Below are 57671 nucleotides of genomic sequence, written 5' to 3' on the forward strand. Positions count from 1 at the left end.
GTGTTTGAAACTCGTTCATCTTGCTTTTCATTTCACGGGCAGCCCTGCTTACGGGTATCAGGAAACGAAAAATAAACTGATAAAGAAAATAAAGAAGCAGTGCAATTACTAATACACGTATCATGCAGTAAAGATAAATCAAACCTGAAGCATTATTTGTGAAGAATCCTCTAAAGCTTTACAGGCGGTACAACAGGTAAAAAAATTTTTCCATTACCCTGTATTGTCTTAAGTTTGCACCGGATAAAGAAACAGTGGAAGGGAACGATAACGTTCCCTTCTTTATTTCACCTACATGAACATAGAACAAAAAACAGCAAGGATTAAGCAATTCGCTGAAGAAATCATCACCAAAGACCCGGATAGCTTCCTGGTAGACGTAAAACTGAAACCCGGAAATATTATCCAGGTGTTTGCAGATGCAGATGCAGGATTATCACTCGGCAGGTGTATTGCCTACAATAAGGCTTTGTACAAGCAAATTGAAGAAGCTGCCATGTTTAATGAAGGCGATTTTGAGTTAGAAGTTTCCTCTCCCGGGTTGGAAGAACCGCTGAAACTGAACAGGCAATACCTGAAAAATATCGGCCGGTTGGTTGAAGTGGTGCTGAAAGATGGCCGGAAAGTAGAAGGAAAACTGCTGTCAGCAGGAACGGATGTGGTGGTAGAAGAAACAAAGGGCAAAGGCAAAAAACAGGAGGTGTTGCAACACAGCCTTTTGTTTGACGACATAAAATCAACAAAAATTCAAATTGTATTTAATTAAGTACGGCTGCAAAAACTAAACAGCCGGGAGTTAAAAAAACGTGTTATGGCAAGTATCAATCTTATAGAAAGTTTCCAGGAGTTTAAAGATGCGGAAAATATTGACCGCCCCACTATGATGAAAGTGCTGGAAGATGTGTTTAAAACATTGCTGCGTAAAAAATACGGAGCTGATGACAACTTTGATGTAATCGTAAATACAGAAAAAGGTGATTTGGAAATCATGCGCCGTCGTACAATTGTTGATGACGGACAGGTGGAAGATCCACTGGCACAGATTGCTTACAGCGATGCAGTAAAGATTGAACCTGATTATGAAGTGGGTGAAGAGTTGTATGAAGATGTGGATATTCATGATTTCGGAAGACGTGCCATCCTTGCTGCCAAACAAACACTTGCCAGCCGTATTGGTGATTTAAAGAAAAACGGACTCGTTAAAAAATATACTGACAGGGTTGGAGAAATCATCAGCGCTGAAGTATACCAGGTTTGGAAAAAAGAAGTATTGCTGTTGGATGAAGAAGGAAATGAACTTTTGTTGCCAAAGAGCGAACAGATTCCACAGGATTATTTCAAAAAAGGTGAAAACATCCGTGCAGTCATTAAAAAAGTAGAGCTGAAAAATAATGCACCGGTAATCATTCTTTCGAGAACAAGTCCTTTATTCCTGGCTAAATTGCTGGAAATTGAAGTGCCTGAAATTTTCGACGGATTAATTGTGATAAAAAAGATTGTGCGTGAACCGGGAGAAAGAGCGAAAGTTGCAGTTGAAAGCTTCGATGATCGTATCGATCCGGTTGGTGCCTGTGTGGGTATGAAGGGCAGCCGTATTCATGGTATTGTGCGTGAATTGAAAAATGAAAATATAGATGTCATCAACTTCACTAACAATATTAACCTGCTGATCCAGCGTGCACTTACACCGTCAAAGATCACCAGCATGAATATTGACCAGGACAGAAAGCATGCAGAAGTATACCTGAAACCCGACCAGGTTTCACTGGCAATTGGTAAAAGAGGTGTGAACATTAAACTTGCCTGTGAATTAACCGGGTTTGAAATTGATGTTTACCGTGATGCAGAAGGTGAGCAGGATGAATTTGATATTGATCTGGATGAATTTACAGATGAGATTGAAGGATGGGTGATTGATGAGTTGAAACGTGTTGGTTGTGATACAGCCCGCAGCGTAATGGAGTTGACAACAGAAGAGCTGGAACGCCGTACTGATCTGGAAAAAGAAACCATCATTGAAGTACAGCGTGTGTTGAAAGAAGAATTTGAAAGCGAATAATCTGCAAGGGTTATCGACGATAAGATTTATTTAAACATTTAAACAAGATTTTCCCTGGTTCTCTCAGCAGGAGCAAGGAAGGATATTATGTCAGAAAGTAATACACCACGGTTAATGGCAGCAGCCAAAGAGTTCAATATCGGTAAAGACACTCTTATTGATTTTTTGGCGGCAAAGGGATTTAACAAAGATGATCTGAAACCAACAGCAAAGCTTACAGATGCGATGTATCGTTCTCTGCAGGCAGAATTTTCATCTGACAAATTAGCCAAAGCAAAAAGTGATCAGATTGAGATCCCGAAAGGCGGCATGGCCGATCTGAAGAAGAAGAAAGAAGAAGAGGATATCTCTATCAAAAAAGAAATCAAAAAGGTTGTTGCAAAAGAAGAGCCGAAGGTTGAAGAGGTGAAGGTGGTTGAGCCGGTAGCAGAAGTTGTTGAATCGGTTCCTGTTGTTGAAGTAGTTGTTCCGGAAGAACCAAAAATTGTTGCAGAACCGGAGATCACAAAAATTGAAGCTCCTGAAGTTGAAGGGCCTAAGGTTATCAATAAAATTGATCTCGATAAAATAGATTCTTCTACACGTCCGAAGAAAGTAGAAAAAAAGAAAGTACAGAAGCAGGAAGATAAGCCTGCCACTAAGAAGGAAAAACCTGTTGAGAAAAAAATTGAACCATCGGTTGAAGAAATTCCGGAAGAGGAAGAAGAACCGGTTATTGAAAACATCAAAGCCGATATTTTAGAAGGGCCGAAGATTCTTGGTAAAATTGATTTACCTGTTAATCCTGAAACAAGACCCAAACCTGTTTCTGATAAAGAAAAAAGGAAACGTAAACGTATCCCGATTGATAAGAAAAGCGGTTCACAACCCGGCGGTGGTCATCAGCAGGGTGGCGGACAGCAGCAGGGTGGCTTCCAAAATAGGAATAATCAACAAGGTGCAGCTCCTCAACGTACCGGTGAAAGAAAAACAATTGTCAGCAGAACTGACCGCAGCAAAGGTGGTGCAGCTCCCCGCAGAGAAGATAAAGTTATTGATGCAAAAGAAATTCAGGAAAAACTCCGTGAAACGCAGGCCAAGCTTGCTGGCGGCGGCGGTCGTGGTAAGAGCTTAAAGGCAAAATACCGTAAACAGAAGCGTGACGAAATGGCCGATCATATGAATGACGGCACTGAAGATAATAAGCTGCAGGTAACTGAATTTGTAAGTGCAGCAGAGTTAGCCAGTTTAATGGATGTTTCAGCAACTGATGTTGTCGCAAAATGTTTCGGACTTGGTTTAATGGTATCCATCAATCAGCGTCTGGATGCTGAAGTAATTGAACTGGTTGCCAGTGAATTTGGCTTTGAAGTTGAGTTCATTGATATGGAGAAGCAGGCAGAAATGGAGGAAGATGATGAGGTGGATGATGGAGATGATCTGAAGCCAAGAGCTCCGATTGTTACCATTATGGGACACGTAGATCATGGTAAAACTTCATTGCTTGATTATATCCGTAATGCAAATGTTGTATCTGGCGAAGCCGGAGGTATTACTCAGCACATTGGTGCATACGAAGTAACCAATGCAGAAGGTAAAAAGATCACCTTCCTCGATACTCCTGGTCACGAAGCGTTTACAGCGATGCGTGCACGTGGTGCGAAAGTGACGGATATTGCCATCATAGTTGTAGCTGCTGATGATGCAGTAATGCCGCAAACAAAGGAAGCCATCAGTCATGCGCAGGCAGCAAATGTGCCAATGATTTTTGCGGTTAATAAAATGGATAAAGACGGAGCTAATCCGCAGAAGATATATGAGCAGTTATCACAAATGAATATCCTTGTTGAAGAGTGGGGTGGTAAATTCCAAAGCCAGGAATTATCGGCCAAGAAGGGATTGAACATTGATAAGTTGCTGGAGAAAATATTACTGGAAGCTGAGTTGCTTGATCTGAAGGCAAATCCTGAAAGAGAAGGTACTGGTTCTATTATTGAAGCATCACTGGATAAGGGCCGTGGATACGTAGCAACCATCCTGGTACAAAACGGAACACTTGAACAGGGTGATCTGATTGTATCGGGTCAGCATTACGGACGTATCAAAGCCATGTTCAATGAAAGAAATCAGCGTATTGAAAAAGCCGGTCCCTCAACACCTGTTCAGATACTTGGTTTAAATGGCGCACCGCAGGCGGGTGAGAAATTTAAAGTGTATGAAGATGAAGCCGAAGCAAAAGAAGTGGCTGGACGTCGTGCACAGATTCTCCGTGAGCAGGGTATCAGAACCAAGAAACATATTACACTCGATGAAATCGGTCGTCGTTTGGCACTCGGTAACTTTAAGGAACTGAACCTGATCATTAAAGGTGATGTGGATGGTTCCGTAGAAGCCTTAACGGATTCATTACAGAAACTTTCTACTGAAGAAATTGCGGTGAATGTGGTTCATAAAGCGGTAGGGCAAATTTCAGAAGCGGATGTTACACTTGCAAGTGCATCAGATGCGATCCTGATTGGTTTCAACGTTCGTCCATCCATGCAGGCTTCAAGATTAGCAGATCAGGAAGGAGTGGAAATTAAAAACTACTCTATTATCTATAATGCAATTGAAGAGGTGAAAAGTGCGATGGAAGGTTTACTTGAACCGAAGATCACAGAAAAAGAAGTTGCAACTGTTGAAATCCGTGAAGTGTACAAGTTTGATAAAGCAACCGTTGCCGGTTGTTATGTACTGGAAGGAAAGATCAAACGTGATGCGAAGGTTCGGTTGTTCCGTGATGGTATCCTGGTTTATCCAAGACAGGAAGGTGGTTTTGCAGAACTTGGAAGTTTAAAACGCTTCAAAGACGATGCAAAAGAAGTTGCTTCCAACATGGAGTGCGGTTTAACCATTAAGAACTTTGCAGATGTGAACGTAGGCGATACAGTTGTTGCCTTTGAAGAAGAAGAAGTGAAACGTACATTATAAAACATTGCTCAAACAAGGGAATGTTAAAACAGAGATGGCCGTGCTTGAAAGACGGCCATCTCTATTACTTTTGATGCTTATCATTAATACAGAATGAAAAAATTAGTTACCGTAATTGTTTTGTTTGCTGCACTGGCAGTACAGGCACAAACAAAAAAGATCACAGCAGACAAGATCATTGGAGTTGTAGGTGATCGTATTGTATTGAAATCTGATATTGACAATCAGCTCAACGATGCAAAAAGCAAGGAATATGATCTGCCTCCTGATGCACATTGTTATTTAATGCAGCAGCTCATCATCAATAAAATGCTGGCCATCCAGGCAGAAAAAGATTCATTGCCGGTTAGTGATGAAGAGGTGGAAGCAGATGTTGACAACCGTATCCGTTATTTTATTCAGCAGTATGGTTCAAGAGAAGTAATTGAACAGATCACCGGTAAAACCATTTACCAGTTCCGTGAGGAAATGCGTGAGCCAATTAAAGAAGGAAAGCTGGCGGGTGCAATGCGCAATAAAATTGTAGAGAATGTAAAGATCACTCCCAATGAAGTAAAGGCATATTTTGACAAGATACCCAAAGACAGCTTACGTTTTTATGAAATGGAACTGGAGATTGGCGAGATTGTTATTTATCCAAAGGCCGGAAGAGAAATGGAAGAATATGCACAGGATGAATTGAAAGAGTATAAGAAGATGGTTGAAAGCGGATCAAAGAAATTTGAATTCCTGGCAGCCCAGTACAGTGAAGATCCAGGCGTTAAAGAAAATGGAGGATTATATGTATTGAACAGAAATGATAAACAGTGGGATCCTACTTTTTTCAATACAGCGATGAGTTTAAAGGAAGGACAGATTTCAAGAGTAATTAAATCAAAGTTTGGGTATCATATTATTCAGTGTCTTTCAAGGAATGGAGAAGAAGTAACAGTCCGCCACATTTTGAAAATTCCACGAATCAATCAGGAAGACATTAGTTTGGCTATTAGCAAGCTCGATACTGTACGTTCAAAGATTATTGCCGGTACAATTAAATTTGGTGAAGCAGTGAATAAATATTCTGATGAACCCAATTCAAAATTCACTGGTGGACGTAAAACCGCTCAGGATGGGTCATCTGTAATTACCATTGATCAATTGGATAAAGATATTATTCCCTTACTGGAAAAATTAAAACCAGGTGAGTATTCTCAGCCAGTGGCATTTACTGACGAAAGCGGTAAGAAAGGTGTACGCATGGTTCACCTCATCAGCCGCACAGCACCGCACAGGGAAAATCTGAAAGATGATTACAGTAAACTTTCAGACCGTGCTTTAGAATTGAAAAAAGAAAGGGAACTGGAGAAATGGTTTATAAAGAATTCTCAGACTTTCTATGTAGATATTGATGATGAGTATAAAAGCTGCGAAGCCATTAAAGCCATCCTCGGAGAAACAGTAAAAAGTAAAGAGAATGTGAAAATATTGGTCCCGCCAGCGGCGGGACTTTCTTTTGTTTGGAATATTGCATGTATGTACATACATTTGTATTGTGAAACTGGAACAAGCAATACAAAGTGTGAATTTTAAAAACGAAACCCATAAGGCGGGGCTGAATATTTTATATACAGCCTGGTGGCTCAAGACATTGATGAGCAAAGAGCTGAAGAGCTTTGGATTAACCCATGAACAATACAATGTGCTCAGGATCCTGAAAGGAAAGTCGCCGGAAGAAATGTGTGTGAAGGATATTGCCTGCCGCATGATTGAGAAAAGCTCAAATGTACCAAGGATTATAGACAGGCTGGTCATAAAAAAGCTGGTAAGACGTTCTAATGATGCAAACGATAAAAGGCATACGGTGATGTCGCTTACGGAAGCAGGTTTAAATATTCTTGATCTGAGCACAAAAAAGATCAACCAGGTTTTTGAGAAAACAATTTTGATGAATGAAGGATCAGCAGCAGAGTTGAACAACCTGCTTGAATTGATCAGAGAAAACGAAAGTTGATATTTTTTTAAACAAATAGGTGTACATACACGTAATTAAAACACAGTCATGAAAACAGTATTACATAAAGCAGAAACAAGAGGGCATGCCAATCATGGTTGGCTCAACAGTTACCACAGCTTCAGTTTTGGGGGTTATTATGAACCCAGCAGAATTCACTTTGGAGCCTTAAGGGTTTTGAATGATGATACCGTTGCAGCAGGTATGGGCTTTGGTACTCATCCGCATGATAATATGGAAATCATTTCCATTCCCTTAAGCGGTGATCTGAAGCATAAAGACAGTATGGGAAATGAAACCGTTATTAAGCAGGGCGATATACAGGTGATGAGTGCAGGAACCGGCATTGCCCACAGCGAAATGAATGCCAACAAAGACAAAGAGGTGAAGTTCCTGCAGATCTGGGTATTTCCGAACAAAAAAATGTACAACCCCGATACGGACAGATTACACTTGATGTAAGCAAAATGAACAACAATTTACTGCAGGTTGTAAGTCCAAATGAAAATGATGAAGGTGTATGGATTCACCAGGATGCATGGTTCAGCCTGGGAAACCTCGACAAAGATTTTTCAACTGAATACAAATTGAAAAACAGCAGCAACGGTGTTTATGCATTTGTTCTGGAAGGATCAGTTACGATCAATGGGGAAGTATTGAACAGAAGAGATGGATTGGAAATTACAGAAACAGAGGCGTTGCAAATTACTTCAACTGCAGATGCTAAACTTCTGCTGATGGAAGTTCCGATGGTTCTTTAAAAATAGTTTAAACATTAATTTTAATAAAAGCAAAATCTAAACACAATGGCAACGTACAAAATTGATGCGGCACACAGTGACATTATTTTCAAAGTAAAACACCTGATGATTACGAATGTAACAGGACAGTTTAAAGCGTTTGATGCAACACTTACATCTAATAAGGATGACTTCAGTGATGCAGTTGTAACTTTTACTGCAGATATCAACAGTGTTGATACACGCAACGAACAGAGAGATGGTCACCTGAAGAGCGATGATTTCTTTAATGCAGAGAAATATCCCGAGCTTAAATTTGTATCAACTTCATTTACTAAGAATGGCGAAGGCTACAAACTCAAAGGCGATCTTACGATTCGTGATGTAACAAAAACAATTGAGCTGAAGGCAGATTACAATGGTGCGATGGTTGATCCATGGGGACAGGCAAAAGTGGGTTTTGAAGCAGAAGGAACCATTAAAAGAAAAGAATTTGGCTTAGGCTGGGATGCAGTAACCGAAGCAGGTGGTATTGTAGTAAGTGATGATGTAAAGCTGCAATTGAATATCCAGTTCATCAAGCAATAAAAAAATAATTATGAAACAAATCAAGTCAATCAGGAAAGCGGCTCCCTCTCATATGGTAGGAGATGGCTTTAAAGTAAAAACATTTATTTCGTCGCAAATGTGGCAGGATCTGAGCCCTTTTCTGATGCTTGATTATATTGAGCCTGTCAACTATTTGCCAACTGATCATCCACGTGGTGTGGATGTGCATCCGCATAAAGGATTTGAAACGGTGAGCATTTTATGGGAAGGTGCATTAGCACATGAAGACAGCAGCGGTGGTAAAGGCAATCTGTATGCAGGCGATGTACAATGGATGACGGCAGGTGCAGGTATTTTACACAAAGAATTTCATGAAAAAGAGTTCAGCAAGAAAGGTGGTGTATTGCATGGCGCACAGTTATGGGTAAATCTCCCTGCTAAAAACAAGTCCACTCCTCCTGCTTACCAGGATATCCGTTCGGCAAATATTCCTGAAGTGTTAATAAAAAATAATAAAGGAAAAATTAGAATTATAGCAGGTGAACTGGATGGAGTAAAAAGCCCGGCTAATACATTTACACGGATTAATATTTTTGATGCGCATGTTAATGCCGATGCATCTTTTAATCTGAAAGTAACAGAGGGTGACAATACAGCCATGCTGGTGCTGAAAGGAACTGTGATGATCAAAGATGATAAAACAGCAAGAGAAGGCGAAATGCTGGTGTTTGAAAACGAAGGAGACAATATTCATATTCAAACAAATAATGAAGTACATCTGTTATTACTCAGTGGTGAGCCCATTACAGAACCCGTTGCAGCATATGGACCCTTTGTAATGAATACGCAACAGGAAATTATGGAAGCAATCAATGATTTCAATGCAGGGAAATTTGGACACTTGAATTAATTATTATGATTTCATCATCTATCGGCCAGGAGCAATACAGAGTAACCCATAGTAATGGAAGACATGAGTTTTTTGCTGATGAACCAGCAGAGAAAGGAGGAAAAGATACAGCACCAACCCCTGATGAATTACTGGAAGCGGCTTTAGCCAGTTGCACATTGGTAACATTAAGAATGTACACTGATCATAAAAAGTGGGATATAGGGATAATTAATATTTCCGTTTCTTTACAGCGGGAAGCAGGAAAATCAATCATTACAAGAGTGTTGGAATTCGAAAAACAAATTACTGAAGAACAAAAGCAACGGTTGATACAGGTAGCAAAAGCATGTCCTGTTTCAAAAACAATATCAGGTGATGCTGAACTGATTGTTGAAATAAACCAGTAATGAGCGCAAAAAAATTAAAATGAATATTGAAATTATATCAGGCAGTCCGAGAGAAAACAGCGTTACACACAGGGTGGCATTATTTCTGAGAAAAATTTTAACAGAGAAAACAAAACATCGTGTAGATATTATTGATGTAAAAGATTGGGATTTGCCATTCTTACAAAATGTATTTGTATCCGTTGATGCAACACCTGATCAGTTTAAACCATTGAGCAAACGGATGTTTGAAGCAAATGCTTTTATCCTGGTTACCCCTGAGTTTAACGGAAGTTATACTTCAGCAATGAAAAATGTGCTGGATCATTATCCCAAGCAAAGTCGTAAAGCATTTGGAATTGTAACGGCCAGTCCCGGCATGATGGGTGGAATGAGGGCAACACAACAAATGCAGCTGCTGATCAATGCGTTATTCGGCATTGCCAGTCCTCACATGCTGGTGGTAGGTGGTGTGGATAAGAAATTTGATGCTGGGGGCAACCTGGTTGACGAAACTTATCAGAAAACAATTGATCTATTTGTACGGGAGTTTTTATGGCTTGCCGAGAGCCTGCATCCCGAAACAGTGTCCAATTAATGCAGTTCATCTGGCAGAGGAATCTTACCTTTGCGCCTTCTTACACGAATCATGAGCGATGAAATAAAACACGAATGCGGCTTAGCCTTTATTCGTTTACGTAAGCCTTTCTCTCATTACCAGAAACAATATGGCTCCGTGCTGTATGGCCTTAATAAGCTGTACCTGCTCATGGAAAAACAGCACAACCGTGGACAGGATGGTGCCGGTATTGCAGCCGTAAAATTAAATGTGGAACCTGGTTATCCTTTTCTGCACCGTTTACGCAGCAGTGCCAATCAGCCCATTGCAGACTTGTTCTTTAAAGTTGGACAGGAAGTTGCGGAGCTTGAAAAATATCAACCCGATATCAAGCAACATCCCGGGCTCATGAAAGGTCATTTGCCTTTTTTGGGTGAATTAATGCTGGGTCATTTACGTTACGGAACACAGGGCAAAAACAACGTTGAATTTTGCCATCCCTTTATCAAACGAAATACAAATTCTTCAAGAAACCTGGCCCTTGCCGGGAACTTCAACCTTGTAAATACAGATGAACTTTTTGGACTGGTGAATATTGATCCGGGCGAATTTCAAAAGCAGAGCGATTTGGCTGCCATGATGGAAGTGGTTCATCATTTCCTTGTAAAAGAAGACGAACTCAATCCTAACAGCCCCTCCTTATGTAAAGTATTAAAAAAAGCAGCGCCATTGTTTGATGGTGGTTTTACAGTTGGCGGCATGACGGGTAATTGAGCAGGATTCGTAATTCGTGATGCCCATGGTATTCGCCCAGCATATTATTATATGGATGATGAAGTGATTGTTGCTGCCAGCGAAAGAGCTGCTATCAGAACAACCTTCAATGTAGGCGAAAATGAAGTACTTGAACTGATGCCTGGACAAGCCTTGATTGTAGAAGCAGATGGTCATTGTCATATAGAACAGATACTGGAACCTAAAGAAAGAAGAGCCTGCTCATTTGAACGGATCTATTTCAGCCGTGGCAGTGATGAAAAAATTTACAGGGAACGTATTACACTCGGTCATAAACTGAGCAAACGAATTCTTGAACATATTAATTACGATTTAAAAAACACCATCTTCTCTTATATTCCTAATACCGCTGAGGTTGCCTTTTATGGTTTGGTGAAAGGGATGGAAGAATATCTCAATCAGATCAAAGTGCAGCGTATTATGAGCTGGGGCAATGATTTCAACGAGGAGAAACTGAGTGAAATGGTGAACCGTAAAATTCGTCAGGAAAAAATTGCAATTAAGGATGTGAAGCTGCGGACCTTTATTACAGAAGACAGCAGCAGGAATGAAATGGTGCAGCACGTGTACGATATTACCTATGGCACTGTTCGGAAAGGGGAAGATACATTGGTGGTAATTGATGACAGCATTGTACGTGGTACCACTCTCAAGGAAAGTATTGTACGTATGCTTGGCCGGTTGAATCCAAAAAAGATCATTGTTGTTTCCAGCGCTCCGCAAATAAGATACCCTGATTGTTATGGAATTGATATGAGCAAGCTGGGCGATTTTGTTGCTTTCCGTGCAGTAATTGAACTGCTGAAAGAGCGGAATATGGAAGGTATTATTGAAGAAGCGCATACAACCATTAAAGAACTTCAGCGTAATAATCAGCTGCATACCGAAAATGTAGTGCGCCGTTTGTACAAGCCATTTACAACAGAGGAAATCAGCGATAAGATTGCCCAGTTGATTACCCCATCTGGTTTTTCAACACCGGTACAGGTTATTTATCAGAACATTGAAGATCTGCATGCAAGTTGCCCGACAAACACCGGCGACTGGTATTTTACGGGCAATTATCCGACACCGGGGGTAATAGGGTTTGTAACAAAGCCCTCCTCAATTATCTGGATGGAAAAAATGTAAGAGGATATTAAAATAAAGTGTAATACGCAACTGTTTGGCCGAATATTTGCTACGTATTAATACCCGTCTTTAAAATCAATTTTTTAAACACCTCGAAAATGCTTTAAAAAAGCCACTGCGTAAGCAGGTGGCTTTTTTTTATTGGCCGAAAGCTTTATTTTACAGCAATCATGAAGACATTATTTCTTGTAAGACATGCAAAGAGCAGTTGGGAAGAGCCGGGGCGAAAAGATTTTGACCGTCCTTTAAACGAAAGGGGGTTAAAAGATGCACCCATGATGGCGAAGCGTCTGCTTGCCAGAAAGGTAAAAGTGGATGCTTTCATCAGCAGCACAGCCAAACGGGCAAGAAAAACATGTGAGTTGTTTATGAAAGAATTTGGTGCAGATCCGGATAAAATGATTCTTCAACCCAAGCTATACCTGGCTGAGCCTGATGCTTTTATTGATGTAATTCGGGAAATTGATGGGGCCATTGATCATACAATTATCTTTTCTCATAACAATGGCATTACCGACTTTGCGAATCAACTTACAGCTGCAAGAATTGATGATATGCCCACCTGTTCGGTATTTGCAATAAAGATTAAAGCAAAAAGCTCGGCCGATTTTGAAAAGGCTGAAAAGGAACTCTGGTTTTTTGATTATCCCAAACTTTCAGATACTAAATAGAATGAAGATTAGAATTTTGTGAACTGAAGCTCCTGCGACGGGTTCAGTTTATCATCTTTAAAAATAACCCTGCCATAAGTTTTAAGGCTGATATCCCATTCCTTGCTGATGTAAATGAGTTCAATTTCAGAAGAGTTGATAGAAAGTATAAATTTTTGACGGGTGCTGTCTTCCTTCCATGATCCACTGTAATTATTAACCCCGTCGGTAACGGTTACAACCTTATCAGGCTGAAAGGTAAACTGCCAGCCTGTAAAAGCGGCTGTGTTGTTAACTCCATAATCTTTCATCAGATTTACATACCATTTTCCCTGAACGATGATACTTGTAAGAGAAGGTACTTCTGCAGGTTTACGGCAGGAAAAAGCAGCTATTGCAACGATCAGCAAAAGAGGTAGTATTTTTTTCATAGCAGAAGGTTGTTGGTTAGACTAAGATAAAACGTTTAATTCATTGCTTTATTGAGTAATAACCTGAAAAAGAAAAGGCAGCCTGCAACAGGCTGCCTTTTCTTTTATGAACTGAATTTTATTTAATTCCGTATTTCTGTTTGTAACGTTCGTTCAGTTGTTTGTGCTTGTCTTCCAGGCTCACCTGCCGGCCTTGTATAAACGCAAGTGTAATGATGCTTGTTTTCATGTCAAGGATGTCTCCTTCACTGATTACAATATTTGCATCCTTACCGTTTTCAATGGAACCTGTTTTTCCATCAATACCCAGAATTTTTGCGGCATTGAGAGTAATGGCTGACAAAGCCTGTTCTTTTGTAATGCCATAAGTAACCGCAGTGCCTGCATTGAAAGGAAGGTTGCGGCCACGTGTTTGTCCATCTTCATCATTGATGGCATAAAGTACACCTGCATTTTGTAAATAGGTTGCTGCTTTGTATGGCTGATCCACATCATCATCTGCCATGGTTGGCAAACTATGCTGCTGACCAAGAATGACTGCAATATTGTTTTGTTTCAGCAAATCTGCAATCTGCCAGCTTTCACTTGCACCAACAATCACTACATCAAAACCAAACTCTTTCGCAAAATCAATGGCTACCAGCATTTCTTTTACGATGTCGCAATGAACAAAGAGTTTTTGTTTCTTTTCCAGCAAAGCTTTTACTGCTTCAAATTTCAGATTGATTTTACTGTGAACAGTTTCTTTGTGATATGCTGCTGCTTCACGGAAAAAACTTTTAATTCCTTCAATCTGGTTCAATCCTTCTTTGATTACATCAGCAGCAGTACGTGTTTCCAGAACACCACGAAAAGCTGCGAATGGATTGGGTCGAAAAAATAATGATGGCATGTTCATGTGCATTTGTCCATCAGCTTTGTAAATCGCATCTTCCCAGTTCCATGCATCAAGTTGAACAACAGTAGAGGAGCCACTGATGGTTCCACCCTGCGGTACAACATTGGCAAATAAAATACCATTGCTTTTTAATGTGTTGATCACTCTTGAATCTGTATTGTAAGCAACAATCGAACGGATGGATGGGTTTAATACACCGATCTCTGTATGATCAATAGTTGCCCGTACACTGTTCACTTCCACCAAACCTAATTGTGAGTTGGATAAGATAAGTCCGGGATAAACATGTTTCCCTTTAACGTCAACCAATTTGCCGGGAGCAGAAGGAGCAGTTTCTCCAACCGCAATGATCTTACCATTTTCAAATGTTACAAATCCGTTTGCAATCACCGTTCCGTTACCAACATGAACAGTAGCATTCGCCAGTGTTATTTTTTCTGTTTTCGGTTTTGCCGGGTACACATCATCCTGTGCAAAGACAGCGGCCGACAAAAACAGAATATGTATGATTAATAATATCTTCTTCATTGTCTTAAATTTTATTGGTTACCATTTTGATCATTTTCCTGTGCATCAATTACCAGCAGGCCATGACTGTGATAATGATCTGTACAGGTTTGCATTAATTCCATGCTTGGTGCAAATGGAACAGTTGGCATACCTGCTCTTTTTTCACCGATCATTTTTGCCATTAATCTTGCACGTTCTTTAGCAATATCAATTCTCAATTGCTTGTCTTTTTCCCTGTCGAAGTAAATGATACCATCAACAATTGTTTTTTCTGCTTTAGCATAAATGCTTAATGGATGATCGCTCCATAAAACCACATCTGCATCTTTGCCAATACGGATGCTTCCTACCTTATCATCCACATGTAACATTTTTGCAGGGTTAAGAGTAACCATCTTCAGCGCATCTTCTTCACTCATGCCGCCATACTTAATGCTCTTGGCCGCTTCAAAGTTTAAGTGACGGGCCATTTCAGCATCATCTGAATTGATAGCTACATTCAAACCAACTTTCTGCATAATAGAAGCATTGTAAGGAATGGCATCGAGCACTTCCATTTTATAATTCCACCAGTCGCTGAAGGTTGATGCATTTGCACCATGCTGTTTCATTTTATCTGCAACCTTGTAGCCTTCCAGAATATGTGTAAACGTATTCAATGTAAACCCTGAACCTGTCTGCCACACGAATCATATCTGCGATTTCACTCTGTACATAAGAGTGACAGGTGATGAAACGTTTTTTATTCATGATCTCCACCAGTGCGTCCAGTTCAAGATCACGGCGTGGTGCTACTGCTTTTGGGTTTTTCTTCTTTTCCTCATCATATTTTTTATACGAAGCTTCATATTCTTTTGCACGGGTAAAGGCATCAATCAATACCTGGCTTACACCCATTCTTGAATCGGGAAAGCGGTTGTTTTGTGTTGCACTGGTGCGTTTTACATTTTCACCCAATGCAAATTTGATAAAGCCTGTCCATCCCTGGAACTTCAACTCTTCAGCATTTGCACCCCAGCGTAATTTGATGAGCTGTGTTTGCCCGCCAATGGTATTTGCAGAACCGTGCAGAATATGTGAAGAAGTAACACCACCGCTTAACTGGCGGTAAATATTAATATCATCAGGATTCAGGTTGTCAGCAATGCGTACTTCAGATGTTACACTTTGTCCGCCTTCGTTAATGGAAGCAGCTGCAATATGTGAGTGTTCATCAATGATGCCGGCAGTTAAATGCTTGCCTGTGCCGTCAATTATTTTTGCGGTTACATCACTTAAGTTTTTTCCAATTGCTGCAATCTTCCCGTTCTTCAGTAATACATCTGTGTTTTGTAAGATGCCTTCTTTTTCATTGGTCCAAACAGTTGCATTTTTAATGAGGATTGTTTCCTGTTTGGGAGATTCCTCAAATCCGTAGCTTCCAAAAGGATATGAAAGCTTTCCTGTTTTTGGAGCCATCTTTGATTTGCTGGTGTCAGCTTTTGTTTCTGCTTCTTTGCTGAAAGTTGCAGTCCAGGTAAAACGGTTTCCGTTCACATCATCACCCACACCGCTCCATATTTTATCATTGGCAATACCGCTGAGGCGAATATTGTTGCGGCTTCCTTTTGCTTCAGGAAAATTTAATTTCACCTGCTTGCCATCAAATGTAAAACGGCCGGTAACCGTATCTTTTGCAATTACATTGGCAACTGAACTGCTCTTTACATCTAATGTATAATTCTTTGCTCCACCGGGTGTGTTCACAATTAAATTGTAAACGCCTTTTACTTCGTTCCACAATTCATCTTTCACAGCATACTTTTCGCCCTGTACCCAGTTTTGATAGATGATTGTTTTTTCGGAAAAGATGGGGCCCGATGTAATTAAGAAGTTAGCCACTTTGCCGGTTTCCAAACTTCCAACCATATCATACACGCCTAAAACAGTTGCGGGATTTTTGGTTAAAGCGTCAAACGCTTTGCCTTCGCTTAAGCCATATTCAATTGCTTTGCGGAGGTTGGCCATGAACTGTTTTACATCACGAAGATCAGAACTGGTTAAACAAAAGCTGATTCCTGCTTTTTCAAACATACCTGCATTTGAAGGAGCCATTTCCCAGTGCTTCATATCTGCAAGGGAAACAAACCTCGCATCATGCGGATCTTCAATATCCATTGCGGCAGGATAATTCAACGGCAGAATAAACCATGCTTTGGTTCCAGCCATTTCATTGATGCGCTGGTATTCGTTACCTCCTGCTTTAATGATATACTGAACGCCGAATTCATCACCTATTTTATCAGATCGGAGTACATTCCATTTATCATTGGCTTCAAATACCTGGGGAAGGTTTTGCTCTTCGTTCCAGAACTTCAGTGTAAGATTCACTCCTTCAGCCAATGGGTTTGATTTATACCATTGTGCGTCTAAAAATGTTTGACGGAGTAATGAAATGGTACCCATTAAAGAACCGGGATAAGACTGAGTGGAGGTTCCTTTGCTGAATGAATAATGAGCAGATGCTTTTTCTTTCAGCACCACTTTGTTTTCTTTTTCATTGGCAAGTGTTACAAAAACGCCGGTTCCCCTTGCAACACCATCACGCTGGTGAGTAAGCACTGAACCAAAACCACTTTCACGCAGGGCTTTTCCTTTTGTATCATCTGCAGCAAAAAGTTGTGCTGCATTTACATCAGTGCGGATAGCCTGGTTCCAGCCAAAGGCTCCCTTTTGATTGGATGTAAGCTGGGCGGGTGCATTAAAGTTGAAGCCACCCTGTGTACGCTGAATAACAGGCATGCCATAATCAGCATAAATGTCAATGAAAGAAGGGTAGATGTACTTGCCTTTGCAATCTACCACTACAGCATCTGCAGGAACCGAAATGCCGGTGCCAACTGCAGTAATTTTTCCATCTTTAATTAACAGTGTTGCATTACTGATGGTGGTGCTACCATCTTTTACAATTGTTGCATTGGTGAATGCATATGTGCCGCTGCGATTATCGGCCACACCATTTACAGGAAAGGTTTCCTGTGCCCTGGATAAAGCTGTACAAAGCAATAACCAGGAGAATAAGACTAATCTTCTCATGTTGCGGTTGGTTTTTTTTGAAAATATGGGCTTAAGGTAAGTGAAAATCCAGAGCAGGAAAAGAAGATTGGATGAGCGGAAATGGGCAATTGTTACTGGCTTAATGAAGCAACAGTATTCACCCCGGGCTTCAATATTTTCGTTCTGTTTATAAGTCAACTGATTTCCTTCAGGGTGTTTTTAGGGGAAAGAAGAAAAAGCATTACAGGAAATAAGAGTAAATATCAGTGACAAAACTGTAGTTTATGCTACAAACTGCTTAGGTGCTTTAATCTAATTTTGTACTGCCTGTTTTATTTATGATAAGTGAAACCCTGATACCCGAGCCCTTTATCCATACTGATAGTCTGTACTTTGTATTGATTAATGCAGAAGGGTATTATTCAGTTGCCAACCCTTACTTTTTAAAGAAGTTTGGCCTGTCGGAAGCTGCTGTTACATCTGTTCATTCCTTTGAAACAATTTTTCCCGAAGATCGCCCTGCCTGTTCAAAAGCAGTTGAATTCTGCATCAGTCACCCGGGAAGATCAATTAAAGTTGATTTAAAGAAACCTGATGTGAATGGAGGGGTTGTATTTACCCGTTGGGAATTTACCAGTCTTCAAAACAATAAGAGCGATTATATACAGTGTATTGGATATGATATTTCACAGGAAACCATTGAAGCTGTAAGGAAAGAAATTACCGCCCGGGATGAAATGCATGAAGAGCTCTTATCGAACAGCATTGATGTTTTTTTGCTCACAAATGAAAAAAGGCAGATTACTTATTGTTCTCCCAATGTTACAAAAATGTTTGGGTATGAGGTTTCTGAACTCATTGGCAAGAATGGGTTTTCTTTTGTTCATCCTGATGACCTTCCCATTGCATTAAAAGCATTTGAAGAAGAAATAGTCAATCCGGGTGTTAATCATTCAGAAGATATCCGTTTCAGACATAAAGATGGCAGCTGGAAATGGGCTGAAGCAAAAGGAAGAAACCTTTTCAATAACCCCAGGGTTCAATCAATGATGCTCAGCCTGAATGATATTTCAATGCGAAAGCGATCGGAAGAAGCATTGGCTGAAAGCGAACTCCGGTACAAATCTTTTTTTAATCAGCTGCCGGTTCCGCTTTTTATTGTGAGCGATGATCATGAACAGATTCTTGATGTAAATGACAGTGCGGTTGAGAAATACGGCTATTCGAAAAAAGAATTTTCGGAGTTTTCATTTTCCCGGTTGTTTAAAGATCAGTTAACCGATGCAGAAGCGGGGGAAGTATACTCAAAAGGGAAGGTTGTTGCTCATAAAACAAAAGCCGGCAAAAATATCCTCGTTACAATTGAAAAAAGAAAAGTAGAATTTTCTGAAACCAATGGTAATGTTCTGCTGGTAAATGATATTACTGAATCCAACAATATTCAGCAGGAAAATGAATTGAGCTATGAAGTTTCTGAAATACTCATTCAGCCAAGGTCGTTGAGAGAAAATCTTGAAACCGCATTAAAAAGTATCCGTTTATTTACCAGCTGGGATCTGGCAGAATTATGGGTTCCGGGCCAGGAAGGCTTATCCATTAAAAAAATTGCGTTTGATGCAGATGAAGGAATCTATCATCAGCAAATCCGTCATTTTTTGCAGTTAACATCTTCTTTTGAATATCCCGTTAAAGATTACGATCCTTCTATTGCTACATCCTATAAACCTTACTGGATTGAAAACTTATCTGAGAATAAATTTGAATTTAAGCGAAAGAAAATTGCTGAAAGTACAGGGTTTCAATCCTGTCTTATTGTTCCTGTCTTCAATGATAAGCAATTGATTTGTGTTTTTTCTTTTTTCAGTTTTGCGCTTAAGCATTACAGTAAAAGTGAAACCAATCTTCTCAGTATTCTGGGAAAATTGTTTGGGGCAGAAATTGAAAAGCGCAAGAACAGCCTGATGCTTGATACATTTTTCCAGATCAGTAATGATATACTCACCATTGCAGGACTTGACGGAAGATACAAGAGAGTGAACCCTGCTTTTGAAAAATTTATTGGCTACACAAACGAAGAAGCCAAAAAAATTCATCCGCTCAGTTATGTGCATGATTTTGACAAGGAAGCTGTGCTGGAAAAATTAAAAGAGCTGAGCAACGGAACACCGGTTCCTTATTTTGAAAACAGGGTTATTACAAAAGAGCGTGCAACAAAATGGGTTGCATGGACGGCAACACCGATCATCACCGAAGGAATTGTCATTGCATCGCACAGAGATATTACAGCTCAGAAAGAAGCAGCTGAAGAATTAAGAATCTTTAATGAACGCTATGAACTTGTAACCAAGGCTACAAATGAAGCAATCTGGGATCTTGACCTGGTTACAAACCGGATGGCCTGGAGCGAAGGGTATAAAATTCTTTTTGGGCATGGTTTTGATGACAATGAAAATGACCTGGATTTCTGGGAAGCTAATATTCATCCTGATGAGAAGGAAACTGTTATCGAGGGCTTTAATCGGTTTTTAAAACAGCGCAACACCCCTTATTGGGAATGTGAATACCGTTTCAGGAAAAGCGATGGTACCTACGCCCATGTACTCGATAAAGGGTATTTGATTTTCAATAAAGATAACACACCTTTAAGAATGGTTGGTGCAATGCAGGATATCACCGAAAGAAAGAAGCTTGAACAGGAGCTGCTGGTAAGAGAACGTAACAAACAAAACCAGATAGCACAGGCGGTTGTATTTGCGCAGGAAACAGAAAGGGCTGAAATAGGAAAAGAACTGCATGATAATGTGGGGCAGCTTTTAACTACCACCAAACTTTACCTGGAAATGCTCAAGCATAAACTGGATGATCCGCTGGAACTGATTGAACGTGGTACCAGGCATATCAATATGGTCATTCATACCATCAGGAATCTTTCACACTCACTGGTGCCCGCCAGTATTAATGATCTTGGTTTAATTGCATCGGTTAATGATCTCATTGAAAATGTTCAGGTACTGGAAAAGATTGATATTAACTATGTTTCTCCGCCCGACCTGGAAGTTAAAATCGGAAAAAGTTTAAAGCTCACACTTTACAGAATTATTCAGGAGCAGCTGAATAACATCATTAAGCATGCATATGCCACCAGGGTAACCATAGAACTTTTTGAAGAAGACGGTTTTATTAAACTCATTATTACAGATGATGGCAAAGGGTTTGAAGTTGAAACGGTGAAAATGGGGCTGGGGTTAAAAAATATTACAAGCAGGGCTGAACTGCAGAATGGTACAGTAAATATTGTCAGTAATCCCGATGAGGGATGTAAAATCATAATACAAATTCCTATTAATTATTAAAACTTCAATTATGGAAAAGATTACAGTGTTAATTGCCGATGATCACAAACTGATTCGTGAAACATGGAGCTTTATTCTGAACAGTGATCCACGCTTTACAGTTGTAGCAGAGTGCAGTAATGGACAGGAAGCAGTTGAAAAAGCGCAGAAAATGAGACCAAAAATTGCTTTGCTCGACATCAATATGGAGCCTATGAACGGGATTGAAGCAACCGAACAAATCCGTAAGTTTTCGCCGGCAACAAAGATCATAGCAGTATCCATGCACTCTCAGCCGGCATATGTAAAAAAATTACTGAAGCTTGGAGCCATGGGTTATGTAACCAAGAATTCACCGCAGCATGAAATGTTTGAAGCGATTGTTGCTGTGAACGAAGGCAAGCGGTTTATCTGCAGCGAAGTGAAAACTATTTTATCAGAGCAAATGTTTGATGAAGAAAATGCAACCGGTGCCAACACTCTGTCGAACCGTGAACTCGATGTGATTAAACATATCAAGCAGGGGCTTTCTTCAAAAGAAATTTCTACTGCATTAAATATTTCATTGAAAACGGTGGAAGTACACAGGCACAATATTCTGAAGAAACTGAACCTGAAGAACAGCGCTTCTTTAGTGAACTATATTAATGAAGCAGGGCTGGCTATCTGATGATGGTTAAAAACAATGTTTTGTATTGAATGCTTTTACTAATTTCACCGGTATAAATTTTTTACCGATGGCAGTTCGTGTATTTATTACCGGCGGAACCTTTGACAAAGAGTACAATGAAATTACAGGGCAACTGTATTTTAATGATACGCACATGCACGACCTGCTCGAAATGGGTCGTTGCCGTGTGCCGGTTGAAATACGCACATTGATGATGGTTGACAGTCTGGAAATGACGGCTGAAGACCGTGACCTCATTGTTCATCAGTGTATACAGTGTGATGAAGATAAGATCGTTATTACACACGGAACCGATACAATGTCTGAAACAGCAAAAGTGCTGGCACAGAAAATAAACAATAAAACAGTGGTGCTCACCGGTGCCATGATCCCCATTAAATTTGGCAGCAGCGATGGTTTATTTAACCTGGGCAGTGCATTGGCATTTGCTCAATCATTACCTGCCGGTGTTTATGTAGCCATGAACGGAAGATACTTTACCTGGGATAACGTACGTAAGAACAAACAAACAGGAATGTTTGAAGAAGTGAGATAAATCTCCATCTCTGAGTGAAACCATTTTTTACTTTAAACAGCTTGTACGTTCATGAACCGCATCGACCGCCTGCTGGGTATCATTACCACACTGCAATCAAAAAAGTATATCACCGCTGAAAAAATTGCTGACAAATTTCAAATAAGTGTACGTACTGTGTACAGGGATATTAAAGCAATTGCTGAACAGGGAATACCTGTAAGTTTTGAACAGAATAAAGGATATTTTTTAGTGCAGGGATATTTTCTGCCTCCCGTATCTTTTTCGCCGGAAGAAGCCAATGCAATGTTGCTGATGCAATCAGTGGTCATGCGCTTTGCAGATAAATCAACACTGAAATATTATTCTGCTGCACTGGATAAAGTAAAATCAGTGATGCGTTATTGCGAAAAAGAAAAAATTGATTTCCTGCAGCAGCAAATAAAATTTCAATCCTGTTATCCTGTACTGGAAGGCGCAGATTATCTTTCTTCCCTGCAAACGGCCATTTCTTCACAATCTGTAATTGAGTTTACCTATAAAAACAAGGCAGAAATTACAAACAAACGCAAAGCAGAGCCGCTTGGATTAATTTTTTATGCGTACAACTGGCACCTGATTGCCTGGTGCTACACAAGAAAGGAATACAGAGATTTCAGGGTATCATCTATTCTTGATCTGAAAAATACTGCTGAGCCTTTTAAAATAAAGGAGCATATCGCTCTTAACGACTACATGAAGAAACTTCCAGTGAGTTATTAAAAATATTTTTAACACACTGCCATAGGGTTGTCAGCGGCCGGTTTTTTATTTGCATTACAATAAAAAATAATCAACCATGACAATCATTGAAACGCTCTTAAAAGAAATGGAAAGGGAAGCTGTTACAACCCGTAAAATGTTATCAATTATTCCTGATGACAAATACAACTGGAAGCCACACGAAAAAAGTATGACTGTTCAAAGCCTTGCCACACATATTGCTGAGTTGCCTGCCTGGGTAACAATGACCCTGGCAACAACTGAACTGGATTTTGCAGCCAACCAAAAAGCAACAGAAGAAGAATTACTGCCATTGTGGACACTGAGAAACGGAGAAACTGTGTACAGTGTTGAACCGAAAGCTGACGTAATACGAATGGCTTATTGCCAGATTGTGCATCACCGTGCACAGCTTGGTGTTTATTTACGGTTGCTGAATATTCCTATTCCCGGCAGTTATGGGCCAAGTGCAGACGATATGAATTTTTAATTGTAACTTAAAAAATGAAGCAATCAGTATGAAATATCCATAAAAATTATTGACTAATTTATACAAACAACGATGATAATTTTTATGGATATACTATGTGACCAAAGAACCAATAAATATAAACACATGAAACAGGAATTAATTATAACCAATCAGATTCTTATCAATGCGCACGCCCTTAAAGTATGGGATGCATTAATCAATCCCGAAAAAACAAAGCAATATATGTTTGGATGCGAAACAGTTTCTGACTGGAAGATTGGCAGCGAACTTTTGTGGCGTGGTGAATATGAGGGAAGGAAAATGGACTTTGTAAAAGGGCATATTGTAAACATGGAACCGGGAAAATTTTTAGCATACACGGTTATTGATCCTAACAATCCATCTATTCCCGATGTGCCTGAAAATTATCTTACAGTAACATATACATTAAAGGAAGAGAATGGTACAACTCATTTCACTGTAACCCAGGGCGATTATTCAACAGTTGCTGAAGGCGAAAAGCGATACCGGGATTCCTATAACAATGGCGAAGGCTGGAATCCGGTTCTCGTTGAAATTAAGAAGTTAGTGGAAGATAACAATTAAGCTAAATGCTTTACACCAAGCTCAGGAATTTTTCCTTCAACTCCGGCAAAAAAAGAAAGGATCTTTTTGAAATCTTCTGCTTCATCTGCAGGATAAATTAAATCACCAAGGATCACTTCTTTTTTTCCGAAGTCAAAACCAACTAACAGTATGGGAACATTTGCCTGCCTGGCAATATGATAAAAGCCGGTTTTGAGTTTCTCAACTTTTTTTCTTGTTCCTTCAGGGCTCATGCCCAAACGGAATATATCATGCTGAGCAAATTTATCAGCTACCTGCGCCACCATGCCCTGTGAAGAAGAACGGTCAACAGGAGTACCACCCATTGCTTTAAAGAACCACCCAAAAGTTCCTTCAAATAATTCTTTCTTTCCTAAAAAGTAAGCGTGGTCAATAGGAATCAGTCTGCGTGCACCAAATCCAATTACAACATCCCAGGCACTTGTATGCGGGCCAACAGCCAAAACCATTTTTGGAATGTGGTTCGGGAATATTCCTTTTACTTTCCAGCCAGTCAATTTCATCCAGTTGGACAAGAGAAATCCTATCATGCGTTAGTATTAGGCGAAAAGATAAGTTGATTTTTTTTGCGCACCAATAATTTCTGTAATGCAGTGCCAGCGGGGCTTTTAAAGAAATGCTACTTGTAATTAGTCTGAAAACTGATATTGCTCATTCTCCATATTTTTTACATGCAGTAATCTTGCACTAATAACACTTGTATATCAATTATTAGCGCCTTATGTTTGAGGCATAAACTAACATTTATTTATATGATAGCAACAATTAAAACAGATTTGAAAGAGTGGGTGGAAAAAATGGAAAAACATTTTCAACCCGATTCAGTACACTGGTGTGATGGTTCACAGGGAGAGTATGACCTGCTTTGTCAACAGTTAGTAGATAAGGGAACCTTTATTAAATTAAATCAAGAAAAACGTCCGGGCAGTTTTGCATGTTTCAGCGATCCAAGTGATGTTGCCCGTGTAGAAGACCGTACTTATATATGCAGTGCACGTAAGCAGGATGCAGGCCCAACCAACAACTGGATGGAGCCATCAAAAATGAAAGATGTACTGGATGATTTAACCAAAGGAAGTATGAAAGGAAGAACCATGTATGTGATTCCATTTTGTATGGGTCCTGTTGGTTCAAAACTTTCACGTTATGGTGTACAGTTAACCGATAGTGAATATGTAGTGGTGAATATGCGCATTATGACACGTATGGGTGAGCAGGTAATGGATCATCTAAATGGTGATTGGGTTAAATGTATTCACACACTTGGTGCTCCTTTAGAAAAAGGACAACAGGATGTAAAATGGCCTTGTAATCCAACTGTAAAATATATTTCTCATTTTCCTGAAGAACGTCTGGTGATTTCTTACGGCAGTGGATATGGCGGTAATGCATTGCTAGGTAAAAATGTTTTGCATTACGTATTGCATCAGTAATGGGCCGTGATGAAGGATGGCTGGCAGAACATATGTTATTGCTGGGTGTTGAAAATCCTGAAAAAGAAAAAACATATGTGGCAGCTGCATTCCCAAGTGCATGTGGTAAAACAAACTTCGCCATGATGATTCCTCCCGATGAAATGGAAGGATGGAAAATTACAACAGTAGGTGATGATATTGCATGGATTCATAAAGGAGAAGATGGAGGTTTGTATGCCATCAATCCTGAAGCAGGATACTTTGGTGTTGCACCGGGTACAAATGCAAAAACAAATCCTAATGCAATTGAATCAATTAAATCAAATACTATTTTTACCAACGTGGCCGTTACAAAAGATGGCGATGTATGGTGGGAAGGTTTAACGAAAGAAGTTCCCGATGGAATGATTGACTGGCATGGTGAACCTTATGATAAAGCAAGTGGTAAACCTGCTGCACATCCTAACTCCCGTTTTACTGCACCTGCATTTCAAAATCCTGCAATCGATTCTGAATGGGATAATGCAGAAGGTGTTCATATTACGGCCTTTATTTTTGGTGGAAGAAGAGGAAGTGCTGTTCCGTTAGTGTATCAGTCATTCAACTGGAACTTTGGTGTATACCTCGCAGCAACAATGGGCAGCGAAATGACTGCTGCTGCATTTGGTGAATTAGGAAAAGTAAGAAGAGATCCGTTTGCTATGTTGCCATTTATGGGTTATCATATTGGTGATTATGTAAACCATTGGTTGCAGTTTGGCCGTGACCTGCCCAATGCACCAAGAATATTTGGCGTAAACTGGTTCCGCAAAGATGAAAAAGGCGAATTCATGTGGCCTGGCTTTGGTGAAAACATGCGTGTGCTGAAATGGATTGTTGAACGTTGTAAAGGAAATGCAAGTTCTGTTGAGTGCCCTATTGGCTGGAGACCACGTTACAGTGATATGGACTGGACAGGCCTTGGAACTGATAAGTTTACGAAAGAAGAATTCAATGATCTGATGATGGTTGATAAAGAATTGTGGAAGCAGGAATTATTAGGGCATGAAGAATTGTTTGAAAAATTATATGATCGGATTCCAAAAGAGTTTTTGTATATGCGTGAACTGTTGCTGAGTGCATTATGGCGCTCACCTGAAATTCATCAGCTTGCATCAGAATCATAAGTTAACATTGCTTTCTCATGTTGATTGATAGTTAAATAAAAGGCCGCTGATTTTTATCAGCGGCCTTGCTTTTTGAGCAGGGTGATGATACTCTGTCTTATTTATGTTCACACCTGTAAAACAATCTCACTCAAGAGTGACGTTCATTCAATTGAAATCATACAGCTTTGCCGGCTGGAGTTAAATTATTACTGCCTGGTTTAAAGAAAAGTAAATCATACATAATTTTAAACCAGATCAGGATGCAGGGCACAGCCTTCAAAACATAAGGAATAACAAAATTTTCCCGGATGCTTTTCGGAAATAAATCTGTTGGCGACAGGATGGTGAAAATGAATGCTGTTGCAAAAAGGATCGTATTCAGCAGGGTTCTTTTTTGTGAAAAAAACCAAATGGCAATTCCTGTAACTGCAATAATAAAGGTGGCAGATTCTGCTTTATGATTAAAGATCACAATCCAAAGCAGAATGGAGGAAAGAAAAAATAATTTAAACTGCACATCATTATAATATTTCCATTTCAAAAAGGGTAAGCAAAATACAAGAGCACCAATAAGTACAGTTGCATTTTTTGCATCAATATGAAACCAGGTGTAAAGCCATCCGGCAACAGAAAACCCGACGGATGCACTGTGATCGTTTTGAAGTAAATGCAGCCAGCTTTGATACAGAAAAGATAATTGCGATACTGAAATAACCAATAAAGGAAAAGCTGCGAGTAATACTGTCCACCCAATTGTATAAACAGCCGCTCTTAGTTTGTTTGGATAAAACATAAAAAAAGAGCAAATGCAACCAGACCGAAAATTTTAATGAACACAGTCAGCACAATAAACAGCGATGCCAGTACAATTTTTTCCTTTCAAGAGAGGTAAAAGCAAAGATGATCAGCCCTGCTATTAAAGCATTGCTTTGTGAGTTTTGGGTAGAAGTAAGCAGTTCAAGAAAAACAAACCCAAGCATCAGTAAATGGGTTTTGTTTGAAGACAATGGCAATCGCCGCAAAGCAAAATACAGTACAAGAACATTTAACAGGTTCCAGAGAAAAAGTCCAACGGAATCGGGCAGATTAGCCAGTGGAGCCATGAACAAAGAAAATGTTGGACTGTATTTGTAATAATCAAAATGTTCAGCGGGATACAACTCATAGAGGTTTTTATTTTCAATTAAATGAAAAAAAGGACTGCTTAAAAATTACATAGTTGTTGTAATGTGTGTAGGAAGGCTCGCCCGGTATAAATGTTTTCGAATTCAGCAAAAGGCTCTGTGCTGTGATAATAATAACAACGATGCTTATTATTACCGGAACAAAGAACTTGTTTCCAGTCAGTTTATTTTTTTTCATCAGGCAAAAATATCTGTTCAGTTTTGGTTTGTTAAATCAAGTGCAGCAGTTAAACTTTCACAGCAGTACCTGTTGCAATTACCATGAGCATACTTCCGCCGCTGCCTACAGTTTCAAAATCAAGATCAACAGCAACTACTGCGTTGGCCCCCATCTGCTGTGCTTTTTGTTCCAGCTCTTTTAAGGCGCTGCTTCTGGCTTCCTCAATTACACGTTCATACGTGCCGCTGCGTCCGCCAACAATATCACGGATGCCGGCAAAAATGTCTTTAAAAATGTTTGCGCCAATAATTGTTTCGGCTGTTACAATACCAATGTATTGCTGAATAGGTTTGCCTTCTATGGTGGGAGTTGTTGTGAGGAGCATGATGATGTTTTTTATAAAGTTAAGCTGTTAAATGAGGTTTAAAAATATTTTATAGCAGCAAAGCCGCTGCAATTAAGCAGAGGCTTTGCCTTTTGAATGTGTCAGGAGGCTCTTCGAGGCGTCAGACACGGTTATTTTATTTCCCTTCAACACTTCTTTCACCGCAATTTCCAATTGCTGATCAATACCCACACTTACTTTTTTCATTTTCATTTTTCATTTTCACATCGGGCTCTGTTGGTGAGTTCTCTAAATATTTTCCATTAACATCTTTACAGCCCACTGTTGGTGCACCCCAGCGAATACCTGTATCCATCAGCGATTCCCATGCGGCAAAACTGCAGGTGCCTGGCACAGGCATACCAACCAGTTTACCAATGCCAACCTGTTTCACCATGTATGCATAACAATGTCCATCACTGTAGTTGGCTTCATTAGCCATGGAAATACTTGGCTTGGTCCAGCGGAAGTTAGGTTCAAAGCCATTGCTTCTTGTATCATTAGCATAGTCCATAAACTTCTTACCGCTTAAGAACATAGCGAGGTCTGCAACCAGGTCGCCACCACCATTATTTCTTGTATCAACAACAATGGCTTTCTTCAGAAAATGCTTACCCATAATTTCTTCATAGGTTGTTCTGTAAGCTCCGTCATTCATACCGGGAATATGTACATAACCCAGCTGGCCATTACTCATCTTATCCACTTCTTCTGCATTGCGTTTTACCCAGCGTTTATACAGTAACCCGTTTTCTTCACCAATAGTAATTGGTTTAATACTGAACTCTTTTTTTGTGGTTCCGTCAACAATAACAAGCAATGTGTTTTTTCCTGTTTTACGGTTTAAATACTGTGCCAGATCTTTATCAGGAGTGATGAGCTCGCCATCAATGCTTTCAATGATCATTCCTGCTTTGATGTTCATGCCTGCTTTTGCCAGCGGACCATCTTTAATGACTTCTGTAATTTTTACACCATTGCCTTTATAAGTATAATCATAGAAAATACCCAATGCTGCTGTAACATCAGCATTCGGATTAGATGCGGCATAACTGCTGCTGCTGTGGCTCACATTCAATTCACCCAGCAATTCGCTCAGCAATTCACTCATTTCATAGTTGTTGCCGATATGCGGTAAATATTTTTCATAATCAGGTTTGTAACTGTCCCAGTCAATTCCATGAAACGATGTTGTGTAGAAAGTGTTTTTTGTACGGCGCCACACATGTTCAAACATAAACTGGCGTTCTTTCAGTCCATCAACAATCATTTCACCGTTGATGCTGATACGATCCTGTTTACCACTTGCCGGATCAATCTTCATCATTCCTGCATCGCTGTTGAGGAAAATTGTTTTCAGTTCTTTATCCCAAACCATACTTGCAAAATTTGCATTCAACGGTACCAGCATTTTTGTTTCTTTGGTACGGAGGTTGGTTGTCCATAAATTCATTCCTCTTTCAAATCTTGCGAGGTAGTATAATGTTTCACCATCTTTGCTTACCAGTGCATCGCCCAGCGAAGAAGAATGAATGGTGAGTTTTGTTTTACGTTGTGTTAAACCATCCCAGTCAATAACAACTGAATCTTTAACCGGAGTTTTCTTTTTCGTTGTATCTGCTTTTGTTTTATTCTCTTCAATTTCTTTTACCAGTGCTGCATCTTCTTTGCTCAGTTTAAATTTATCAAATGCATCCTGTGTAAAGAACATAGCGTACACATCAGCCTGTGCGCCACCACTCATGGCTGCTCCACGTAAACCATCACGGTTGCTGAACCAGAGCATGGCTTTACCACCCATGATCCATTTGGCATTGTAATCATTGAAACCACTTTCTGTTAAGTTGATGATCTTCTTGCCATCAGCACTAACTAAACCTGTTTCGCCAACTGAACTGCCCGTAATAGCATAGTCAAACAACAGCCATTTGCTGTCGGGGCTCCACTGATAATACTGATCATTTTCAACAAAGGCAAACAATTGATCACCGGTTAAAATAGTACGACTTTGTTTTGTTGCCAGATTATAAATGCGTAACTGGTTCCTGTTTTCAATAAAAGCAATTTCTTTTCCATCGGGTGAATACAGCGGCTGTGTATTGGTATTTTTATTTTCAATAACAGCTGTTTCCTTTAATAGTGTGGAAGCATAGAAATAAGGTTCTTCTTTACGTTCCATCTTTGTTTCGTAAATGCTCCATTTGCCATCACGCTCACTGCAATACAAAATACTTTTTTCCATCTGGCGCAAAATTTACACCTGTTTCTGCTTCGGGTGTATTGGTGATTCGTTTAGTTACGCCTCCTTCCACACTTGTTACAAATACTTCACCACGGTAAACAAAGGCAATTTCTTTTCCGTTTGATGCAATACTCATTCCGCTGCCGCTTGTAATACGGTACACCTGTTCTTTATTATTTCTTGCGTCAGCCAGGATACTGATATTTACTTTTTGTGCTGCTGATCCGCCACGCATGGTATAGAGATCGCCATCATAACTGAAACAGAGTACACCATCATTACTGCCGCTGAGAAAACGAACAGGATGTTTTTTGAAAGAAGTGAGCTTTTCTGATTTGCCGCCGACCACATTCATCTTGTGTACATTGAACGATCCGCTTTCTTCACTTAAATAGAAAAAGGCTGATTCATCTGTATTGTAAACCGGGTTACGGTCTTCACCATTAAATGTTGTGATCTGTTTATGTGTGTTGGCTTTAAAATCATACACATAAATATCTCTTGTTACAGAAGAAGTATGATGCTTGCGCCATTGATTCTCCTGTCCCTTTTATCATGATAAATAATTTTGCTGCCGTCTTTGCTGAACTTGATATCTTCTGCAGGAGTAGTGAATACCTGTGTTACTCTTCCGCCATTTACTGAAACACTGTATAATTCGCTCATATAAGCGGCAGGGTACTGGCGGTTGGCTGGCAGATCCATTCTTGCTGCACCAAAGATTACATTCTTATTATCGTTGCTAAAGCTGTAAGGATATTCAGCTGCAGAATGAAAGGTGATACGTTTGGCTTCGCCACCTTCAGCCGGAATCACAAACACATCAAAGTTGCCGTAACGGTCACTTGCAAAGCAATACTCTTTCCATCCTTGCTCCACACAGGCATAAAATCGTGTGCTTCGTGCATGGTTAATGGAATTGCTGTTCCGCCAGCAGCAGCAACTTTATACAAATCGCCTTTGTAAGTAAACACAATTGTTTTTCCATCGGGTGAAATAGAAGGATAACGAAGCCAGGAAGGAGTTTGTGCAAAAGAAGTAAAACTGAATGCTAAAAGCAAACAAAAGCAGGTTAATGAACGTCTCATGTTTAATTTGGTTAAGGAGCTTAAAGATAAATGGAAAAGGAAATGAGTGGGAAGAATTTGATGGATGGCAGTTTTTTGAGGAAATGTTAAAACGAAGCTTCTACCCAAATGCGGGTATTATCTCAGTACTGTTGAAGATATAGTTTTGATGAAAAGAAATTTATGAAACAGTTCCTGTTGGTTTTCATTTTGATTAGTTCAATACTTACTGCAAATGCTCAGCAGAAAACAAAAGTGGATGTTACATATTGGGGCGGGCGGGCCTTAATGATTGTTAAGGATTACTGGGAACCGGTAAAAGATCAATTGAAGGGTCAACTGAGTGATTCATTATTTCAGGATATCATGTTGCATTGCCAGGAAAGAGGATGGCCTTCTTTTTTTGGCTATGAAGGAGATGAAGAAAAAAGTAAACAGCAGGAATTGGTATTTAATAAACTGATCAAGTATAAAATTGCGAGCTTCGATAATATCCGTAACGGTCAGAATTTTGGAAGGGATGCAATCATCCGTATTCCATGGAAAGAAAACAGCAGCATCATTGATATTGATGCATGGAATTATGATATCTATTTTATTATACCCGATAAAGACGTAGTTGAACTGAAATAAAAAAGGCGGCAACGTTTAGTTGCCGCCTTTCAGAAAATCAATTTATATTATTCTCCGCCTTTCTTTTCGTTGAATTTCTTCTCTGTTGCTTTTGCCTTTTCAAAATCAAGGATCACACCGTTGATGCAATAGCGTAAACCTGTTGGCGGAGGGCCGTCATCAAACACATGACCCAAATGTGCTTTGCATCTTCCGCATTGCACTTCTGTTCTTGACATACCCAATGTATTGTCGGGTGTATAGATGATCGAACCTTTGCTGATGGGATCGTAAAAGCTGGGCCATCCGCAGCCACTTTCAAATTTGGTATCGCTTTTAAACAAAGCATTGCCACAAGCGGCGCAATAATAAGTTCCCACTTCATTAAATTTTTCAAACTTGCTGGTCCATGGACGTTCTGTTCCTTTTGACGGGCAATATAATACACGTCGGAGGGCAGCACTTTTTTCCATTCTTCATCCGTCATGGTTACTTTGGATGAATCGGTTTTAGAGTAAACCGGGCCTTTCTTTGCTTCACTCATAGTATTTTTTTTCTTTTGATTGGGTTGTTTGTGCTCCACAGCTAACAAGCGTAAGTTGGGCAATTGCAATGATCATCACTACTTTCTTCATAATCTGATTTGTTTCCTAAAGTTACGACAGAAGCTATGCTAACGGATGTCTGTTGCACGACAAAGCTTACATCTTAACAAATTCTTCTTTAAGTAAACAAGTTTCAATCAAATTCGGTTCAGTTTGTAAATTATTTAATGATGCTGTCTTATATTTACAGTGAATCAAGCTAAGTAATCGATTATGTTTAATCTGATCTTATTTGGCCCCCCCGGAAGCGGAAAAGGTACCCAAAGCGAACGACTCATTGCAAAGTATGGCCTCAAACACCTGAGTACAGGTGATCTTCTCAGAAGTGAAATAGCAGCAAAAACTCCGTTGGGCATGGAAGCCAAAAAAATCATGGATAAGGGACAGCTGGTTCCGGATGAAGTGGTGATTGGTATGATCAGCTCTGCACTGGAAACAAACCCGCAGGCAAAGGGTTTTTTGTTTGATGGTTTTCCACGTACAGTTGCCCAGGCCGAAGCACTGGATAAATTATTAAAGCTGAAAGGAACGCAGATCAACGCCATGATTTCTTTACTGGTTACTGAAGAAGAACTGGTGAAGCGTTTGCTCAACCGTGGATTGACCAGCGGCCGCAGCGATGATACCAATGAAGAAGTGATCCGTGCAAGAATTACCGAGTACCGTAACAAAACTTCTGTTGTGGCTGACTATTATAAACAATTTGATAAGCTGGCAGAAATAAAAGGAGAAGGAAGCATTGATGATATCTTCAATGAATTGAGTGCACAGATTGAAACACATCTCGAAGCCTGATCATTTATCTTACAGTTGAACTGAATATATTTTTAAAGCCCATCAAAACTGATGGGCTTTTATCATCAAACGAAATAACATGAAACAGACCTGCCTGCTGATTGCATTTGTACTTTCACTTCCGCTTGCCATTTTTGCACAAAAGACGAAGGAAGAATCCGCAACAGAAAAATATGTGCTTCGCCTCCACGAAAATAAATTCCGCTGGATGGTGAATAAGAAACTTGATTCATTGAATGCAATTTTAGACGAACGTGTTGTGTATGTTCATTCAAATGGCTGGACAGAAAACAAAAAAGAGATCATTGAAGATCTGCGATCAGGCAAACTTATAATGAATAATGTTACTGTTACGGAAGCATCAGCAAGGGTATAAAAGGGCGGTAATTGTAAATGGTAAAGGAATATTCAGTGTAGTTTTGAATGGCAATGCCGTTGATCTGCAGTTATTATACACAGAAGTATATGTAAAACGGGAGAAAGGATGGTTGCTGGTAAGCCGTCATGCCAACCGGATTAATCCATAAGCTAAATCTATTTTATGAATCTTGAATTAAAAGACCAGCTTTTTTTAATTGGCGGTGCTACAAGCGGTTTTGGTAAAGCTGTTACTGAAGCATTGATCAGAGAGTCAGCAAAAGTTATTGTTGTAGCAAGAGGAAAAGAAAAGCTGCAGGAACAATATGCAAATAAGCCATTAGTAGAAATTGTTGAAGGCGATATAACACAGCATGCAACCATTGAACAGTTGAAAAAAGTTGTTGCTGATCGCCAGCTGCATGGTATTCTTGTTAATGCAGGAGGCCCGCCGGCAAAAACTGTTTTAGAAACAACACTGGAAGATTGGGATGATGCTTATCAAAAGATTCTGCGATGGAAAGTGGAATTGACACAGGCGTTTGTTCCATCTATGATCAAAGCAGGTTATGGAAGATTGGTATATGTAGAAAGTTCAAGTGTAAAACAACCCATTGAAAACTTAGTATTAAGTACATCATTACGGTTAGCAGTTGTTGGTATGGTAAAAACATTGAGCCAGGAAATTGCAAAGAGCGGTGTTACCTTAAATATACTTGGTCCGGGAAGTCATAACACTCCTGCTATTGATAGATTGTATGTGAAAAAAAGTGAGCAGACCGGTTTGCCATTTGATGATGTAAAGAAAAATGCGATACAGCAAATTCCTGTGGGCGCATTGGGAGAGGCTGATGATTTTGCATCACTGGCTGTTTGGTTATTGAGTAAGAGCAGCCGTTATATTACCGGGCAAACAATTTTGGTTGATGGGGGAACGGTGAAAGGAATATTTTGAGTTTTTAACACAGAGAAAAAGAGTTGCAGAGAAACACTGAGAAGAAATTGAAAAGGAGCGCCTTGGCGCTCCTTTTGTTTTAGCAGCAACCCATGTCGGTAATGTTGCCGCAACAATCGCTTCCGGTTGCACAGCAACCGGGATCATTTTGATTTGTGTTCATGATGCTAAGGTTTGCCTTCATTCAGTGAATGAAGAGGTGAATAAAAAATGTTTATGATTAACAACAGCCGCTTCCGGGTTCACAGCAGTTACGTTCATCCTTTGCAGGTTTATCTGCATAAACTGTAATGCTCTCAATTCTTGTAAGCCCGTTTTTATACGATGTTATTTCTTCTGCTGATAAATACTGTTGCAGAATATCGTCAGGGATAATAATTCCTTTTTCCTTTTGCAGGGAAATGTTTTCAAACCCTGCCTCTTTTATAATACCGAGATATTCTTCTTTTTGAATGGCCCCGCTTACACAACCAGCATAGAGTTCTGCGATCTTTTTCCATTTTTCAGGAAGTTCTCCTTTCAGCACAATATCAGAGATGGAGAAATGTCCACCGGGTTTTAACACACGGTACACTTCACTGAATACTTTATGTTTATTGGGAACTAAATTCAGCACGCAGTTGCTTACAATTACATCTGCCTTATTACTGGTAACAGGCATGTTATCAATATCGCCAAAACGAAACTCCACATTGTTGTAACCCACTTTCTCAGCATTATCTCTTGCACGGTTGATCATGGTTTCTGTAAAATCAATACCGATTACTTTTCCTTTTTCACCAACAATTCTCCTGGCAATAAAGGCATCGTTGCCTGCACCGCTGCCAAGATCAATCACTGTATCGCCGGGCTTGATCTGCGCAAACTCTGTAGGTAATCCGCAGCCAAGACCAAGATCAGCATCCGGGTTATATCCTTCAAGATTTGTATAATCATCACTCATGATATTATACACTTCAGTGCTGCAACCACCAGCCCCGCAGCAACTGGATTGATTGGTTTCTTTATCCTGTAAAGCAATTTCGCTGTACTTCTGTTTTACGAGTTCTTTTAATTCAGTTTCGTTTGACATGTCGTTTCGTTTAGTATGATAAATAGAGTTTGTTTAATCTTAACAGCATTTTGCATTCGCTTCTTTCAGTTTTTCAAACAGCGAATTAAAATCGGCATTAAATTTTTCAAAGGCTTTCCAGTTGATGCAGTAGCAGCTTCTTGGTCCGTCTGTTTCACCATCAATCAGTCCGGCTTTTTTTAATTCTTTCAGGTGCTGACTTACGGTGCTCTGTGCTAAAGGCAGTACTTCAACAATTTCACCGCAAATGCATTGGTTCCGTTTGGATAAAACACTCAGAATAGCAATCCTTGCCGGGTGACTGATTGCTTTGGCAAAAGCCGCAAGGTTTTGTTCTTTTGTACTGAACTCTTCTTTTTTGTGTACTGCCATTTTTATTTATCGTTTTTATACGATGATTATGCTGAAAGAAAAAAACGGGTTGAATCGTCTTTATGATTATATATCGCAAATATACGATAAGGCTTTTCAGAATTCCAAATAAAAAGCCGGAAAAATTTTTTCCGGCTTTCGTTTTCGTCATGTCGACGAAGGAGACATCCCTGTAATATCAGACGATAAGTATTCGTTAGATTGTAAGTATGCAGACTTCTTTTTATCTGCCATCACCATCCAGCAAATTACCGGCAAAGAATAAACCTTCGCCACCAAAAATGGTATTCTTGATACCGCCTACAAACTGAATATCAAAACTTACCTGGTGAGTGTAGGCAACCACACAGCCGGTATCGATCTTTAATAATTCGCCGGGCTGCAGTTCACGTTCAAATACATGACCGCCTGCATGTACAAAGGCAAGTCCATCGCCTTCTAATTTCTGCATAATAAAACCTTCACCGCCAAATAAACCGGTGCCGAGTTTACGCTGCAATGCAATACCAACACTTACACCTTTTGCAGCGCAGAGGAATGCATCTTTCTGACAAACTACCGGTCCACCCAAACGCATCAAATCAAGAGGAATAATTTTTCCGGGATAGGGTGATGCAAAACTCACTCTCTTTTTTCCCTGGCCAACATTCGTGTAAGCCGTCATAAATAAACTTTCACCGGTGAGTAAACGTTTACCGGCAGAAAATAATTTACCCAGCACACCCGTGCCCTGGTTGGCGCTGCCATCGCCAAATATAGTTTCCATCTGTACGCCATCATCCATCAGCATAAAACTTCCTGCTTCTGCAATGGCGGTTTCATTGGGATCGAGTTCAATTTCTACATACTGCATTTCTTCACCTACAATGCGGTAATCAATTTCGTGTGCCTGTGACATGGTTGTAATTTTTATGTGAAATTAATTTTCTGCGTGGAATATCAGATGAATATTTTGTTAAACGGAAAGAAAAACCCCCTCCATTTCCGGAGAGGGCTTTCGTCTTAATCAACTTTGTCAAAGTGTTTATCGCAGTCTTTACTTATCAGGCTTTTTTCTTAGCCGGTTGACCCATCCATACTTTTTTGCCCTGTATTCTTCTGCCGAGATACATGAAGCCTACAAAGATGAAGAAGAGCGGTCCGAGGAAACCAAGCAGCGCAATATATTTCGTACCATAGAACTGTTCCATTGGTCTTCTCAAACGTTCTGAAATAATGTACATGCTCGGTACCATTACCAATGTTAAGAAGAAAGCGAAGATCAAACCATAAATGATTGTCCAGCTTAAAGGTCCCCAGAACACAACACTGTCACCACCTAAGAAAATCTTTGGATTGAGATGCTGGAACATGGAAATGAAATCAATATTAAACCCAATGGCCAGTGGTAGCAGACCAAGTATGGTTGCAATTGCTGTTAACAATACCGGAATGATACGGATCTTTCCTGCCTGGATGGCTGCTTCTCTTGTTTTATAACCCCTGCCACGTAGCTCATCAGTAAATTCAATTAACAAGATACCATTCTTAATTACAATCCCTGCCAAACCGATAATACCTACGCCAAGCATGATGGTTGCAATTACTTTACCTGTAATGGCATAACCAAGCAACACACCAATGATACTGAAGAAAATTTCCGTAATTACAATGAACGGTTTACTCAAACTGTTGAACTGCAATACAAGAATTAAGAAGATCAATCCAATGGCAATAATCAATGCTGTGCCAAGGAATGCATTTGTTTCAGCTTCCTGTTCGCTTTGCCCTGTTTGACGGATGGTTACATCTTCAGGGATCTTCACTTTGTTTTTAAAGTCGTGAATTTTCAGTTTCAATGCTGCATTAATTGGTGCTGCCTGCGTAGGATCAGCAATATTCGACTGCAGCTGAATAGTGCGTCGCAGGTTCTTACGTTTTACACCACCACTTGTACTGGTATAATCAAATTTTGCAATCGCATTGATCGGCACTTGTTTGATCTGCCCTGTGTTGAAATCACGGAACGTGATTTTCATATTCATCAGGTCAGTGATATTGTTCCTTTGCAGATCGCTGTAACGTAACTGAATTTTATATTCATCTTCATCATCTTTCAGTTTACTTACTTCTTTACCAAACAATGCTGTACGGATTTCCATCCCAACCTGTGCAGTGCTTACGCCTTCAATGAGTGCACGTTCACGGTCAACGGATATAGTGATTTCAGGATTGTTTAAATCCACATCTAATTGCAGGTTGTCAATACCTGCTACCTTGTTTGTATCAAGATAGTTGAACAGTTCTGTTGCCACTTTTGCAATATTGCCGAAGTTGTCACCTACTACTTCAATGTTTACGGGAGGATCAGTGGGAGGCCCGCCATCTTCCTGTTCGACACTGATGGCTGCACCGGGAATTCCTTTGATGGACTTCCGCATTTCATCAATATACACGCCGGTTGATTTGCCATGACGTTTTTCATACTCTACAAACGATACCTGTATACGCCCCAGATTTGGTTGTGTGCTCCTGTTATTATCTCTTGGGTTGTTGGCACTTACCGCAACGTTTGTAATAATACTTTCTACAATGGAACCAGGTTCGCCCGGTTTTTCTTTCTCTAATATTTTATATACTTTCTTTTCCAGTAAAGTAGTAATCGAATCGGTGTACTTCACATCGGTACCAACAGGTAATTTCATGTACACATAAATAATATTCGGATCACCACTTGGGAAAAATGTAGATTTTGTTCTTCCTGAAATAACGCTTAAGTATAGAAGAGCGTATGAAAGTATAAAAAGCCCAAATAACCCCGCAAAGGCCCATACAGGTCTCCATCCTTTCAACACCCAACGCAGCAGTCTTTCATAACTGTTCATAAGTTTCGGCAATACTTTTTCCTGGAAGTAATAAATCGCATCTCTCAGGAAGTAACGGTTGATAACACCCATGATGGCCATGAAGAACAGAAAGTTTCCTGTGCCATGATTTCCGATTACATGATTGATGATACCAATGATCCAGAATGCCCACCAGTACCATTTACGGAACAGATCACTTTTCTTTTCATCATGATCTTTTCCTTCGGGCTTCATAAAGCTTACTGCAAACACCGGGTTAAAGATGAAGGCAACAATCAATGAAGCGGCCAGTGTAAGAATCAGCATCACCGGTAAATAGATCATGAACTTACCAATGATCCCTTTCCAGAACAGCAGCGGGAAGAAAGGAGCAAGTGTAGTTGCTGTACCTGCTAATACAGGAATGAACACTTCGCCTGCAGCTTCTTTTGCACTTCTTATGATCGGTACTTTTCCATTATGATAAATACGATGTGTATTTTCTATTACTACAATGGCATCATCCACAATAATACCCAAACCAAACAGTAAGGCAAACAGTACAATGAAGTTGAGCGTTACACCCGAACCAATAATATAATCGGCAACAGGTAAAAACAGGAAGGCAACAAACACACTCAACGGTACACTCAATGCCACAAAGAAGGCATTGGTTACACCCATAAAGAACATGAGGATGAGCAGTACCAATACAAATCCAATAACGATTGTATTTACCAGTTCATTGAACGATGTTTTGGTTGCTTTACTCTGATCGCCGGTGATAGTTACGATCAGATCTTTTGGAAGAATATCATTCTTCTTCATTTCTTCAACCGTTGCTTTGATCTTATCTGCTGCATTGATGAGGTTTTCACCACTACGTTTTACAATGTTGAGTGTAATTACATTTTTCCCATCGAGCTTGGCATAACTTTCTTTCTCTTTAACGGTATCAATAATCGTTGCAATATCTCTCAGGTAAACGGGTGCACCGCTTACGCCTTTTACAATAATATTGTTGAGGTCAAAAGCGGTATTGAACTGTCCACGAACACGGACGGTTCTTCTCATAGTTCCTATTTCAATCTGTCCGCCGCTGATATCATTGTTTTCTCTTGCAATGGCATTTTCAATATCGCTGAAAGTAATCCGTGAGCTGGCCATACGGTAAGGATCAACGTTCACCTGTATTTCACGTTCAGGTGCGCCAACTATATCAGCTCTTGTAATTTCTTTCAGCTCTTCAAAACGATCCTGCAGCTGATCGGCATACTGTTTCAGTTTAATACCGTCGAAATCACCACTGATGTTAACATACATGATGGGCATTTCACTGAATGCAAATTCCTGTACATCGGGTTGAGCCGTTAAATCCTGCGGTAAATCTGTTTTTGATTTATCAACCGCATCTTTTACTTTCTGTTTGGCGAGGTCAACTTTTACATCCGTGTCAAATTCCACAACGATGAGTGAAAAGTCCTGTTGTGAAGTTGACTGCACTTTTATAACCCTTGCACCACTGATACTTTTTATCTGCTTTTCAATGGGTCTTGTTACAAGGTTTTCAATATCTGTTGGTGAATTACCAACATAAATAGTTGCTATCGATATGGTAGGAACTACGATATCGGGAAACTGTTCTTTAGGCAGCGTATTGAATTTAAATAAACCATAAGCAGTAATGATGATCGTAACGATATAGATCGCTGTACGGTTATCAACACTCCAGCTGGTAGGTTTAAATTCTTTAAATTTTTTACTGAGCCCTTCTAAAAAATTTGATTGCATAGTATTTTATTATGTAGTCATCATTCAGGCCTCTCCCTCATTCCCTCTCCGGTAGAGAGGGAGGCCCGACTATTTTTAAATTTCAACTTCTTTAAGTAAGCATTTCAACTTTTATTTTTCAATCGTCACAAATCGTTACACTGATTATAAAAGCTGGCCCTGTGCTTTGATGGCCTCCCCTTTCAGGGGGAGGTCGGGAGGGGGCTTGCCTTTTTAAACAATCGCCACCACCTGCTTGTCATATACAGTCTGGTATCCTTCAGTAATTAACTGCATACCACTTTGTAAACCGCCTTTGATCTCAATCTTATCACCATACGATTCACCAACAACAACAGGTTTCTTTACTGCGATGTTTCTTCCTTTGCCATCTTTCTCAACCACGTACACATATTTTCCTTTGTCATCAGTCTGCACAATATTCACCGGGATCACTACTGCATTCGGTGCACTGTAATCTTTAATACGAACTGCTGCAATTGAATTCGGACGAACACCGCCACCGGGTATTGCCGCTTCAATGGTAAATGTTCTTGTACTTGCATTGATCGTTTGTGAAGAAAGCTTTACTGTTGAGTTGAATGTTTTATTCATATCGGGAAGTGTAATAATCACCGGGCTTCCTACACGAACACGGTTCATATAATTTTCCGGAACTTCAATCACAGCTTTTAATGTACTGGTGTTTACAATCCTGATCTGCGGACCAAGTTGTGTTGCGCCAACAAATGCTTCACCTACACGTACATTCACATCATCGGCAATGCCGCTAACGGGAGAATACACGGTGTATAATCTAATCTGTTCATTGGCAGTTGCAATTGATTTCTCAAGGGTTTCTACATTATTCTTCGCCTGCAGTAACTGAAGCTCAGAACCGATATTTTGATCCCACAGATTTTTGTACGCTGGTATACGTCTTTTGCAAGAACCAATTGTGTTTGTGAAATCTGTATTTGCTGACGTAAAACTTTGTCATCCATTTTTAATAACAGCTGACCTTTTTTTACATAGTCGCCTTCCTTCACATACAAAGCAGTTACAATACCACCCTGTCCGTTGGGAGGAGCAATGTAGGAGATATCATCTGCATCAATCTTTCCCTGCAGATCAATGTAGTGTGAGAAGTCTTCTGTGCCAACTGCTGTAACAGAAATCAGTTTTGATTTTTCCTGGCTGGCTGCAGAAGTATCAAGTTTTTCAATTTCTTCTTCCAGTGTTTTGATTTCTGTTGCGGCAGCAATCTGCTGCTTTTTCAGTTCTTCCAGTTTGGCTTTCTTTTCGCCCAGTGAACCAAGCTTTTGTTTTCTGCCATCACCGCATGAAGCAATAACAACTGCTGTAAGTACAATGATGCTGTATTGAAATAGTCGTTTCATATTTTTTATTTATTCGTTTAGTGTTTGGTTAATTATTTCAGTGTTCCGGTTGCTTTGTAATAATTGATTTTTGCTACTACAGCATTATACAACGCATCAAAGTAATTACCCTGCGCCCGCTGCCATTCTGTATCGGCCTGTAATACTTCAAACGTACTGCCAAGACCCTGCTCATATTTCTTCTTGGTAGTGTTGTACACTCTTTCAGCCAGTTCAAGATTTTCTTTCTGTGCATCCATGTTCAGGATGGCATTCTTCAGATTGTTTTTTGAAACAGTATGCTCCAGGTCAACTGCCTGTTTAAACTGCTCAATACTGTTGTTGGTTTTTTCTACTGTGTATTGTGCCTGTTTAATTTTGTACTTGCGCTGGAAACCATCAAAAATCGGGATGCTCAAGTTCAGTCCAACAAGGTTGGAATTAAACCAGAACCAGTTGCTGCCGGTAAATGCTGAATAGTTTTTGTTTAACTGTCCCTGCTGCTGAAACTGGTAAAAGAAAGCAAGCGTTGGAATATAACCAAGCTTATATCTTTTTACATCCAGTTCTCCCAGCTTCTTTGCCGATTTAAGCAAAGTCATTTCGTTGCGGTTATTATAATTCACCGTGCCGTCATCCAGTACATCCTGTTTAATCAGTGTTTCATTTAATTGATCGGTGAGTACAATTGTATCAGTCTGGTTAAGGCCTGTTGCAAATTTTAATGCAGCAAATCCAAGGTCAATAATATTTTTCAACTGTGTTTCGGTTGATTTGATATTGTTGAGCGAAACAGTTGTTTTATCAATGTCCAATCTTTCAATAAAGCCGTTTTTGTACAGCTGACCCTGATCATTTAATAATTTTTGGAGACGCTGAATGGTTTTCTGCAAAACATCGAGCTGCTGCTGAGCAATCAACACCTGGTAATACGCTTTGTGTACCTGTTCTCTTGTTTTGTCTTCGGCTACTTTAATATTGTTGCCGGCAAATTCAAGAAGCGTATTACGTGCCATCAATCCAACAAATACTTCCGGTTGAAATAACAACTGATTTAAACTTACACCGGCAGTAACACTCCAGGGTTGTACAAAGGAAAACTCCTGTACAGTAAATTCTTGTTTTGGTGCAATAGGATTGCCATTTCCATCTTTTACACCTTCCCTGTTTAATACATCATAAATACTTGTTTCACCATTACTGGGGAACAGAATTTTTGGAAGTGTAAGATAATGTGCCACCTGTGCCGATCCTGTTACCTGTGGTAAAGCAGCACCGGTTACTTCCATGTTCTGCGCTTTTTGTTTCAGTGAATCGATGCGAAGGTTTTTAATTTCTACTGTGTTTTTCAATGCGAGTGCAACTGCATCGCTTACAGACATTCTGTATTCTTTCTGCGCCTGCACACTGCCGATGCTTACTGCCATTACAGCAAGCAGCAGCCATTTACTTTTTACGTGTATTTTCATCTGTGATCTTAATTTTAATTTTTATATCAGTTATTGTTTGTGGTTTGAAAAAAAGGCAACTACTTTTTTAATCTCGTTTCATGCGTTTTCTTTTTCTGCAGTTCCTCTTTATATTTCATAATCAGTTTATATCCTTTTAATGTGGAAAGCCCGAACAGGAAATGTTCCATCGTTTCTCTTGTTACATCAACCAGGTTGAATTTTGTGGGCGAAGAAGCTGCCATCGCAAAGGGAACCATCATGGTTTCAACCCTGTAGCGGCTCATCATGTCCACATTAATGTCTTCCCTGTATAATTCTTCTTTTATTCCACGTTTAATATTGTGTGCAATTACCTGGAGCAAATATTCTTCCTTCATTTTCCTGAATGTTTCAAATGCACGGGGATGAAACTTTTCAGCATCATAGAGTACCATGGGGTTCAATTGAGAAAACTGGTCAAATATCTGCTCCATCGTCAAAAAGATTTCATCGATGGCGTCTTTTGCATTTTTCTTACAGAGTTCACAATCGTGTCTTGTTCTTGTAACTTCGTCATCCATGGCAGCCTCTACCAGCTCGTCTTTTTCTGAAAAGAACTGGTAAATGGTTTTTTTACTGATGCCCAGCTGCGTGGCAATATCGTCCATGGAAACGGAGCGGATGCCGTAACGCAAAAAACATTTCGTGAGCCTTTTTCTGTATTCTTTCTTTGGGTTCCATATTCACAAATTCGGAGAGCAAAACTATGGAAACTTATTTCGTTGCCAAAGTTTCCATCATGTTTTTTTTCCATTCGTAACAAAAAAATAACCTGCCCTCCTGCTTTTTTAATGATGTACTTTTGAACTGTAAATACAATCAACATGTTCAAAAGATTCAATTACAGACAGTTATTCCAGTATTTTTTACAAGGCTTACTGGTGTTAGCACCCGTTCTGGTAACAGGCTATGCGCTTTACTGGGTTGTAACAAGTATTGATGAGCTGCTGCCCATCTTTACTATCATTGATGACCAGGGAAAAGTGAAAGTGCGCAACTTCGGTTTGGGCTTTGTAATCATCATTGTAGCCATTAGTATTGTTGGTTACCTGAGTACCTTTTTTATTCAGAGCAGAATATTTAATTTGTTCGATCACTGGCTGGAAAAAGTACCGGGGATCAAGTTTGTGTATACCACCGTAAAAGATTTTTTTGAAGCCTTTGCAGGTGAAAAAAAGAAATTCAACAAACCGGTACTGGCAAATGTGGATGATAACGATGTGTGGCGTGTTGCTTTTTTAACAAGAGATGATATGGAAGATTTTGGTTTGAAAGATTATGTTGCTGTGTATGTTCCCATGAGTTATTCTATTTCAGGCAATGTGTATTTAATTCCTTCTAACAGAATTAAATCGCTGGAAGGACATGTAACCGGATCGGAAGCCATGAAGTTTGCCATCAGCGGGGGTGTAACAAAGCTTGAAGAAGAACTGGAAGCAGAGGCGGCAGCAGATAAGCATTGATCTTACAGGATATCAGTCAGCTAACAATATGCAACAGATAAAAAAGCTGTTTCTAACTTTTTTATTACTCATCTTTTGCCAGCAATGTTTTTGCTGGGGATTTTATGGGCACCGTAAAATCAATTACCTCGCTGTGTTTTTATTGCCGCCTGAAATGCTGCTGCTGTATAAAAGCAATATTGATTTTATAAGTGAGCATTCAGTTGATCCTGATAAACGCCGTTATGCAGTTCCTGAAGAAGGACCAAGACATTATATAGACATTGATCAGTACGGAACCTATCCCTACAAAGAATTACCACACAATTACGACAGTGCTGTTGCAAAGTTTGGTGCTGATTCCATCAATGCTTACGGTATTGTTCCGTGGTGGGTGCAAACCATGCTGCAGCGTTTAACCAAAGCATTCAAGGAAAAAAACCAGGCAAAGATTTTAAAACTGAGTGCAGAGATCGGGCATTATATAGCTGATGCACATGTGCCATTGCATGCAAGTCATAATCATAACGGGCAATACACAAATCAAAACGGCATACATGGTTTTTGGGAAAGCCGTGTACCTGAATTACTGGCTGATAAAGAATTTGATTTCTGGATTGGTAAAGCTGAATACATTAAAAACCCGGGCCAATTCATCTGGGCAAGAGTGCTGGAAAGTTCAGCAGCAGCTGATACCGTTTTGCGTTATGAAAAAGAGCTCACTGAAAAATTTCCAAGCGATCAGAAATATGCATTCGAAACCCGCAATGGAATTACCACAAGAGTGTATTCCACTTCTTTTACGGTTGCGTACAACAACAAACTGCTGGGTATGGTGGAGCGGAGAATGCGGCAGAGTATTTATGGAGTGGCTTCTTTCTGGTACACAGCATGGATCAATGCGGGGCAGCCCGATTTAAAACAGCTGACCAACAAAGAATTTACGGCTGAAGAACTAAAAGAGTTTGATGAATTGAACAGCAACTGGAAGAAAGGGAAGGTTGTTGGGAGAGAGCATGAGTGAGGTGGGTTTCATAAACAGTTCAAGATAGCGGCAGTAATTACAATGGTCTGAATCTGGATAATTTCATTATTAATTTGGAATAGTCACGAATTTCGATAGGAATATTTTTTAGTTCCGTATCAATATAAAATGTCTTAAGCTGGTTGTCAACTTTAATTTGAAGATAAATACCACATTGGTCGTATTCATCGGGAATGCCAAATCGTTTGTCTTTTGATTGCAGTAAGAGCTTTGGTACTTTAATTTTTAGAATTTGGGCCTCTTTAAATCTGTCTCTATCTAAAGTGTCGCCCTTAAATTCTACTCTGGCAAGTTTATATTCATTTTTGAAAAAGAATCTGTGGTGTCAATAAGCAATTGATTTTTTTCAACTTTAAACATTGTTGAACAATGCCCTTTGCACTCTCCACAATATATTCGATAAATTGTATAGTCAATCTTTGAGGTTGGTTTTTTAAGGAATGAATAATTAAAAATCAAGATTACTAAGAGTGATATTTTTAATAAGTATGGAGTCATTTAATGCAGCAAACTGAATGTTAGGTAAAGTTATTATATTCTTCAATCAGTTTGTCGAAGTTAACATGCTCTGTCTCTAAATGTTCTGCTGCTCCAAACTTGCTCATATAATTCCATTTGGCTTTTTTGTCAATGTTCAGTGGTTTGATGCGGTCGCTTAGTGGATAAACTTGTCTGCCGAAAAGTTTAAAGAAATTGTCTTCGTAGATTTCAAAGTGAAGACATGGAAATTTCTTTCGAAGGCTATAGTCATAGTCCCACAGATAGAGAACTTTGTCCGTATCATATTCAATTATGAACAAATCTCCTTCGTCTTCATATTCTTTGGCAACCGCAATTCTCTTTGCATTTATGAGACAAGTGTCAACTGTCCCTTTGTCAATAACAGCATTAAGATGTTTTAAAAAGTTCTTTCCCTTTCTCTGCATTTTATACATTTCATAAGGGGTGAAAACAATAAATGCAAATGAAAAAATAGCAAGGGTCCCAAACGGAAAAACCCAAAAACTGGCTTGAGTTAGTGTCGCTAAATAGGTGAAGCCTGCTCCTAAAAGCCCTGCTATAAGAAAATGATAGAATTTGATTTTACTACCGCCTTCTTTTTCTTTTTGGGTTTTCAAGGTTTTTAAGAGTCGCAGTTCATCTAGATATAATTGTCTTGTCTTAAATGCAATATTCATAGTTAAAGGCTGTAGTTATAATTGTGCCTAACGCTTAAATATACGCAACTACTCTAAACTTCAAATTCTCCAACCAACTGATGCCTTTGTTTATCGCCTGACCAACTTATGAAAATCTACAACTTTATCTTTTTTCTGCATTCCCCACAATAATCAGCTTTACCCAGGTCAAGTTTTGTAAAATACCCGTTCCCTTTTGACATAATACATTGTTCATTCGTACAATGACCCAGGCCAAGGTTATGACCAATTTCATGAATGATTACATTTCGGAGCCTGTGGTTATAAACTGCTGTATCATTTGTTTGTAATCTTGCGCTTGAAACAATACATGCATTACCGGGTTGATAACCCATGCCGAATATTTTTTCATCAAAATAAGGCATGCTGCTTTCTTCTTTGATAGTGAAAAGCGGTTGATCAATCATACCAACGATTTCTGCAAACCGATCTGTTTTTATTCCTGATAAAAATTTCAGTATCGAATCGGCAAAATATAAACCCGTTTCTTTTGTAAGAAAATGTTCAGGAAGTTGTTTTGGGTTCTAATACAATTACCTGTCTGTTGTAAAAACAAGCGATTTCTTTTTGTATTGTTTTAATCCCTGATGTATTGTAATTGTTTAATGGCTGAATTGCAATTAACTGGTTCTTGTTTTTAGTCAATGAAAAGTTGGAAACTTTCCTACAGGTAAGTGAAAGAAACGTAAATGCTGCAAAAAGTAAGAGAATAGGTTTCATGCTGACTGTTGCTCATTCAAAAGTAGAGGAAGATTTTAGTCTTAAATAGTTAAAATCATACTGTAGTTATGAATCCCGTCAGACGAGGGCGTCCGACGGGGTAAACAACTCCTGACACATGTTCTTCCTGAATGTTTTAAATTTGCCGCATGATGCACAATTTCAACGCAGGTCCATCCATTTTACCAAAGGAAGTATTTCAGCAGGCAAGTGAGGCCATCCTCAACTTCAATAACAGTGGCTTATCCATTTTAGAGATCGGTCACCGCACGCCTTTATTTGAAGGAGTGATGAATGAAGCAAGAAGCCTGGTAAAAGAACTGATGCAGTTAGATGCTGATCATGAAGTTTTGTTCTTACATGGCGGCGCCACCACACAGTTTATGCAGGTGCCCATGAACCTTTTGAATGAGCAGGATGTGGCAGCATATACTGAAACAGGAACCTGGGCAGGTAAAGCCATTAAGGAAGCAAAGCTGTTTGGTCATGTAGAAATTGTTGGTTCATCAAAAGATACCAACTACACCACCATGCCGAAGAATATTGCTGTACCGCCAACAGCAGCTTATCTGCATATTACTACCAACGAAACCATCGCCGGTACACAATGGCACCAACTGCCTTATGATTGTGGCGTGCCAATTGTTGCCGATATGAGTAGTGATATTTTAAGCCGCACACTTGATTTCAACAAGTTCGATTTGATTTATGCAGGTGCACAAAAAAATATGGGCGCAGCAGGCGTAAACCTGGTTGTGATTAATAAAAATATTACCGGTAAGGTTCAACGCATCATTCCAACGGTTCTTGATTACCGCAATCATATCAAGGAAGAAAGTATGCTCAACACTCCTCCCGTATTTGCCGTTTATGTGGCGATGCTGACGCTTCGCTGGTTAAAGGGGCAGGGTGGGGTTGCTGCTATTGAGAAAATTAATGATCAGAAAGCAAACCTGCTTTATTCAACTCTGGAAGCAGTTCCATTCATCAACTTACCTGTTGCCAAAGAAGACAGAAGCAAGATGAATGTGGTGTTTACCATGAAAGACGAAAAATTAGAGAAAGAATTTTCACAGCTCTGCAAGGATAATGGAATGTATGGGGTAAAAGGGCACAGAAGTGTGGGCGGTTTCCGTATCAGCCTATACAATGCTCTGCCGCTGAGCAGCGTGGAAGCGGTTGTTTCACTGATTAAAGACTTTGCTCAAAAAAATGGTTGATGATGTGCTCAAAGACTTTTTTTATTTCCCGGGTTTCCGTTTTGTATGTTTCACTGAGTTGATATAAACAAACCGGCTGGAAATTGTAAACACAACTAAGTAAGGAAACCGTTTCAGGCGAGCATCCCTGAAATCATCAAAGGCATATCCAAAATATTGCGGATTCTGTTTCAGCTTTTCAAGAATTTCATTCAGTTCGTTTAGAAAATCTTCTCCCAGATCCGGCAATTGATCTTCATACCATTGATAAGCTTCCTGAACATCAATCAATGCTTCGTTCTGAAAAATGATTTGAAAAGCCAAATTATTTTTCTTTTTTATTCCTGAATAATTTCTTTGCTTCTGTCAGCGTGTAGGTTTTGCTTTTGCCTGAAAGACGGTTCTTTTCACGGCGCCTGATCTCTTCTTTTTCTTTTTCAGTGTAGGCAGCTCTTGTTTCATACTTTACTTCACTCTCCAGCAAAGTCAGCATCGCCAATACCTTTTTATCGTCGATATCGGCCACATAAGTATGCAATTTTTTTCTGCGTTCAGAAGAAGTCATAAAAGCCTTTTTTCAAAGTTAGTTTTTAGGTTTTAATTTTTACCTATATCCTTAATAAACTTAATATCAGGCTAAATGGGGCTAACAGGCGTTAAATACGGCTGTTTTCGGTCATATCGGCGAACATCCTTCCCTCCATCACCCAAAAAATCCTTTTCTTTGCAGCCGGTTAGTAAGTAAAACATTATGTCTACAATAGTTCCTTTCAAGGCTCTGCGCCCGCAGGCTCAGTTTGCAAAACAGGTCGCAGCACGCCCTTACGATGTATTAAACAGCAAAGAGGCAAAAGAAGAAGCACAGGGCAACCCGTATTCTTTTTTACATATCACCAAACCTGAAATTGATTTGGCTGATGATGTAAATCCTTATGCCGACCAGGTATATCTAAAAGCAAAAGAAAATCTGCTGGCATTTATTCAGCGTGATGTATTGTTTCGTGAAAACAAATCATGTTATTATATCTACCAGCTCATCATGGATGGCCGCAGTCAAACAGGCTTGGTTTGCGGCAGTACGGTTGAAGATTATAACAATGATGTGATCAAGAAACATGAGTTTACCCGTCCTGAAAAAGAGAATGACCGGATCAATCATATCAAGATCAGCGGTGCACAAACAGGCAATGTATTTCTTGCTTACCGTGATGTTGCTGAAATGAATGAACTCATTGCCAAATGGAAAGCTGATAAAAGTCCCATTTGCAATTTTACAGCCGATGATGGTATTCAGCATACGATCTGGATTGTAAATGATACGGCAACGATCAAAACGATTTCAACAATTTTCGAAACACAGGTTCCGCATACTTATATTGCTGACGGGCATCACCGTGCAGCATCGGCAGCAAAAGTGCATGCAGCATTGGGCGAAAAGGCAACAGAAGAAAGCACTTATTTTTTAACAACGCTGTTTCCTGCGAATGAATTAAAAATTCTCGATTACAACCGTTTGGTAAAAGATTTGAACGGCTTAACGCTTGATGAGTTGATTGAAAAACTTTCAGCCGATTTTGATTGCAGGTTGATTGGAAAAGATCCATTTAAACCCGATCAGTTACATGTATTTGGTATGTATGCTGAAGGAAACTGGTATCAACTCACTGCGAAAGAAGGCACTTACAGCAAAGACCCGATTGGTGTATTGGATGTAACCATTCTCGCTAATAATTTATTAGATAAACATCTTGGTATTAAAGATCAGCGTACAGATAAACGCATTGATTTTGTTGGCGGCATCCGTGGATTGGGTGAATTGCAGAAAAGAGTTGACAGCGGTGAAATGAAAATTGCATTCAGTCTTTACCCTGTAACCATGGATCAACTATTTGATATTGCCGACAGCGGTAATGTAATGCCTCCCAAAAGCACCTGGTTTGAGCCTAAATTGAGGGATGGATTGCTTACGCACCTGATTTACCAGGAATCATAATTAAATCAAAATATAATCGGGGCGTTCTTACAGACGCCTCTTTTCGTTTACTTTTGAAGCAGATATGAAAAAACTACTATTTACTCTCAGCATTTTCTTTGTTTCCATTGCTGCAATGGCACAGGAACCTGATGCTGCGCAATTGCAGGAAACCGGTAAACAATTTATGCGTGGTGGCGACTGGACCAATGCTGTACTGGTGTTGAATAAAGCACTGGCAAAAGATCCCGGAAATATATCCATTCAAAAAGATCTTGCACTCACTTATTATTATCAACGGGATTTTGCAAAAGCAAAAGAAACCATCAAGCCGTTAGTTGAACGTGAAGATGCAGATATACAGGTGTACCAGATTGCCGGTAATATTTACAAAGCCTTACAGGAAGCAAAGGATGGAGATAAGATGTTTAAGAAGGCATTGAAAAAATATCCCAACAGCGGAGCATTGTATGCAGAGTATGGTGAACTGCTGTGGATGATGAATGAAAATGTAAGTTGTATTGAACAGTGGGAACTGGGAATTAAAAATGATCCGGGTTATCCAGGTAACTATTATTATGCTTCCCGTTATTATTCTTTTACTGCCGATAAAGTTTGGGCGTTGGTATACGGTGAAATTTTTGTGAACATGGAAAGTTACCGCAGCAATACAGCAGAGATTAAGAACATGCTGCTCGATGGCTATAAAAAATTCTTTGTTGTTGATCCCAAAGCAAAGCCATCCAAAGTAAAGAATGAATTTACCGAAGCATTTACAGCAGTAATGAATCAGAATAGTGCTGTGACCAACAGTGGCATTACTACTGAATCATTAACGATGCTGCGTACAAGATTTTTGTTAGACTGGAACAAACAATATGCAGCTAAATTTCCTTTCCGTTTATTCGATCATCAGAAACAGTTGCTGCAGGAAGGAATGTTTGATGCTTACAATCAATGGATCTTTGAAGCGGCAGGTGATTTGGCAAAATATCAAAGCTGGACAAAGCTGAATGCCGATCAGTATAACGAGTTCACCCGTTTTCAGAAATCGAAATTATTTAAAGTGCCTGCGGGCCAGTATTACAGAATTGCGAATTAACGGAAGAAGTCCTGCTGAAAAGCGGGATTTTTTTATGAATTGCATTGCTTAAATCTCCTTAACTTGATTGCCGGAACAGGCGCCACCTGTTTTTTATTTTCTACTTAATTGCATGCTATATGAACCCAAAACGATTATTTGATTGCATTGATCTGCAATTGGAAAAATTTCACAAAGAAGATATGTTTGCCGCCAAAGAAGAAGGCGGCATCTGGCACAAGTACAGTACAGCCGATGTAAAAGAAATTGTTGATAAACTGGCAGCTGGCCTGGTTCATCTCGGCATCAGCGGCCATGATATGACTATTGAACGCAGGGATAAAATTGCCATCATCAGCAATAACCGTCCTGAGTGGATGTTTCTTGATCTGGCCGTGCAAAAAGCAGGAGCTGTTCTTGTTCCCATTTATCCAACACTTGCGGTTGCTGAACTGGAATTTGTACTGAATGATGCAGAAATAAAATTAGTGTTTGTGAGCGATCAGGAACTCTACGACAAAGTACAGAGCATCCGCAGTAAAACTCCAACGGTACAGGCAGTGTACACATTCAATAACCTGCAACCTGCATTAAACTGCCGAGAGATCATGAGTAAAGCAACTGCAGAAAGTCTTGCTGCATTAGCATCCATTGCTGATAAAGTAGGTTATGAGGATTTGGTAACAATCATTTACACATCGGGTACAACCGGTACTCCAAAAGGTGTAATGCTGAGTCATAAAAACCTGCTGAGTAATGTACTGTCCAGCAGCGAAGTGTTTGCAGAGTTCTGCACACCTGCAGATAAAGCATTGAGCTTTCTTCCGCTCAATCATATTTTTGAACGGATGGTAACTTATATCTATCTCTTTAATGGGGTATCTGTTTACTACGCACAAAGCCTCGATACAATTGGAGATAATTTGAAAGAAGTGCAGCCTGCTGTTTTTACAACTGTACCAAGATTGCTGGAGAAAGTGTATGAACGCATCATGGGCCGTGGACAGGAGTTAACAGGGTTGAAACGAAAATTATTTTTCTGGGCCGTTGATGTAGCAGGAAAATATGAAGTTGGTAAACATCAGGGCTTTCTATACAACACAAAACTCGGCATTGCCAATAAACTCATCTTTAATAAGTGGCGTGAAGGTTTAGGTGGAAAAGTAAAAGCAATTGTTACCGGTGCAGCTGCCTGCCAGGTAAGGTTATTGAGAATATTTTCTGCAGGGAAAATGCCAATCATGGAAGGTTATGGATTAACAGAAACCTCACCTGTAATTTCTGTAAACCGTTTCAATGAAAAGAACAGGAAGTTTGGAACTGTTGGTACGGTGATTAAAGGTGTGGAAGTAAAAATTGCTGAAGATGGAGAGATCTGCTGCAAAGGTGATAATGTGATGATGGGTTACTACAAACGTCCTGATCTTACTGCTGAAGTAATTGATAAGGACGGTTATTTCCATACAGGTGATATTGGTATTATGGTAGATCAGAAATTTTTAAAGATCACCGACCGTAAGAAAGAAATCTTTAAAACGAGTGGCGGTAAATATGTGGCACCACAGCCCATTGAAAATAAAATGAAGGAAAGCCCTTTCATTGAGCAGATGATTGTTGTTGGTCCCGAAAGGAAATTTGCCGGTGCCTTAATTGTTCCTTCATTCGAAAATTTGAAAGAATGGGCCAAGCAAAACAAGATCAGCTTTGGAACCATTCATGATTTGGTACGTCATCCGGCAGTGCTTGAAATGTACAAACATGTGGTGGAAGAATTTAACCAGCAGTTTAATCATGTGGAGCAGATCAAAAAATTTGAACTCTGTCCAACTGAATGGACAGTTGACGGCGGTGAATTAACACCAACACTTAAACTGAAACGGAAAGTGATCACGGAAAAATATAAAGATGCGATTGAACGCATTTATGATTAACAGAATCCTCCCGTTTACGGGAGGATTTTTTTTAGAGATAAACCTTTTTTCACAAACTCAAATCATTCTATCTTCGCAGCATGCTTCCAAAATTTAAACGCATCCTCCTCAAGCTTTCCGGCGAATCATTAATGGGCGATAAGAACTTCGGGATGGATTCCAAAGTAATTACACAATACGCCAAAGACATCAAAAGCATTATTGAACTGGGCGTACAGGTAGCCATTGTAATTGGCGGCGGTAATATTTACCGTGGTATGAACGAAGCAGAAACAGGCATTGAACGGGCACATGGTGATTATATGGGTATGCTGGCAACAGTGATCAATGGAATGGCTTTACAGGCCGGTTTGGAAAAAGCAGGTGTGTACACCCGTTTGCAGAGTGCCATCAAAATGGAACAGATAGCTGAACCTTATATCCGCCGCCGTGCCATTCGTCATTTGGAAAAAGGCCGTGTCGTGATCTTTGGTGCAGGTACAGGTAATCCTTATTTCACAACAGATACAGCAGGATCATTAAGAGCCATTGAAATCAATGCCGATGTAATTCTGAAAGGAACGAGGGTTGATGGAGTTTATACTGCTGACCCTGAAAAAGATCCAACAGCTACAAAATATGAAACCATTACTTTCCAGGAATGCCTTGGAAAAAATCTGCGGGTAATGGATATGACGGCGTTTACACTTTGCATGGAAAATAATCTTCCCATCATTGTTTTTGATATGAACAGACCCAATAACCTGAAACGTGTAGTAACTGGCGAAAAGGTTGGAACACTCGTTACCGGTTAACTATACACAGGTTTCTGCCCGTTGGGGAAAATTATTTCCAGAATCAGTTTTTGCGGTTCTTCTTTTGATGCTAACTTCAAAATGCAGTTTTTTTCTGCTATTTTGCATTAAACACGTTCACATGCCCACCACTTTACTTGCTATCCAGATTTCACTTCCTGAAATCATCATGTTCCAGATTGGCGCATTGGTGCTGGGGTTTGTGATTCATTATTTCTGGAATATGAGGCATGGCAGTCAGTTTGATCATGAAGTGGATGTAGAAAAATATGAGAAAGAGGCGCATGACTGGAGGATGAAATATTACAATATCCTGGAGCATCAGAAAGAAACAGGCGATCATTTACAAAAGGAACTGGACGAAATAAAGGAGAATGAAAAGATCCTGATAGAAGAACTGGAAGAAACAAAGGCATTGAACCGGGAACTGATGCAGAAGCAAAAAGAAACACCGGTTGCTTTTACCCCGCCACCTGCAGCTGAAGTATCAACCGGCGCTTATCTTGCTCAATTGAAAGAAGCGCAGGATCATTTATTAAAGCATAACCAGGATATCTCCAAACTGTTAAACCAGGTGGAACTGCTGGAGAAAGTGGAGCAGCAACACCAAACAACCCTGAGACAGAATGTTGATTTAAGTGAACAGATGCAGCAGCTCCGCAGATCACTTACAGAAAAAGAACAGGAGCTGAATAATATCCGCCAGCAAACAGAACTTACACAGGAAATGAAGAGCCGTTTAAATACGGCTTACGATGAGTTCAATGAAATACAGTCGAAGCTACAGAAGGTGGAACAGCAGCTGACAGTACCGCAGGGAAATGTATTTAAGAATGATGAACTGGAAGAAGCCAATCATTTATTATCGGCTGAAGTAAAAGACCTGCGTACAAAGCAAAAAGATTTGGTGGATGAGAATTCAAAACTGAGCCAGCTGGTAACCGAAATAGAAAATAAACTCAAGGAAGCAAACCTGCAACGGCAACAACTCAGCAAGCGAAATGAATTCCTGGAAGAACTGAACAAGGATCTACAGCATGTTTCTGATCATAACAAGAAACTGGAATCGCAGTTATCACGCCTCAGTGAAATTGAAACGATGCTGGCCCGTATCTCCAGCGGGGGCAATCAATAAACTACCAGCACTTTTAATATTTACGTCAGAAGCTTTGACTTCATAAAATAAAAAAGACGAAGCATTCCTGTAAAGAAATACTTCGTCTTTTATCTGTGTGTACTTACGCTTTTTTCTCTTCTTTTTTCGGAGCCGCTTTCTTCACAGCATTTGCAGGACGGCTTTTGCCGAATGATCCCTTAAAACGCTTTCCTTTTGCTGTTTTTTTATCACCTCTACCCATAATAATGATTATTTGATGTTTAATTTAAAATGAAGGTAACAGAATTACTGCGTTCTTCAAAAACCTGTAAAAAAAGGAGCAAGAAACGTACTGCTTCCTGCTCCTTTTGAAGAATGTCAGAAATTAGAGTTTTCCAGCCAATTCTTTACCAGCTTTAAACTTAGCAACTTTTTTAGCTTTAATTTTTATTGTTGCACCTGTTTGAGGGTTACGACCTGTACGGGCAGCACGTTTGGTAACAGAAAATGTTCCGAAACCTACGAGTGTAACTTTACCGCCACCTTTCAATGTTTTGGTAACAGCTTCAATAAAAGAATCTAATGCAGCATTCGCTTGTGTTTTTGACACGCCGGCATCATCGGCAATCTTTGCAACTAATTCAGCTTTGTTCATAGTGAGAATTTTTTAAGTGGGACAAATATAGACGCTTTTACATTGCAACAAAATATTTTTTAGATACGGTATTATATGGTGAAATCAGCTAAAAACCTTATGGGGTAAGGGTTGCAATGAGGTTGTAAAAAAAGGTGACGGTAAGTAAAAAAATCAAAAACAGCTGAAAGCCTTTATCACAAAGGGTTTCAGCCTTGTTCTTTTGAAATCCTTACCTGCAAAGGGTTTAAGAGGTGTTGAGCAGAAATTCAAAACAAAAAACCACCCGGTTATTTTCCACAATCAGTTAATAACTTGCATAACACTCCGGAAGGAAAGTACGTGGTTTGCCCACCTGTCAAATACTTTTTCTCTGAGTTCGGGAGCAAATTGATCAATATATAATTCCTGGAGCAGTTTATTTTCTGCAAAATATTGTGCTGCATAAGTTGGGCCTTCTTCTTCATCTGTTTCCAGTATCCGCAAAAGTTGGTAATGAGTAAAACAACCTGTTGCAATTACTTCAGGCATATGTTCTTCCTGCATCCATTTTATCCACTCATCGTGAATGGACCAGTCAATTTTGAAGTAACATTATAAATGATCATTCTATTTCAATTTTAATTCAAGGTAAACAGGACAATGATCACTGTGTTTTACATCAGGATATATTTCTGCATCTTTCAGATTCTTTTTCAATGGCTCTGTTACAGCGATATAATCAATACGCCAACCTTTGTTGTTTAAGCGAA

Annotated in this window: 51 protein-coding genes and 7 pseudogenes (2 of these 58 cut by a window edge); 31 read left to right on the plus strand and 27 right to left on the minus strand. The window is 39.7% G+C overall.

The annotated features are described in order from the left end of the window. Nucleotides 1-124, minus strand: the 5' portion of a protein-coding gene (locus IPK31_09290) for a hypothetical protein (protein MBK8088118.1). Its footprint begins 116 nt before the window's first position; the window shows 124 of its 240 coding nt (coding positions 1-124); it begins with the start codon at nt 122-124; its stop codon lies off the left edge, out of view. A gap of 171 nt (nt 125-295) precedes the next feature. On the opposite strand from IPK31_09290, the gene IPK31_09295 reads away from it, so the two are divergent. From IPK31_09295 to IPK31_09350, 12 genes and pseudogenes are all read left to right on the plus strand, one after another. Beyond that, a complete protein-coding gene (locus tag IPK31_09295; GenBank protein MBK8088119.1) occupies nt 296-766 on the plus strand; it encodes a ribosome maturation factor in 471 nt (156 codons plus the stop codon). A 45-nt stretch (nt 767-811) separates the two neighbouring features. Further along, entirely contained in the window at nt 812-2059 is a 1248-nt protein-coding gene (gene nusA / locus IPK31_09300) for a transcription termination/antitermination protein NusA (protein MBK8088120.1), read from the plus strand. Nucleotides 2060-2146: 87 nt separating this feature from the next. Then, nucleotides 2147-5008 carry a translation initiation factor IF-2 gene (infB, locus tag IPK31_09305; GenBank protein ID MBK8088121.1) on the plus strand — a complete coding sequence of 954 codons (2862 nt, stop codon included), beginning with the start codon at nt 2147-2149 and terminating at the stop codon, nt 5006-5008. A 93-nt stretch (nt 5009-5101) separates the two neighbouring features. After that, on the plus strand, nt 5102-6577 hold the full coding sequence (locus IPK31_09310) for a peptidylprolyl isomerase (protein ID MBK8088122.1): 1476 nt from the start codon (nt 5102-5104) through the stop codon (nt 6575-6577). Next, a complete protein-coding gene (locus IPK31_09315) occupies nt 6567-6998 on the plus strand; it encodes a MarR family transcriptional regulator (GenBank protein ID MBK8088123.1) in 432 nt (143 codons plus the stop codon). Before IPK31_09310 ends, IPK31_09315 begins: the two co-directional genes overlap by 11 nt. A gap of 48 nt (nt 6999-7046) precedes the next feature. Beyond that, nucleotides 7047-7759: pseudogene (locus IPK31_09320) on the plus strand (pirin family protein). 45 nt (nt 7760-7804) lie between these two features. Further along, nucleotides 7805-8326 (plus strand): YceI family protein, encoded by a 522-nt coding sequence (locus IPK31_09325; protein MBK8088124.1) that lies wholly within the window; start codon nt 7805-7807, stop codon nt 8324-8326. A 10-nt stretch (nt 8327-8336) separates the two neighbouring features. Beyond that, nucleotides 8337-9197, plus strand: a complete 861-nt coding sequence (locus IPK31_09330; protein ID MBK8088125.1) for a pirin family protein — start codon at nt 8337-8339, stop codon at nt 9195-9197. A 5-nt stretch (nt 9198-9202) separates the two neighbouring features. Then, complete coding sequence (locus IPK31_09335) at nt 9203-9586, plus strand: OsmC family protein (GenBank protein ID MBK8088126.1); 384 nt, start codon at nt 9203-9205, stop codon at nt 9584-9586. Nucleotides 9587-9605: 19 nt separating this feature from the next. Further along, nucleotides 9606-10163, plus strand: coding sequence for an NAD(P)H-dependent oxidoreductase (locus IPK31_09340; GenBank protein MBK8088127.1), 558 nt, complete (start codon nt 9606-9608; stop codon nt 10161-10163). A gap of 51 nt (nt 10164-10214) precedes the next feature. Further along, nucleotides 10215-12061: pseudogene (locus IPK31_09345) on the plus strand (amidophosphoribosyltransferase). A 159-nt stretch (nt 12062-12220) separates the two neighbouring features. Beyond that, nucleotides 12221-12721, plus strand: coding sequence for a histidine phosphatase family protein (locus tag IPK31_09350; GenBank protein ID MBK8088128.1), 501 nt, complete (start codon nt 12221-12223; stop codon nt 12719-12721). 8 nt (nt 12722-12729) lie between these two features. Here IPK31_09350 and IPK31_09355 read toward each other — a convergent pair whose 3' ends face one another. The 3 genes and pseudogenes from IPK31_09355 to IPK31_09365 all read right to left on the minus strand — a co-directional run bounded on the left by IPK31_09355 (nt 12730) and on the right by IPK31_09365 (nt 17614). After that, nucleotides 12730-13131 (minus strand): hypothetical protein, encoded by a 402-nt coding sequence (locus IPK31_09355; protein MBK8088129.1) that lies wholly within the window; start codon nt 13129-13131, stop codon nt 12730-12732. Nucleotides 13132-13249: 118 nt separating this feature from the next. After that, nucleotides 13250-14557 carry an amidohydrolase family protein gene (locus tag IPK31_09360; protein ID MBK8088130.1) on the minus strand — a complete coding sequence of 436 codons (1308 nt, stop codon included), beginning with the start codon at nt 14555-14557 and terminating at the stop codon, nt 13250-13252. Between the two features lie 11 nt (nt 14558-14568). Continuing rightward, nucleotides 14569-17614 (minus strand): annotated as a pseudogene (locus tag IPK31_09365) (amidohydrolase family protein). A gap of 299 nt (nt 17615-17913) precedes the next feature. On the opposite strand from IPK31_09365, the gene IPK31_09370 reads away from it, so the two are divergent. The 6 genes from IPK31_09370 (at nt 17914) to IPK31_09395 (ending at nt 23952) form a co-directional block, all read left to right on the plus strand. Then, nucleotides 17914-20928, plus strand: a complete 3015-nt coding sequence (locus IPK31_09370; GenBank protein MBK8088131.1) for a PAS domain S-box protein — start codon at nt 17914-17916, stop codon at nt 20926-20928. Nucleotides 20929-20938: 10 nt separating this feature from the next. Beyond that, a complete protein-coding gene (locus IPK31_09375) occupies nt 20939-21577 on the plus strand; it encodes a response regulator transcription factor (protein ID MBK8088132.1) in 639 nt (212 codons plus the stop codon). Nucleotides 21578-21644: 67 nt separating this feature from the next. Further along, complete coding sequence (locus IPK31_09380) at nt 21645-22133, plus strand: asparaginase (GenBank protein ID MBK8088133.1); 489 nt, start codon at nt 21645-21647, stop codon at nt 22131-22133. A gap of 51 nt (nt 22134-22184) precedes the next feature. After that, complete coding sequence (locus IPK31_09385; protein MBK8088134.1) at nt 22185-22874, plus strand: YafY family transcriptional regulator; 690 nt, start codon at nt 22185-22187, stop codon at nt 22872-22874. 76 nt (nt 22875-22950) lie between these two features. Beyond that, a complete protein-coding gene (locus IPK31_09390; GenBank protein ID MBK8088135.1) occupies nt 22951-23364 on the plus strand; it encodes a DinB family protein in 414 nt (137 codons plus the stop codon). A 126-nt stretch (nt 23365-23490) separates the two neighbouring features. Further along, nucleotides 23491-23952 (plus strand): SRPBCC domain-containing protein, encoded by a 462-nt coding sequence (locus tag IPK31_09395; GenBank protein ID MBK8088136.1) that lies wholly within the window; start codon nt 23491-23493, stop codon nt 23950-23952. Here the strand turns inward: IPK31_09395 and IPK31_09400 are convergent. After that, entirely contained in the window at nt 23949-24503 is a 555-nt protein-coding gene (locus tag IPK31_09400) for a 1-acyl-sn-glycerol-3-phosphate acyltransferase (protein ID MBK8088137.1), read from the minus strand. The two genes, IPK31_09395 and IPK31_09400, sit on opposite strands and share 4 nt — an antisense overlap. Nucleotides 24504-24725: 222 nt before the next feature. Between IPK31_09400 and IPK31_09405 the strand changes: the two are divergent. Next, nucleotides 24726-26554, plus strand: a pseudogene (locus IPK31_09405) (phosphoenolpyruvate carboxykinase (GTP)). Between the two features lie 157 nt (nt 26555-26711). Here the strand turns inward: IPK31_09405 and IPK31_09410 are convergent. From IPK31_09410 to IPK31_09425, 4 genes and pseudogenes are all read right to left on the minus strand, one after another. Then, the gene (locus IPK31_09410) at nt 26712-27329 is read right to left on the minus strand and encodes a hypothetical protein (GenBank protein MBK8088138.1); all 618 of its coding nucleotides are present in this window, start codon (nt 27327-27329) and stop codon (nt 26712-26714) included. A 46-nt stretch (nt 27330-27375) separates the two neighbouring features. Beyond that, entirely contained in the window at nt 27376-27696 is a 321-nt protein-coding gene (locus IPK31_09415) for a DUF2029 domain-containing protein (GenBank protein ID MBK8088139.1), read from the minus strand. 251 nt (nt 27697-27947) lie between these two features. Then, nucleotides 27948-28265, minus strand: coding sequence for a heavy metal-binding domain-containing protein (locus IPK31_09420; GenBank protein ID MBK8088140.1), 318 nt, complete (start codon nt 28263-28265; stop codon nt 27948-27950). Nucleotides 28266-28337: 72 nt separating this feature from the next. Beyond that, a pseudogene (locus tag IPK31_09425) lies at nt 28338-31595 on the minus strand (PD40 domain-containing protein). 162 nt (nt 31596-31757) lie between these two features. Between IPK31_09425 and IPK31_09430 the strand changes: the two are divergent. Then, a complete protein-coding gene (locus IPK31_09430) occupies nt 31758-32207 on the plus strand; it encodes a hypothetical protein (protein ID MBK8088141.1) in 450 nt (149 codons plus the stop codon). A gap of 47 nt (nt 32208-32254) precedes the next feature. Here the strand turns inward: IPK31_09430 and msrB are convergent. Continuing rightward, nucleotides 32255-32730: pseudogene (gene msrB, locus IPK31_09435) on the minus strand (peptide-methionine (R)-S-oxide reductase MsrB). Between the two features lie 274 nt (nt 32731-33004). Here msrB and IPK31_09440 point away from each other — a divergent pair. From IPK31_09440 to IPK31_09450, 3 genes are all read left to right on the plus strand, one after another. Next, nucleotides 33005-33586: an adenylate kinase gene (locus IPK31_09440; GenBank protein ID MBK8088142.1), complete on the plus strand. Its 582-nt coding sequence runs from the start codon at nt 33005-33007 to the stop codon at nt 33584-33586. Nucleotides 33587-33665: 79 nt separating this feature from the next. Next, nucleotides 33666-33962: a nuclear transport factor 2 family protein gene (locus tag IPK31_09445; protein ID MBK8088143.1), complete on the plus strand. Its 297-nt coding sequence runs from the start codon at nt 33666-33668 to the stop codon at nt 33960-33962. A gap of 165 nt (nt 33963-34127) precedes the next feature. Next, nucleotides 34128-34898 (plus strand): SDR family oxidoreductase, encoded by a 771-nt coding sequence (locus IPK31_09450; GenBank protein MBK8088144.1) that lies wholly within the window; start codon nt 34128-34130, stop codon nt 34896-34898. Nucleotides 34899-35118: 220 nt separating this feature from the next. On the opposite strand, the gene IPK31_09455 is transcribed toward IPK31_09450, so the two are convergent. The 8 genes from IPK31_09455 to IPK31_09490 all read right to left on the minus strand — a co-directional run bounded on the left by IPK31_09455 (nt 35119) and on the right by IPK31_09490 (nt 44441). Next, nucleotides 35119-35970 carry an arsenite methyltransferase gene (locus IPK31_09455; GenBank protein ID MBK8088145.1) on the minus strand — a complete coding sequence of 284 codons (852 nt, stop codon included), beginning with the start codon at nt 35968-35970 and terminating at the stop codon, nt 35119-35121. Between the two features lie 39 nt (nt 35971-36009). Continuing rightward, nucleotides 36010-36342: a winged helix-turn-helix transcriptional regulator gene (locus IPK31_09460; GenBank protein MBK8088146.1), complete on the minus strand. Its 333-nt coding sequence runs from the start codon at nt 36340-36342 to the stop codon at nt 36010-36012. A gap of 223 nt (nt 36343-36565) precedes the next feature. Next, on the minus strand, nt 36566-37240 hold the full coding sequence (locus IPK31_09465) for an AIM24 family protein (GenBank protein MBK8088147.1): 675 nt from the start codon (nt 37238-37240) through the stop codon (nt 36566-36568). A gap of 145 nt (nt 37241-37385) precedes the next feature. Continuing rightward, a complete protein-coding gene (locus IPK31_09470; GenBank protein ID MBK8088148.1) occupies nt 37386-40958 on the minus strand; it encodes an efflux RND transporter permease subunit in 3573 nt (1190 codons plus the stop codon). 213 nt (nt 40959-41171) lie between these two features. Beyond that, on the minus strand, nt 41172-41894 hold the full coding sequence (locus IPK31_09475; GenBank protein MBK8088149.1) for an efflux RND transporter periplasmic adaptor subunit: 723 nt from the start codon (nt 41892-41894) through the stop codon (nt 41172-41174). Continuing rightward, on the minus strand, nt 41798-42337 hold the full coding sequence (locus IPK31_09480; protein MBK8088150.1) for a biotin/lipoyl-binding protein: 540 nt from the start codon (nt 42335-42337) through the stop codon (nt 41798-41800). Before IPK31_09480 ends, IPK31_09475 begins: the two co-directional genes overlap by 97 nt. 32 nt (nt 42338-42369) lie before the next feature. Further along, the gene (locus IPK31_09485) at nt 42370-43785 is read right to left on the minus strand and encodes a TolC family protein (protein MBK8088151.1); all 1416 of its coding nucleotides are present in this window, start codon (nt 43783-43785) and stop codon (nt 42370-42372) included. 59 nt (nt 43786-43844) lie between these two features. Then, the gene (locus tag IPK31_09490; GenBank protein MBK8088152.1) at nt 43845-44441 is read right to left on the minus strand and encodes a TetR/AcrR family transcriptional regulator; all 597 of its coding nucleotides are present in this window, start codon (nt 44439-44441) and stop codon (nt 43845-43847) included. A 189-nt stretch (nt 44442-44630) separates the two neighbouring features. Here IPK31_09490 and IPK31_09495 point away from each other — a divergent pair, with 189 nt between their 5' ends. Both IPK31_09495 and IPK31_09500 read left to right on the plus strand, forming a co-directional pair. Continuing rightward, entirely contained in the window at nt 44631-45269 is a 639-nt protein-coding gene (locus IPK31_09495) for a DUF502 domain-containing protein (GenBank protein MBK8088153.1), read from the plus strand. A gap of 28 nt (nt 45270-45297) precedes the next feature. Then, the gene (locus IPK31_09500; GenBank protein MBK8088154.1) at nt 45298-46272 is read left to right on the plus strand and encodes a S1/P1 Nuclease; all 975 of its coding nucleotides are present in this window, start codon (nt 45298-45300) and stop codon (nt 46270-46272) included. A gap of 539 nt (nt 46273-46811) precedes the next feature. On the opposite strand, the gene IPK31_09505 is transcribed toward IPK31_09500, so the two are convergent. The 3 genes from IPK31_09505 to IPK31_09515 all read right to left on the minus strand — a co-directional run bounded on the left by IPK31_09505 (nt 46812) and on the right by IPK31_09515 (nt 48212). Continuing rightward, a complete protein-coding gene (locus IPK31_09505; GenBank protein MBK8088155.1) occupies nt 46812-47471 on the minus strand; it encodes a hypothetical protein in 660 nt (219 codons plus the stop codon). 116 nt (nt 47472-47587) lie between these two features. After that, nucleotides 47588-47953, minus strand: coding sequence for a matrixin family metalloprotease (locus tag IPK31_09510; GenBank protein ID MBK8088156.1), 366 nt, complete (start codon nt 47951-47953; stop codon nt 47588-47590). Between the two features lie 43 nt (nt 47954-47996). Beyond that, entirely contained in the window at nt 47997-48212 is a 216-nt protein-coding gene (locus IPK31_09515) for a hypothetical protein (GenBank protein MBK8088157.1), read from the minus strand. 149 nt (nt 48213-48361) lie between these two features. Here IPK31_09515 and serC point away from each other — a divergent pair, with 149 nt between their 5' ends. Then, the gene (gene serC, locus IPK31_09520) at nt 48362-49432 is read left to right on the plus strand and encodes a 3-phosphoserine/phosphohydroxythreonine transaminase (protein MBK8088158.1); all 1071 of its coding nucleotides are present in this window, start codon (nt 48362-48364) and stop codon (nt 49430-49432) included. A gap of 21 nt (nt 49433-49453) precedes the next feature. Here the strand turns inward: serC and IPK31_09525 are convergent, their stop codons facing one another. Together IPK31_09525 and IPK31_09530 are read right to left on the minus strand one after the other, a co-directional pair. Then, nucleotides 49454-49735: a type II toxin-antitoxin system RelE/ParE family toxin gene (locus IPK31_09525; GenBank protein ID MBK8088159.1), complete on the minus strand. Its 282-nt coding sequence runs from the start codon at nt 49733-49735 to the stop codon at nt 49454-49456. A 1-nt stretch (nt 49736) separates the two neighbouring features. Beyond that, nucleotides 49737-49976 (minus strand): hypothetical protein, encoded by a 240-nt coding sequence (locus IPK31_09530; protein ID MBK8088160.1) that lies wholly within the window; start codon nt 49974-49976, stop codon nt 49737-49739. A gap of 186 nt (nt 49977-50162) precedes the next feature. On the opposite strand from IPK31_09530, the gene IPK31_09535 reads away from it, so the two are divergent. The 5 genes from IPK31_09535 to IPK31_09555 all read left to right on the plus strand — a co-directional run bounded on the left by IPK31_09535 (nt 50163) and on the right by IPK31_09555 (nt 56324). After that, entirely contained in the window at nt 50163-51404 is a 1242-nt protein-coding gene (locus IPK31_09535) for a DUF1015 domain-containing protein (protein MBK8088161.1), read from the plus strand. 64 nt (nt 51405-51468) lie between these two features. Then, the gene (locus IPK31_09540; GenBank protein MBK8088162.1) at nt 51469-52485 is read left to right on the plus strand and encodes a tetratricopeptide repeat protein; all 1017 of its coding nucleotides are present in this window, start codon (nt 51469-51471) and stop codon (nt 52483-52485) included. A gap of 119 nt (nt 52486-52604) precedes the next feature. Next, nucleotides 52605-54395 carry a long-chain fatty acid--CoA ligase gene (locus tag IPK31_09545; GenBank protein ID MBK8088163.1) on the plus strand — a complete coding sequence of 597 codons (1791 nt, stop codon included), beginning with the start codon at nt 52605-52607 and terminating at the stop codon, nt 54393-54395. A gap of 80 nt (nt 54396-54475) precedes the next feature. Next, nucleotides 54476-55189 (plus strand): UMP kinase, encoded by a 714-nt coding sequence (locus IPK31_09550; GenBank protein MBK8088164.1) that lies wholly within the window; start codon nt 54476-54478, stop codon nt 55187-55189. 121 nt (nt 55190-55310) lie between these two features. Then, complete coding sequence (locus IPK31_09555) at nt 55311-56324, plus strand: hypothetical protein (protein MBK8088165.1); 1014 nt, start codon at nt 55311-55313, stop codon at nt 56322-56324. Between the two features lie 103 nt (nt 56325-56427). On the opposite strand, the gene IPK31_09560 is transcribed toward IPK31_09555, so the two are convergent. From IPK31_09560 to xth, 4 genes and pseudogenes are all read right to left on the minus strand, one after another. Beyond that, nucleotides 56428-56547, minus strand: coding sequence for a 30S ribosomal protein THX (locus IPK31_09560; protein ID MBK8088166.1), 120 nt, complete (start codon nt 56545-56547; stop codon nt 56428-56430). Between the two features lie 123 nt (nt 56548-56670). Then, complete coding sequence (locus IPK31_09565; protein MBK8088167.1) at nt 56671-56940, minus strand: HU family DNA-binding protein; 270 nt, start codon at nt 56938-56940, stop codon at nt 56671-56673. Between the two features lie 282 nt (nt 56941-57222). After that, nucleotides 57223-57465, minus strand: coding sequence for a DUF4286 family protein (locus IPK31_09570; protein ID MBK8088168.1), 243 nt, complete (start codon nt 57463-57465; stop codon nt 57223-57225). Nucleotides 57466-57528: 63 nt separating this feature from the next. After that, nucleotides 57529-57671, minus strand: a pseudogene (gene xth / locus IPK31_09575) (exodeoxyribonuclease III) (it continues 628 nt past the right edge of the window).

Source organism: Chitinophagaceae bacterium (genome assembly GCA_016713085.1).
GTDB lineage: Bacteria > Bacteroidota > Bacteroidia > Chitinophagales > Chitinophagaceae > Lacibacter.

Bases quoted from the DNA above. Each gene is read 5' to 3' on its own strand.
- IPK31_09550 (MBK8088164.1), top strand. From the start codon at position 54,476: ATGCTTCCAAAATTTAAACGCATCCTCCTCAAGCTTTCCGGCGAATCA.
- serC (MBK8088158.1), top strand. From the start codon at position 48,362: ATGATGCACAATTTCAACGCAGGTCCATCCATTTTACCAAAGGAAGTA.
- IPK31_09355 (MBK8088129.1), bottom strand. From the start codon at position 13,131: ATGAAAAAAATACTACCTCTTTTGCTGATCGTTGCAATAGCTGCTTTT.
- IPK31_09540 (MBK8088162.1), top strand. From the start codon at position 51,469: ATGAAAAAACTACTATTTACTCTCAGCATTTTCTTTGTTTCCATTGCT.
- IPK31_09460 (MBK8088146.1), bottom strand. From the start codon at position 36,342: ATGGCAGTACACAAAAAAGAAGAGTTCAGTACAAAAGAACAAAACCTT.
- IPK31_09335 (MBK8088126.1), top strand. From the start codon at position 9,203: ATGATTTCATCATCTATCGGCCAGGAGCAATACAGAGTAACCCATAGT.
- IPK31_09515 (MBK8088157.1), bottom strand. From the start codon at position 48,212: ATGAAACCTATTCTCTTACTTTTTGCAGCATTTACGTTTCTTTCACTT.
- nusA (MBK8088120.1), top strand. From the start codon at position 812: ATGGCAAGTATCAATCTTATAGAAAGTTTCCAGGAGTTTAAAGATGCG.
- IPK31_09570 (MBK8088168.1), bottom strand. From the start codon at position 57,465: ATGCAGGAAGAACATATGCCTGAAGTAATTGCAACAGGTTGTTTTACT.
- IPK31_09535 (MBK8088161.1), top strand. From the start codon at position 50,163: ATGTCTACAATAGTTCCTTTCAAGGCTCTGCGCCCGCAGGCTCAGTTT.
- IPK31_09470 (MBK8088148.1), bottom strand. From the start codon at position 40,958: ATGCAATCAAATTTTTTAGAAGGGCTCAGTAAAAAATTTAAAGAATTT.
- IPK31_09375 (MBK8088132.1), top strand. From the start codon at position 20,939: ATGGAAAAGATTACAGTGTTAATTGCCGATGATCACAAACTGATTCGT.
- IPK31_09530 (MBK8088160.1), bottom strand. From the start codon at position 49,976: ATGACTTCTTCTGAACGCAGAAAAAAATTGCATACTTATGTGGCCGAT.
- IPK31_09420 (MBK8088140.1), bottom strand. From the start codon at position 28,265: ATGCTCCTCACAACAACTCCCACCATAGAAGGCAAACCTATTCAGCAA.
- IPK31_09385 (MBK8088134.1), top strand. From the start codon at position 22,185: ATGAACCGCATCGACCGCCTGCTGGGTATCATTACCACACTGCAATCA.
- IPK31_09340 (MBK8088127.1), top strand. From the start codon at position 9,606: ATGAATATTGAAATTATATCAGGCAGTCCGAGAGAAAACAGCGTTACA.
- IPK31_09485 (MBK8088151.1), bottom strand. From the start codon at position 43,785: ATGAAAATACACGTAAAAAGTAAATGGCTGCTGCTTGCTGTAATGGCA.
- IPK31_09295 (MBK8088119.1), top strand. From the start codon at position 296: ATGAACATAGAACAAAAAACAGCAAGGATTAAGCAATTCGCTGAAGAA.
- IPK31_09410 (MBK8088138.1), bottom strand. From the start codon at position 27,329: ATGTTTTATCCAAACAAACTAAGAGCGGCTGTTTATACAATTGGGTGG.
- IPK31_09430 (MBK8088141.1), top strand. From the start codon at position 31,758: ATGAAACAGTTCCTGTTGGTTTTCATTTTGATTAGTTCAATACTTACT.
- IPK31_09380 (MBK8088133.1), top strand. From the start codon at position 21,645: ATGGCAGTTCGTGTATTTATTACCGGCGGAACCTTTGACAAAGAGTAC.
- IPK31_09480 (MBK8088150.1), bottom strand. From the start codon at position 42,337: ATGAAACGACTATTTCAATACAGCATCATTGTACTTACAGCAGTTGTT.
- IPK31_09325 (MBK8088124.1), top strand. From the start codon at position 7,805: ATGGCAACGTACAAAATTGATGCGGCACACAGTGACATTATTTTCAAA.
- IPK31_09465 (MBK8088147.1), bottom strand. From the start codon at position 37,240: ATGTCACAGGCACACGAAATTGATTACCGCATTGTAGGTGAAGAAATG.
- IPK31_09330 (MBK8088125.1), top strand. From the start codon at position 8,337: ATGAAACAAATCAAGTCAATCAGGAAAGCGGCTCCCTCTCATATGGTA.
- IPK31_09440 (MBK8088142.1), top strand. From the start codon at position 33,005: ATGTTTAATCTGATCTTATTTGGCCCCCCCGGAAGCGGAAAAGGTACC.
- IPK31_09560 (MBK8088166.1), bottom strand. From the start codon at position 56,547: ATGGGTAGAGGTGATAAAAAAACAGCAAAAGGAAAGCGTTTTAAGGGA.
- IPK31_09445 (MBK8088143.1), top strand. From the start codon at position 33,666: ATGAAACAGACCTGCCTGCTGATTGCATTTGTACTTTCACTTCCGCTT.
- IPK31_09555 (MBK8088165.1), top strand. From the start codon at position 55,311: ATGCCCACCACTTTACTTGCTATCCAGATTTCACTTCCTGAAATCATC.
- infB (MBK8088121.1), top strand. From the start codon at position 2,147: ATGTCAGAAAGTAATACACCACGGTTAATGGCAGCAGCCAAAGAGTTC.
- IPK31_09360 (MBK8088130.1), bottom strand. From the start codon at position 14,557: ATGAAGAAGATATTATTAATCATACATATTCTGTTTTTGTCGGCCGCT.
- IPK31_09565 (MBK8088167.1), bottom strand. From the start codon at position 56,940: ATGAACAAAGCTGAATTAGTTGCAAAGATTGCCGATGATGCCGGCGTG.
- IPK31_09390 (MBK8088135.1), top strand. From the start codon at position 22,951: ATGACAATCATTGAAACGCTCTTAAAAGAAATGGAAAGGGAAGCTGTT.
- IPK31_09505 (MBK8088155.1), bottom strand. From the start codon at position 47,471: ATGAATATTGCATTTAAGACAAGACAATTATATCTAGATGAACTGCGA.
- IPK31_09450 (MBK8088144.1), top strand. From the start codon at position 34,128: ATGAATCTTGAATTAAAAGACCAGCTTTTTTTAATTGGCGGTGCTACA.
- IPK31_09455 (MBK8088145.1), bottom strand. From the start codon at position 35,970: ATGTCAAACGAAACTGAATTAAAAGAACTCGTAAAACAGAAGTACAGC.
- IPK31_09545 (MBK8088163.1), top strand. From the start codon at position 52,605: ATGAACCCAAAACGATTATTTGATTGCATTGATCTGCAATTGGAAAAA.
- IPK31_09350 (MBK8088128.1), top strand. From the start codon at position 12,221: ATGAAGACATTATTTCTTGTAAGACATGCAAAGAGCAGTTGGGAAGAG.
- IPK31_09395 (MBK8088136.1), top strand. From the start codon at position 23,491: ATGAAACAGGAATTAATTATAACCAATCAGATTCTTATCAATGCGCAC.
- IPK31_09400 (MBK8088137.1), bottom strand. From the start codon at position 24,503: ATGATAGGATTTCTCTTGTCCAACTGGATGAAATTGACTGGCTGGAAA.
- IPK31_09370 (MBK8088131.1), top strand. From the start codon at position 17,914: ATGATAAGTGAAACCCTGATACCCGAGCCCTTTATCCATACTGATAGT.
- IPK31_09500 (MBK8088154.1), top strand. From the start codon at position 45,298: ATGCAACAGATAAAAAAGCTGTTTCTAACTTTTTTATTACTCATCTTT.
- IPK31_09495 (MBK8088153.1), top strand. From the start codon at position 44,631: ATGTTCAAAAGATTCAATTACAGACAGTTATTCCAGTATTTTTTACAA.
- IPK31_09310 (MBK8088122.1), top strand. From the start codon at position 5,102: ATGAAAAAATTAGTTACCGTAATTGTTTTGTTTGCTGCACTGGCAGTA.